This window comes from Streptomyces durhamensis, assembly GCF_000725475.1.
In the GTDB taxonomy this organism is placed as follows: Bacteria; Actinomycetota; Actinomycetes; order Streptomycetales; family Streptomycetaceae; genus Streptomyces; species Streptomyces filipinensis.
The window spans coordinates 57,672-114,592 of sequence record NZ_JNXR01000008.1 but is presented as its reverse complement, the minus strand read 5'-3'; the positions used below and the strand labels follow the sequence as shown (position 1 = coordinate 114,592).

Genomic DNA, 56,921 nt, shown 5'->3' with positions numbered 1-56,921 from the left:
CGGCGTGCGAGCCCCAAGCCCTACGGAGCATCGGGGGATGCACATGAACAGCGTTCCGCAGCACCTGCAGAGCGAGGACCGCCAGGAATTCGAGCGGCTCCTCGATGAGGCGCTGCGTTCCGCACCACACCGCCCGGAACTGGCCGCAGTCGGCCAGCGCCTCAATCCCGAACAACTGCGCACCATGGCACTCAACGCCAGCGCCCTGATCACGGCCGCCGCCACGGCCGAATACCAGCACTACGTGAAGGTCCGCCAGGAACTGCGCCACCCGGCGATGTCCCCGGTGGCCACCGGGGACTCCGCTCCGCTGGACCCCGGTTCGGCCACGACGGGGCTCGTCACCGCCTTCGGTGAGACCGCCGAGAGCACCGGTGCGGGTGCCGTCGCGGTCATCGCCGTACTGGCTCCCGTCCTTTCCGGAACCGCCGCTGCGATCTTCCTCCTCGTCGGCTACATCCTGAAGACGCTCAGCCCCGGGCAGGCCTTCGGCCAGACCATGCTCACCGCGGGCTGGGTGTTCGGCGCGGTGACCGCGGCCGCGATCCTCGTCGCCGCCGTCGGACTGCTCCTCACCGCCCTGCGCAACGGCAGCTCGCCACAGGCCCAGGCACTGGACGCGGCGCACCGGGAGCTGGACAGGGCCAGAGAGGCCTGGCGGGACGCCCTGCTGGAGCGCGGCATCGTGCCGTTCCTGCGCGAGGCGCTCGCCGAGCCGGGCCATACGGCACTGCAGCGCACGACGCCGCCCGCCCCGAGCGGCCGTATGCCCCGCCTGGGGTACGACCGCCCCGGCTTCAGCAGCCCCGACGACGGCACCGAGTCCGGCCGCCGGAGCTTCAGCAGCCCGGACTACACGAGCCCGGACTTCGGCGGCCCCGAGCACCAGCCCGACTGACCCCCACCCGCACCCGAAGCACCCGGCTCGCGGTCCCGGACCACAGGGGCCGACCGGGCGGACCGAGCGGCCAACCGGCGTGGCGTCACCACCCCGGTCAGCCGCGTCCCCGCCGTCTCTCGACCGCACCGGCCGCCCCAGGCGGCGTACCGGCGCGGCGAGTCGCGCTCTCGTCTCAGTCGGCGATCGGCAGGTACACCCGGTTGCCGCTGGCCGCGAACTCCTTCGACTTCTGGGCCATGCCCTCCTCGACCTCGGCCCGACTGCCGCCGTGTTCCCGGCGGATGTCCTGCGAGATCTTCATGCTGCAGAACTTCGGCCCGCACATGGAGCAGAAGTGGGCCGTCTTGGCGGGCTCGGCGGGCAGGGTCTCGTCGTGGAACTCCCGTGCCGTGTCCGGATCCAGAGCGAGGTTGAACTGGTCCTCCCACCGGAACTCGAAGCGGGCGTCGGACAGCGCGTCGTCCCACTCCTGGGCGCCCGGGTGCCCCTTGGCGAGATCGGCCGCGTGCGCGGCGATCTTGTAGGTGATGACGCCGGTCTTCACGTCGTCCCGGTTGGGCAGGCCGAGGTGCTCCTTGGGCGTGACGTAGCAGAGCATCGCCGTGCCCCACCAGGCGATCATCGCGGCACCGATGCCGGAGGTGATGTGGTCGTACGCCGGCGCGATGTCCGTGGTCAGCGGGCCGAGCGTATAGAACGGGGCTTCATCACAGATCTCCTGCTGAAGGTCGATGTTCTCCTTGATCTTGTGCATCGGGACATGTCCCGGGCCCTCGATCATGGTCTGAACATGGAAACGCTTGGCGATCTGGTTGAGTTCCCCAAGAGTTCGCAATTCCGCGAACTGTGCCTCGTCGTTGGCGTCCGCGATCGAACCCGGCCTGAGACCGTCGCCCAGCGAGTACGTGACGTCGTAGGCGGCGAGGATCTCGCACAGTTCCTCGAAGTTCTCGTACAGGAACGACTCCTTGTGGTGCGCCAGGCACCACGCCGCCATGATGGAGCCGCCGCGCGAGACGATTCCGGTCTTGCGGTTGGCGGTGAGCGGGACGTACGGCAGGCGCACGCCCGCGTGGACGGTCATGTAGTCCACGCCCTGCTCGGCCTGCTCGATGACGGTGTCCTTGTAGATCTCCCAGGTCAGTTCCTCGGCCTTGCCGTCGACCTTCTCCAGGGCCTGGTAGAGCGGCACCGTACCGATGGGGACGGGGGAGTTGCGCAGCACCCACTCGCGCGTCGTGTGGATGTTGCGGCCGGTGGAGAGGTCCATGACCGTGTCGGCGCCCCAGCGGGTCGCCCAGGTCATCTTCTCCACCTCCTCCTCGATGGAGGAGGTCACCGCCGAGTTGCCGATGTTGGCGTTGACCTTCACCAGGAAACGCTTGCCGATGATCATCGGCTCGATCTCCGGGTGGTTGACGTTGGCCGGCAGCACCGCCCGGCCCGCCGCGATCTCCTCACGGACCACTTCGGGGGAAACGTTCTCCCGGACGGCCACGTACTCCATCTCGGGCGTGATCTCACCGCGGCGCGCGTAGGCGAGCTGCGTCACCGGCTGCCCGTCCCGTCCGCGGCGCGGCTGGCGGGGGCGGCCGGGGAAGACCGCATCCAGGTTGCGCAGCCCGCCGCGCGGCGAGGTGTGCTTGATCCCGTCGTCCTCGGGACGGACGGGACGGCCCGCGTACTCCTCGGTGTCGCCGCGGGCGATGATCCAGTTCTCCCGCAACGGCGGCAGGCCCCTGCGGACATCGGTATCGACGAGTGGATCGGTGTACGGGCCCGACGTGTCGTACAGCGTGACCGACTGCCCGTTGGTGAGGTGCACCTGGCGGACCGGCACGCGCAGGTCAGGGCGCGAACCCTCGACGTACGCCTTGTGCCAGCCGATGGACTTCCCGGCCTCCGGGGACGTGTCGTCCTGAACAGAGGCAGGCGTGCGTGCGTCCTTGTTGGTCATGAGACCTACTCCCTACGCCGGCATTACCCGGTAACAGGTTCGGCGGTCGACGCAGCGGTTTCCGTCTGCCGGCGTTTCCCGGGGAACATCGCCTGTTCCACGTGAAACATCGCCTGTACGGAGATCAGCGCCCTCTCAGCCCGGTGCTCCGAGCTCCCGCGTGTGCAAAGGTGCCTCCACGCTAGCGTCATATGTGGCGCGGTGAACAGTGGGCCCCCACCGTTCTTGCGATGATCGGGCGGTGACCAGGATGGAGCAGTACCCGTATCAGCCCCACGAGCCTCGCCATCAAGAGGGCTCTGGCCAGGGCTCCGAGCGGGAATCCGGCGCGGACGACGGCCATGACCACGGCCGCGGTCACCGTCGCGCGCACGGCCACAGCCAGAGCCACAGCCACAGCCACAGCCACAGCCACGGTCCCGCTGCTCCCGTCTCCCGGCACCTGCGCAAGGTCATCGCCGCGATCCTGGTTCCGTTCACCGCGGCGGTCGTCGTGGGCCTGGTGGTGCTCTGGCCCGGAGGAGCCCCGCCCCACAAGCGCACCGGTGTCGGTTTCGACCGGGAGACCCAACAAGCCACGGTCAGCAGGGTCGTCGAGGTGAGCTGCACGTCGGTGAACGCCTCCGGTGGCACGTCGGCCGGCAACGCCTCCACCGCCGAGGGCACGTCGGCGCAACAAGGGGCGAAGGGAACCTGCAAGAAGGCGACCGTGCGGGTCGACACCGGCAAGGACACGGGTCGCACCTTCACCGAGATCGTGCAACCGGACCAGACGCGGCAGCTGCACCAGGGCGAGAAGGTCGTGGTCGCCTACGAGCCCTCGGCACCGAAGGACCTGCAGTACTCGGTCGCCGACGTGAACCGGCAGTTCCCCATGGCGCTGCTCGCGGGGATCTTCGCGCTCGCCGTGGTGGTGGTCGGCAGGCTGCGCGGTGTCATGGCGCTCGTCGCACTGGCCGTGAGCTTCCTCGTGCTGACCCTGTTCATCCTGCCCGCGATCCTCCAGGGTTCGAACCCGCTGCTCGTGGCAGTGGTCGGATCGAGCGCCATCATGCTGATCGCCCTGTACATGTGCCACGGCCTGTCGGCGCGGACGTCAGTGGCGGTGCTCGGCACACTGATCTCCCTGTCGCTGATCGGTGCGCTCGGCTCCCTCTTCATCGGCTGGGCCGCCCTGACCGGCAACACGGACGACAACACCGGCCTGATCCACGGCCTGTATCCGTCGATCGACATGAGCGGTCTGCTGCTGGCCGGTGTCATCATCGGCTCGCTCGGTGTCCTCGACGATGTGACCGTGACGCAGACGTCGGCCGTCTGGGAGCTGCACGAGGCCAATCCGTCGATGGGCTGGCGCGGACTGTACCGGGCCGGGATCCGAATCGGCCGCGACCACATCGCCTCCGTGGTCAACACCCTCGTCCTCGCCTATGCCGGTGCCGCACTGCCGTTGCTGCTGCTGTTCTCCATCGCACAGAGCAGCGTCGGGACCGTGGCCAACAGCGAGTTGGTGGCCGAGGAGATCGTGCGCACGCTGGTGGGCTCGATCGGCCTCGTCGCCTCGGTACCGGTCACCACCGCCCTCGCCGCCCTGGTGGTCTCGGCCGACCGCACCGGCCCGGACGTCCCCGCAGGGACACAGCCCGTCCCGGCACGCGGCGGCCGAGGCCGGCGCCGGAAGCGGTGAGCCCGGCCGGAGCGGGCACCGTAGGCGGCGAACCGGCCGGACTTCGTCTCAGGCCATCGGCCGCCCCCCATGCAGAAGCGTTCCTGCATGGGTTCACGCGGTCGAGCGGCGCGGTGGATCGCCCGGCGCCCCGTGCCGTAACGCTTCAGCCCGCGCTCTGCTCCTCGGCCAGGATGCGGTCCAGGGCCTCGTCCAGATGGGCGTCGAACTCGGCCAGGGCACCCTCCTGCCCCAGGGGCACGAGCTTGTCCGTACGGTCCAGGAAGGCCACGAGCGGAGGCGTGGAGGAACGGAACAGGGCCTGGTCACAGCCGACCTGAAGCCGGATCAGCACCTCGCCCAGCACCTCCGCGTTGACGGGGGCGATGTGCACATCCCCCTCGCCGCACGGCCGGCCCACGCCGTCGATCAGCAGTTCGCGTCCGAACGCCCATGTCACCGGAGCATCACCGGGCAGATGAAAGGTGAGCCGCACGGCATAGGGATCGCAGGTCTCGTAGCGCAACTCCACCGGGATGCGGAAGGAGAGTTCCTCCGACACGAGAAAGCTCATCATGACCTCTGCCTGTACGGACTCGCGCATCGCCTATCCCGTCATATGACATCGACTGGCCGGGTTTGATCCCCTGTAACCGTGGTCAAATCTTGCTGAACGTACACGAGAGATCACAAGGAGTAAGTTTTCAGATACTGATAGAGAGGGTGAGTGTCCCCAGGTGCCGCCCGATCTCCGCCTGCAGCCGCCGGGCCGCGGGCAACAGCCGGTCGGCCTGATCGGCCGGCAACGACATCGCCATCGTGGCCACGGTCGTGCCGACCGTGATCGGGACCGCCGCGCAGACCGTCCCGAGCGCGTACTCCTGACGCTCCACCACCGGCTCCATACGCGGCATCCGCGCCAGCCGCCGCAACAGGGCATCGTTGTCATGCACGGTGTACGGCGTGAGGGACTGCACGGGATAGCGGGCGAGATGGTCACGGCGGGCGTCCTCGTCCAGCTGGGAGAGCAGACACTGCCCGATGGCGTGCGCATGGCCGGTCTCGCGGAAGTCCGCCCACTCCTCGACCGCCGGCGCCCCGGGCGAGTCGGAGACGCACATGACGTCGATCTCGCCGTCCCGGTACATCGCGTAGTACACCGGCACGCCGATGGAATCGCGCCAGTGCGCGAGCGTGTCGGCCACCGCGCTGCGACGTTTCTGCTGCGCTCCGCTGCTGCCCAGCCGCTCAGCCGCCTCCCCGAGGAAGAACAGCCCTTTCTCACGGCGCAGATAGCCCTCGTGCACCAGGGTGCGCAGCAGGTGGTACGTCGTCGGGAGGGCGAGGCCGGTCTCGCGGGCGAGTTGTTTGGCGGGGGCGCCGTAGGCGTGTGTGGCGACGGTCTCCAGCAGGCGCATGGCGCGCTGGACGGAGCCGATGAGCGTCGCGGCGGCCGGTGGGCCGGAGGCGTCGGCGCAGCGGGGCGGGCCGGCGGCACCGGTGCGATGCGGCGGGCCCGGGGCGTCGGCGGGGTGCGGTTGTTCGGGGACCCCGACGGCCGGCGGCCGCTGGGCGGGGGGTACGCAGCTGTGCGGTGGGGTGGGGGGTGCGTGCGGTTCTGCCGGTGCGGTGTCAACCGTGGCCAAGGGGTCACTCCCGGAGCGCGAGGCGCAGCCCGTGCGGAGGTGGAGCACGGAGGGGATCTGCGCCGCCCGCGGGGCAGGTCCCCGCGGGAGTTCCGGACTTTAACCGTCCGCCACCGCGGACAGACGGTCTCCCGGGCAAACTTCCCTCCCCCGAGGGAAACCGGTGAGCGCCTTGCCGGGAACCGGTGATCCCGTGCGCGGTCACCAGTTCCCGCGTCCGTCACCAGTCGCTGCGGGACGAGGAGCTCGACATGAACTTGCGCACGATGTAGATGAGTCCGCCGACCAGGGCCACGAAGACCAGGGCCTTGAAGAGCAGGCCGATCACGAACCCGACCACGGTCGCTATCAGACCGCCGAACACGACCAGGGCGATGATCGGCACCGCGACCCACTTCACCCACCACGGCAGTCCCGCGAAGATCTCTCGCATCGCCCTCGTCCTTTGCATCTCGTACGTCTGTGGTCTTGGTACAGCGTTGTCGTTCTGCACTCGATGCTAGGGCCGGCCAGGGGTCGCGCGGGGGCGTGGCGTCCCTTGTCCTCCCCTGACCCGTCCCCTAGGGAACCCCGAGATCCCGGCTCACGCCTCGGGTGGAGAGAAGACGACGAGAACCCTCAGGTCCTCGCTGATGTGGTGGAACTTGTGGGCGACCCCGGCCGGCACGTACACCACGCTGCCGCGCGCCACCTCGGTCGTCTCCAGCCCGACCGTGATCGACGCCCGGCCGCTCACGACGAAGTACACCTCGTCCTGGCTGTGCGGCTTCTGCGGGTCGTGCTCGCCCGCGTTGAGGGCGTACAGGCCGACGGACATGTTCCGCTCCCGCAGGAACTGAAGGTAGGCCCCCTCGTTGGCGGCGCGCTCCGCCTCCAGTTCGTCCAGCCGGAATGCCTTCATCGCCGCTGTCGCCCTCGCCTCACTGCTCGGATCCGATCTGGTCTGCCACGATCAGACACATGAAGAATTTTGTAGTCAAGACAATCGCGAACGCGGGCGCCCTCGCCGTCGCCGTGTGGCTGCTGGACAAGATCACTCTCACCGGTCACAGCACGGCGGCGAAGGCCGGCACACTGATCGTCGTCGCACTGATCTTCGGCCTGGTGAACTGGCTGGTCAAGCCGGTCGTGAAGGTGCTCACCTTCCCGTTGTTCATCCTGACCCTGGGCCTGATCACCCTGGTGGTCAACGCGTTGATGCTGCTGTTGACCTCCTGGGTGTGCGGCAAGCTCGACCTGAGCTTCCACGTGGAAGGGTTCTGGACGGCCGTGCTCGGCGGCCTGATCATCTCGGTCGTCTCCTGGGCCCTGCACATGATCCTCCCCGACGAGGACTGAGCGAGCCATGACCTACCGCGTCTGCTTCGTGTGCACCGGCAACATCTGCCGCTCCCCGATGGCCGCCTCCGTCTTCCGCGCGCGCGTGGCGGAGTCCGGCCTCGAAGACCGGGTGGAGGTCGACAGCGCCGGCACCGGCGGCTGGCACGAGGGCGAGCCGGCCGACCCGCGGACCGTCTCGGTCCTGGAGGAGCACGGCTACGACAGCGACCACATAGCCCGCCAGTTCCAGCCGTCCTGGTTCTCGCGCCTCGATCTCGTGATCGCCCTGGACGCCGGTCATCTCAAGTCCCTGCGCCGGCTCGCGCCCACCGAGGAGGACGCGCGCAAGGTCCGCCTTCTGCGCTCGTACGACGCCGCCGCGGGGGACGATCTCGACGTGCCGGATCCGTACTACGGACGCCGGGACGGCTTCGAGGAGTGTCTTGAGATGGTGGAGACGGCGAGTACCGGTCTGCTCGCCGTCGTACACGAGCAGCTGGAAGGACGGGCCGCATGAGCGACACCACCGAGGACCAGGGTCGCGCCGGCGACGGCACGCGCGCGGTGCGCGCCGGCCTGCCCGAGCCGGTCAGGCACGAGCCGACCCTGCCCGGACCGGTGTTCGCCGCACACTTCCACCTGCCCGGCGAGGTGACGGGCCCCTACGCGTACGGCCGTGACGACAACCCGACCTGGACGCTGCTGGAGCGAGCCGTCGGCGAGCTGGAGGCACCTGGCCGGGACGACGTGGAGACGCTGGTCTTCGCCTCCGGCATGGCCGCGATCTCCTCCGTGCTGTTCTCCCAGCTGCGCGCCGGGGACGCGGTCGTGCTGCCCTCCGACGGCTACCAGGTGCTGCCGTTGGTCCGCGCCCAGCTGGAGGCGTACGGCATCGAGGTGCGCACCGCCCCCACCGGCGGCGACGCCCAGCTGGAGGTCCTCGACGGAGCCCGGCTGCTGTGGATCGAGTCCCCGTCGAACCCGGGTCTCGACGTGTGCGACATCCGGCGGCTGGTGGAGGCGGCCCACGCGCAGGGCACCCTGGTGGCCGTCGACAACACCCTCGCCACCCCGCTCGGGCAGCGCCCGCTGGAGCTGGGCGCCGACTTCTCCGTGGCCAGCGGCACCAAGCAGCTCACCGGCCACGGCGACGTGCTGCTGGGCTACGTCGCCGGCCGCGACGCCGCGGCGATGGCCGCCGTACGGCGCTGGCGCAAGATCGTCGGGGCGATCTCCGGCCCCATGGAGGCCTGGCTCGCGCACCGGTCCATCGCCACGCTCCAGTTGCGCGTCGACCGGCAGAACGCCACCGCCCGCGCGGTCGCCGAGGCCCTCAGGCAGCGGCCCGAGGTGGCGGACCTGCGCTATCCCGGACTGCCGGACGACCCCTCCCACAAGATCGCCTCACAGCAGATGCGCCGCTACGGCTGCGTGGTCTCCTTCACCCTGCCCACACGCACGCGTGCCGAGCGTTTCCTGGAGGCCCTGCGCCTGGTGGAGGACGCGACGAGCTTCGGCGGCGTGCGCTCCACGGCCGAGCGCCGCCGCCGCTGGGGCGGGGACGCGGTCCCGGAGGGCTTCATCCGCATGTCCGTGGGCGCCGAGGACCCCGAGGACCTGATCGCCGACGTGTTGCGCGCCCTGGACGAGTCCGCCGAGTAGGCCCGCCCCCGTCCGCCCCCTGATGCTGTTGGGCGGTCCGAGCCTCCCCCCTCGTGGCTCGGACCGCCATCGGTTCTGCGCGCGAAGAACCGCGCGAACAAGGCTAGTTGACTCTGTGTCAGTGTCCAATCACGCTAGCGACAGAGACCTATCGACTTATTTATAGTTGGGACCTGCCTGGGGGCCGGAGGAAGGCAGGGATAGGGGAGGGCACACCATGGACCTGGCCTTGCTGCGCACCTTCGTCACCGTGCACCGGGCCGGTTCCTTCACCCGCGCCGCCGCTCTGCTCGGCCTCTCCCAGCCCGCCGTCACCTCACAGATCCGCACGCTGGAGCGACAGCTCGGCAGGCCCCTTTTCCTCCGCCAGGCGCGCGGGGTGACCCCGACGACCATCGGCGACGAACTCGCACACAAGGCCGCACCCCATCTCGATGCCCTGGTGGAGATAGCGGAGAGAGGCCTGGACGACGAGTCCTCGCTCAGAACCCTGCACCTCGCCGGCCCACCCGAGTTCACCGCCGAACGCGCCCTGCCGGCCCTGACGGAGTTGACCGGCGAGGACGGCCAGGGATTCGCACTCCGCGCCTCCTTCGGCACGGCGGAGGAAACGCTGGAGGGACTGGCCTCCGGTCACCATGATCTCGCCATCAGCACGGCTCGACCCCGTGGTGCTCTGCTCACCGCGACTCCGCTCTGCGACGAGGAACACGTGCTGGTCGCCGCTCCCCGCTGGGTCGAGCGGATCGATACGGAGGCGCTGCGCCTGAAGGGGGCGCCCGCGCTGGAGAACCTGCCCGTCGTCGAGATCCACGAGTCGCTGCCGTTCGTCTCGCGCTACTGGGCCTCCGTCTTCGACTCCCGCCCCGCCGCCTCGGGCACGGTCATCGTCCCGGACCTCCGGGCCGTGCTCGCCTGTGCGGTCGCGGGTGCCGGACTCGCCGTGCTGCCCCGCTATCTGTGCGACTCGGCCCTCAACGACGGAACGATCGCCGCCCTGCACGACCCCGTCGTGCCGCCGCTGCGCACCTACTTCCTGGTGGTGCGGACCGGAACCCTCGCCATGCCCCACGTGGCGCGGGCACACGAGTGGCTTCTGCGGGCGGCTACGGCCTGGTGTTGAGGCCCTCCGACCCCGCGTCCACACAAAGCGGTCGTACGGTGACGCTTTGCGATGTTTCACGTGGAACCAGCCGGGCCACATTTCTCCCATGACCGTCCGACCCGTGGTCAAGCGCACCGCCCGTGCTGTCCTGCTGGACGGTGACGACCTGATCTTGATCAAGCGCACCAAGCCCGGTGTCGATCCCTACTGGGTTACTCCCGGTGGCGGGGTCGAGCCCGGAGATCCGACCGTCGTGGACGCCCTGCACCGGGAAGTTTCCGAGGAACTAGGCGCCAAGATCACCGATGTGGTTCCGTGCTTCGTGGACACCGTGGAACACATCGGCGAGGACGGCGGCGCGACCGGCGTAAAGGTGCAGCACTTCTTCGTCTGCCGACTGGAGTCCATGGACCCAGCCCTGCGGCACGGCCCCGAAGTGGAGGAACCAGCCGGCGAGTACGAGATCGTCCGTATCCCCTTCACCCGTGTCGGCATCGCCTCCGTCCACCTGGTCCCGCTGTCGCTACGCCACTATCTGGACGGCAACATCGAGGGCGTACGCGCCATGCACGCTCCCGACCTCGGTTGAGGCCCTCAGTCTCCCTGCGGGAAGCCCGTCACCCACCAGACAGGGCGACCATCTCGTAGGCGTCCCACAGATCCCGTCCCGCATAGGAGTGGGTCGCAAGCCCGGTCAGGTGGGCGTCCGCATTGACCGCCACGGAAACCGGTACGGCAGCGAACAGATCCTTGTCGGACAATGAGTCGCCGTACGCCACGCAGTCCGCCCGTGCGACTCCGAACTCCACGCAGAGCCGGTCCGCGATGGTCACTTTGGCCGCAGCACTGAGCACCCCGGACGGATCGACGGGCTCGGTGAACGGCACGGCCGGGAACCGGGACCCATGCGCCGCATGGGCGCCCCAGTCGAGAAGGCGTTCCACGAAGAAGGACGGCGAGAGCGACACCACCGCGCAGTATTCGCCCGCGTTTCTGATCTCCGCCCAGACCTCGCGGATGCGGGCCAGCCAAGGAGCCGCGTCGAATGCGGCGCTGACATGCGCCTCGGTCAGATCGGCCCACAGGTCGTACACCTGTGCCGCGTACTCCGGCGGACCGATCCGTCCCTCCGCGATCGCCCGATCCAGTGCCACGGTCTCCGCTTCCAGCCCCAACTGACGGGAAATCTCCACCGGTGCCGTGCTTCCGTGCAGCAACGTGCCGTCAAGATCGAAGAGATGAAGTCTCGCCATGGCCTGGAGGCTAACCGGCCGCCCGGTGTTTCACGTGAAACGCGTCCTGCTGTCCACCGTCTGTGCATATGGCCACGGCATGGCCAAAAGCACGTGTGTCTCCGCCGAAACAGGTGGACGCCGGGGGCACCGGTCGGACAGCCTGACCTGCGTGTCGACTCCTTCCCTCGCCGCTCTGCCCATCCGTCGTCTGATGCATCGCGATCTCACCGCCTGCGCTGACTTGTCCGAAGACCGGGGGTGGCCACGCGAGGAACACAAGTGGGGGTTCCTCCTCGCGGCCGGAAAGGGTTACGGCATCGACGACCCCCAGGGTGGTCTCGTCGCCGCGTGCGTCATCACGGAGTACGGCCCGTGGGGGAGCCCGGATCTCGGCGCCATCGGCATGGTCCTGGTGGCCGAACGCCATGCCCGTCAGGGCGTCGGACGCCGCTTGATGCGCCATGTCGTGTCGATCATGGGGACTACCCCGCTCACCCTGCACGCCACACCCAACGGGCGTCCCCTGTACGAGGAACTGGGCTTCAAGGTGACGGGCCGGGCGGAGATGCTGAGGGGCCGATTCACTCCCGGCGGGGCGGAAACCGGCGTGCTCACCCGCGCGGCCACCGCCGAGGACCTCCCCGCCATCCTGCGTCTCGACGAAGAGGTGTTCGGCGCCGACCGCACTCCCCTGATCACCCGGCTTCCCGCCTTCGCCGACCAGCTGCGGGTAGCCGAGGAGAGCGGCCGGATCATCGGCTACACGGCCGCGTGGCCCAACATGGACACCCATGTCGTCGGTCCCCTGGTGGCCCGGGACACGGCGACCGCCCAGACCCTCATCACCTCGCTGGCGGCCCACACCGACCGTCCGCTGCGCACCGACATCGATGTACGTCATGAGGAGCTGCTGACCTGGGCGAAGGCGCGGGGGCTCGCTTCCGTGGCCTTCAACGCGGTCATGACGTACGGCATCACGGACCTCCCGGGAGACTGGACCCGCCGGTTCGCTCCCCTGACCGTGGCCGCCGGCTGAGCCGTCCCACGACGAACGCCGGCCCTCCGCGTGGTGCGGCGGGCCGGCGTCGTCCGTCCGGGGGTGGCGTGCTCAGGCGAGCGCCCGCACAGCCGCCGTGGCGAAGGCGTGATCCTGCTGCGGCGCACCGCCGCCGACACCGATCGCGCCGATCAGCCGGCCGTCCCGATGGACGGGCAGGCCGCCCGCGATGAACAGCAGGGGCCGGTCGAGGGCCGTGGGCAGCGTGTGGAACGGGCCGCCGGGCTGGACGGCATCGACCAGGTCGGCGGTCGGGGCGTTGAGCTGGAGCGCGGTGTAGGCCTTGCGGTTGCTGGTCTCACCGGAGATCAGCACGGCCCGGTCGTCGCGACGGAAGGCGAGCGGATGGCCGCCGGCGTCCAGGACGGTGACGCTGACGGTGACTCCGGCGTCCTCGGCCGCGTGGCGTGCCGTGGCGACGAGCAGTTCGGCGTCCTCGATGGACAGCGGGGCGACGGCAGTGGTGCTCATGAGGTTCTCTCCTCGGGTGTTGCTGAGATGGAATGCCTGCCACACCTGGGGACTCCCCCGGGTGCGGCAGCCTGGGAACCACAGGTGATGAGGCACCCTGTGGTTCCAGGGGCTCAGTGGTGGACCGGCGTCTGCCGCGCAGCGGGCGTGCCGGAGGCGACCACAGGGCTGCGGGCGCCGTCGCGCCGCTCCAGCGCCGCCGAGAGGACGGCGAGGACCAGGGCGCCCGCTGCGAGGGCGGCACCGACCCAGTTGGGGGACGTGTAGCCGAAGCCGGCCGCGATCACGGTGCCACCGAGCCAGGCGGACAGCGCGTTGCCCAGGTTGAAGGCACCGATGTTCACGGCCGACGCGAGCGTCGGGGCACCGTGCGCCTGGTCGAGTACGCGCTTCTGCAGCGGCGGTACGGTCGCGAAGCCCAGGGCGCCGATCAGGAAGATCGTCACGGCCGCCGCGATCTTGTTGTGGGCGGTGGCCGTGAAGAGGGCCAGAACGAGGGCCAGCGCGCCGAGGGAGACATACAGCATCGGCATCAGGGCGCGGTCGGCGAACTTGCCGCCGATGAGGTTGCCGCCGACCATGCCGAGGCCGAACAGAACCAGCAGCCAGGTGACCGAGCCCTCGGCGAAGCCGGCGGTGTGGGTCATCATCGGCGCGATGTAGGTGATGGCCGCGAAGACGCCGCCGAAGCCGAGGACGGTCATCGCCATGGCGAGCAGGACCTGGGCATTCTTGAAGGCGGCCAGCTCGTGTCGCAGGTGCACCCCCTCGGACCGCGGCATCTCGGGCACCAGCTTGGCCACGCCGACAAGACCGATGACGCCGAGGGCGGCGACGAGGCCGAAGGTGACGCGCCAGCCGACGTGCTGACCGATGAGCGTGCCCAGCGGGACGCCGACGACATTCGCGACGGTCAGACCGGTGAACATCATCGCGATGGCGCCTGCCTTCTTGTGGGGCGCCACCAGCTCGGCCGCGACGACCGAGCCGATACCGAAGAAGGCGCCGTGCGCGAGCGAGGCGACCACCCGTCCGATCAGCATGACGGCGAAGGCAGGGGCCACCGCGGAAAGCAGGTTCCCGGCGATGAAGAGGCCCATCAGCAGCATCAGCATGCGCTTGCGCGGGACCTTGGTGCCGAGCACGGTCATCACCGGGGCTCCAATGACCACGCCGAGCGCGTAGCCCGTCACCAGCAGACCCGCGGTGGGGATGGAGACTCCGAAGTCGCCCGCGACCTGCGGCAGCAAGCCCATGATCACGAACTCGGTCGTTCCGATTCCGAAGGCCCCGATCGCGAGGGCCAGAAGCGCGAGAGGCATGGAGGGGTACACCTTCCCAGAAGATTGCAGGAGCGCTTTGCGTGCGTCCACAATAGTTGCAGACGCGGGATACTTGCAAGCGCGCACTATTGCGCGCTTGCTCTACCCTTGAGGCAGCCGCTCCGGGACGGAGGAAAACACACAATGACAGCGACGGACCCCGCGCTCACCGCCCTCGCACAGGGCTGGTGCGCCCTCTCTGCGCTGCACGGAAGGATCGAGGCGCACATCGAGCGCGCGCTGCAGGCGAAGCACGACCTGAGCGTGCGCGAGTACTCCCTGCTCGATGTGCTGAGCCGCCAGCACGACGGCGAGGGCGGCCATCTCCAGATGAAGCAGGTCGCCGACGCGGTCGTCCTCAGCCAGAGCGCCACCACGCGCCTGGTGACCCGGCTGGAGGACCGTGGCCTGCTGGAGCGCTACCTCTGCCCCACCGACCGGCGCGGTATCTACACCAACGTCACGGAAGCGGGCCTGCGCCTGCTGGAGGAGGCGCGGCCGACCAACGACGCCGCCCTGCGTGAAGCCCTGGACGAGGCCTCCAGGAACACCGAACTGGCCCCGCTCGTACGGGTCGTGGAGTCACTGAACGTACCGGCATAGGGTGCGCGCATGGGAGATCTTGAAATGCGGCGTGCGACGGTCGAGGACCTTCCGGCGATCGTCGCGATGCTCGCCGACGATCCACTGGGCGCCCAACGCGAGTCGCCCGATGACATGTCCCTCTACCGGGCCGCGCTGGAACGTCTGGACGCCGATCCGAACCAGCATCTCGTCGTCGCCGTCCGCGAAGACCGTGTGATCGGAACCCTTCAGCTCACGGTCATCCCGGGGCTCTCCCACAGGGGGGCGACCCGCGCTCTCATCGAGGCCGTACGCATCCACGCCGATGAACGGGGCAGCGGGCTCGGCAGCCTGCTGATCGAGTGGGCGATCGATATCTCTCGGCAGCTCGACTGCCGGATGGTGCAGCTGACGTCCGACAAGTCGCGCACCGACGCCCACCGCTTCTACGAACGGCTCGGCTTCAGCGCCACGCACGAGGGCTTCAAGCTGCGGCTCTGACGGTCACCGACCACAAGGGCGGGGGCGTGTTTCACGTGAAACACGCCCCCCGTGTTCAAGGCCTAGAGGACGCCGCGCCAGCCTTCCGGGTCCACTCCGCCGGGGATCGGCGCCTCAGGGTCGTACGGCTGCCGCGTGAACACGAACGAGCCGAGGTCGAGGTGACTCACGGCCCCGTCCGGGCGTCGTACCGGCCGCAGCAGTTCACCGGCGAAGTAGCCTTCCAGGCCCGTCCAGGTGCCGTCACCGTTCGAGCGGAAGCGAGCGCGCCGGCCGCTGCCGGTCAGCGGGCCGAGCGCGAGAAGGCCGTCGGCGGTCACTCGCAGGCCGAAGGGCTGGGTTCCCCAGTACCACTGCCCCGCCAGCTCCAGTACCGCCGGGTCGGCCTCGCGCAGCGGCCGCCAGGGTTCCGGGATCCGCGGCTCCGCTTCGGCGACGATCCTCACGAGGTCGGCGCTCACCGCTCCGAGCAGTGGTCCACTCGTACAGTTGGCGAGCACCACGGCCGCCACATCGTCCTCCACGCTGATGACGAGGTTCGCCAGGAAGCCCGGCAGCGAACCGGAGTGCCCGACGAGGAGCCGGCCGTCACGGCGCTGGATCTGCAGACCGAGGCCGTAGGTGGCTCCGTCCAGCACGTCCGCCGCCTCGGCGGGCGCCGCCGGCGTACGCATCTCCCGCACCGAATCCGCGCCCAGTACCCGGTCGTCCCCCACGGCCAGAAACGTGGCGAACCGCGCCAGATCCCCGGTGGTCGACCACAGCTGACCGGCCGGCGCCATCCTGCCCAGGTCCTCCAGCGGCTCGGGAAGCATCGCGTCCGCCCACGGATGCACGGCCCACCCGCCGGCGTGCGGGGCCTCAGGCTGCGTGCTCGTGCGGTGCAGACCGAGCGGCGCGAGGATCTCGCTGCGCAGCGCCTCCTCCCAGGAAACCCCGCGCAGCCGCTCCACCAGCGCGCCGAGCACCGTATAGCCGGGGTTGGAGTAGTGGTGCCGTCGCCCGACGGGGTGCAGGAAGGGGTGCTCTCCGAGGACGTCACTCAGCTCCGGGCGAAGGGTGCCAGGGGTCCGCTCCCACCAGGGCCCGGGGGACTCGGCCGCCAGACCCGCGGTGTGCGCGAGCAGCTCGGCGATCGTGGCCTCGCCCGCGCCCGTACCCGGCAGATGCTTCTCCAGGGGATCTCCGAGGTCGAGCAGGCCCTCGTCGCGCAGCCGCATCACCAGGACGGCCGTGAAGGTCTTGGTGATGGACCCGATCCGGTACTGCACGTTCTGGTCCGGACCGTGGCCGTCGACCGAGGTCCGTGCCCCGTGCCACACGGCCCGACCGCCCCGTACGACGGCCGCGACCAGCGACGGCGACCGCCCTTCGGCCTGTGCGACCGCGATCCGGTGCAGCAGGGCCCGGCGAGTCGTAGGGAGCAGATCTTGCTGAGGTGTCGTCATGGGCCCAGTCCACCGGGTCGCGCAGCGGCCGTCGAGTTCATTTCGCGGAACGGCGTCCGAGGGAGGGCGACAGGCAGGCTGTTCGACCGATCGCCCCGGATCACCTGGTCGAGCGATCAGGTCTGCGCCATGTCCACGAAGCGGGAGTAGTGGCCCTGGAAGGCGACCGTGATGGTGGCGGTGGGGCCGTTTCGGTGCTTGGCCACGATCAGGTCGGCCTCGCCCGCGCGCGGGGACTCCTTCTCGTACGCGTCCTCGCGGTGCAGCAGGATCACCATGTCGGCGTCCTGCTCGATGGAGCCCGACTCACGCAGGTCGGAGACCATCGGCTTCTTGTCGGTGCGCTGCTCCGGGCCACGGTTGAGCTGGGAGAGCGCGATGACCGGGATCTCCAGTTCCTTCGCCAGCAGCTTGAGGTTACGGGACATGTCCGAGACCTCCTGCTGGCGGCTCTCGGCGCGCTTGGAGCCGCCGGACTGCATCAGCTGGAGATAGTCGATGACGACCAGCTTCAGGTCGTTGCGCTGCTTCAGGCGCCGGCACTTGGCACGGATCTCCATCATCGACAGGTTGGGAGAGTCGTCGATGTAGAGCGGCGCGGCCGAGACGTCCGGCATACGGCGGGCGAGCCTGGTCCAGTCCTCGTCGGTCATCGTGCCGGACCGCATGTGGTGCAGGGCGACCCGCGCCTCGGCGGACAGCAGACGCATCGCGATCTCGTTGCGGCCCATTTCGAGCGAGAAGATGACGCTCGGCAGGTTGTTCTTGATCGACGCGGCCCGCGCGAAGTCCAGCGCGAGCGTCGACTTACCCATGGCGGGGCGGGCCGCGATGACGATCATCTGGCCCGGATGCAGACCGTTCGTCAGCGAATCGAAGTCGGTGAAGCCGGTCGGCACACCGGTCATCTCGCCGCTGCGCGAGCCGATCGCCTCGATCTCGTCGAGGGCGCCTTCCATGATGTCGCCGAGCGGCAGATAGTCCTCGCTGGTGCGCTGCTCGGTGACGGCGTAGATCTCGGCCTGGGCGCTGTTGACGATTTCGTCGACGTCGCCGTCGGCGGCGTATCCCATCTGCGTGATACGCGTACCGGCTTCGACCAGGCGGCGCAGCACGGCCCGCTCGTGGACGATCTCCGCGTAGTACTCGGCGTTGGCCGCCGTCGGCACGGTCTGGACGAGAGTGTGCAGATACGCCGCTCCGCCGACCTTGTTGATCTCGCCGCGCTTGGTGAGTTCGGCCGCGATCGTGATGGGGTCGGCCGGCTCGCCCTTGGCGTAGACGTCCAGGATCGCCTGGTAGATCGTCTCGTGGGCGGGCTTGTAGAAGTCGTGGCCCTTGAGGATCTCGACGACGTCGGCGATGGCGTCCTTCGACAGCAGCATGCCGCCCAGCACCGACTGTTCGGCGTCCAGGTCCTGCGGCGGTACGCGCTCGAAGGAGGAGCCCCCGCCGTCCCAGGAGGCGTTCTCCCGGCCCCGGTCGTGCTGTTCCTCACGACCCCGGCCGCTGTCACCGCGTCGGCGGGAGGCCGGCAGACGATCACTGGGTCCGGCGTCGGCCCACGGATCGTCCAAGGGCTCGGAAATGCTCACCGAGCCACCTCCTCCCGTCCGCAGGGCGGACCTCGCCGTGTCCTCTGTTGTACGGCACGGCACTGACAAATGAGACGCCCAACTCCGGTTCCGGCGCGTCGGGTTTGTGACGATTCCAGGGCCGGAGGAAGGACGCTTCCCAGGCCTGGGGAAGGAGCGGGCGCCGGACCACGGTAGGCCTGTCGGCACCGTCAGCCAATCTGGTTATCCACAGGCCATGTGGACGACGGCCCGGATGCTGTGGAGAACTCACCGAAACCTGTGCACGACACGGTGGACAGCCCTGTGAACAAGCCCTCCATCCCACTCCAAAGATCGCGCTGACCTGCATCTTTGCCGTCCACCGGCTGTGCAGAAGAAAAACTTTCCCAGTCGGACCAAGATCCTGTCGAACGGTGCGCGAAAGGACACACACCCAGAAGGTAAGTAAGGGTCACTCATCGGTTGCATCGCTTACCTGTGGACGATTAGATTAGTGTGCATGACACAGGCCCCCGTGCTACCCGAGGCCACACCCCGGCGGCATGACAGAGAGATCGTCGCCCTGGCCGTCCCGGCCTTCGGCGCGCTCGTCGCCGAGCCCCTCTTCGTCATGGCGGACAGTGCGATCGTCGGCCATCTCGGGACCGCTCAGCTCGCCGGTCTCGGCGTCGCCTCGGCCCTCCTCACCACCGCGGTGAGCGTTTTCGTCTTCCTCGCTTACGCGACCACCGCCGCCGTGGCCCGGCGCGTCGGCGCCGGCGATCTACCGTCGGCCATTCGCCAGGGCATGGACGGCATCTGGCTGGCACTGCTGCTCGGCATCGCCGTCATCACCGTCGTTCTTCCGCTGGCACCCGGCATCGTGGACCTCTTCGGCGCCTCCACGACTGCGGCTCCCCACGCCACAACGTATCTGCGCATCTCCTCGCTGGGCATCCCGGCCATGCTCATCGTCCTCGCCGCCACCGGAGTGCTCCGCGGACTGCAGGACACCAGAACTCCGCTCTATGTAGCTGTCGCAGGCTTCGTCGCCAACGGCGCACTCAATGCAGGGCTCGTCTACGGCGCCGGACTCGGCATCGCCGGTTCCGCCTGGGGCACGGTCATAGCTCAGTGCGGCATGGCAGCCGTTTATCTGACCGTGGTCGTCCGCGGGGCCCGTCGGCACGGGGCCTCCCTGCGCCCCGATGCCGCCGGCATCAAGGCCTCGGCCCAGGCAGGCGTCCCGCTCCTGGTCCGTACGCTGTCACTGCGGGCGATCCTGATGATCGCGACGGCGGTCGCAGCACATCTGGGCGACGCCGACATCGCCGCCCATCAGATCATCCTGTCCCTGTGGAGTCTGCTGGCCTTCGCTCTCGACGCGATAGCGATCGCGGGACAGGCCATCATCGGCCGCTACCTCGGCGCGAACGACGTCCAAGGAGCACGTGAGGCCTGTCGTCGCATGGTCCAGTGGGGCATCGCGACCGGAGTGGTTCTCGGCCTGCTCGTGGTGGCCGCCCGGCCGCTCTTCCTGCCCCTGTTCACCAGCGACTCCGTGGTCAAGGACACAGCGCTGCCCGCGCTGCTCATGGTGGCGCTCTCGCAACCCGTCTGCGGGATGGTCTTCGTGCTGGACGGAGTGCTGATGGGCGCGGGCGACGGTCCCTACCTGGCCTGGGCCATGGTCATCACCCTCGCGGTGTTCGCTCCCGTCGCCCTGCTCGTCCCCACGTTCGGCGGGGGACTCACCGCGCTGTGGGCTGCGATGACCCTCATGATGACCATCCGCATGCTGACCCTGTGGCTGCGCACCCGCTCGGGTCGCTGGATCGTCACGGGCGCAACCCGGTGACGGGCGCCAACCCCGGGGCGGGGCGCAACCCGGCGACCGTTTCACGTGAAACAGGCCGGCTGTCGCGTTTCACGTGAAACACCCGCCCTTCTCCGCGCCGCGCCTGGGCCAGCCCACCCCGCTGACGTAAAAGGGGCCGCACCTTCACAGGTGCGGCCCCTTTCAGAGCTGCTCAAGCAGAACGCGGCAATCAGCCCGCGACGACCTCGATGTTGACCTTGGCGGCAACCTCGGGGTGCAGACGCACGGACGTCTCGTGGCCGCCCAGGGTCTTGATCGGGGCGGACAGCTCGATGCGGCGCTTGTCGACCTCGGGGCCACCGGAAGCCTTGATCGCGGACGCGATGTCGGCCGGGGTGACGGAACCGAAGAGACGGCCGGAGTCGCCGGAGCGGACGGCCAGACGGACCTTCACGCCCTCGAGCTGGGCCTTGACCTGGTTGGCCTGCTCGATGGTCTGGATCTCGTGGATCTTGCGAGCACGACGGATCTGCTCGACGTCCTTCTCGCCACCCTTGGTCCAGCGGATAGCGAACTTCCGCGGGATGAGGTAGTTGCGAGCGTAACCGTCCTTGACGTCGACGACATCGCCGGCGGCACCGAGGCCAGTGACCTCGTGGGTGAGGATGATCTTCATTTGTCGGTCACCCTTCCCTTAGCGCGCGGTGGACGTGTAGGGCAGCAGCGCCATCTCACGGCTGTTCTTCACGGCCGTGGCGACGTCACGCTGGTGCTGCGTGCAGTTGCCGGTCACGCGGCGGGCACGGATCTTGCCGCGGTCGGAAATGAACTTCCGCAGCATGTTCGTGTCCTTGTAGTCCACGTACGTGACCTTGTCCTTGCAGAAAGCGCAGACCTTCTTCTTCGGCTTGCGCACAGGCGGCTTCGCCATGGTGTTTCTCCTGTGTGATCAAGAAGTTGGGGTACGACCCACCCTTGGCCCGGGGACCTAGAAGGGGGGCTCGTCCGAGTAGCCGCCACCGCCGCCGGAGCCTCCGCCCCAGCCGCCGCCACCCTGCTGGCCACCGGCGGGAGCGCCGGTCGCCCACGGGTCGTCGGCCGGAGCGCCGCCGCCCTGCTGGCCGCCACCGGGGCCTCCGCCCCAGCTGCCGCCCTGCTGGCCGCCACCGCCGCCGTAACCACCCTGGCCACCGCGAGCGCCACCGGCGGTCTTGGTGACCTTGGCCGTGGCGTTGCGCAGGCTGGGGCCGACTTCCTCGACGTCCAGCTCGTAGACCGTGCGCTTGACGCCCTCACGGTCCTCGTAGGACCGCTGCTTCAGCCGGCCCTGCACGATGACGCGCATGCCTCGCTGGAGCGACTCGGCGACGTTCTCCGCCGCCTGACGCCAGACCGAGCAGGTCAGGAACAGGCTCTCGCCGTCCTTCCACTCGTTCGTCTGACGGTCGAAGGTGCGGGGAGTGGACGCGACGCGGAACTTCGCGACCGCCGCACCGGAGGGGGTGAAGCGCAGCTCGGGGTCGTCGACAAGATTGCCGATGACCGTGATGACGGTCTCGCCTGCCATGGGGAACCTCTCGGCGGGTTTGCAGCTCTGGCTGCTTGCTGGCTACTCGAATCCCGAGATCAGCTGAGCGGGAGAGCTCAGTGGGTCTCGGGGCGGAGGACCTTGGTCCGGAGGACCGACTCGTTCAGGTTCATCTGGCGGTCGAGCTCCTTGACGACCGCAGGCTCGGCCTGCAGGTCGATGACCGAGTAGATGCCCTCGGGCTTCTTCTTGATCTCGTAGGCGAGACGACGACGGCCCCAGGTGTCGACCTTCTCAACCTTGCCGCCGCCGTCACGGACGACGGACAGGAAGTTCTCGATCAGCGGGGAGACAGCACGCTCCTCGAGATCGGGGTCGAGGATGACCATCACCTCGTAGTGACGCATGTGGAACCCACCTCCTTTGGACTCAGCGGCCACGGTCGTTCCGTGGCAGGAGGGTTGTGATGCGTACGCAACGGTATCGGCCACCACTGACAATCGGGGTCTTGAGAGGATCCCGCAGTGTTACCTGGGCAGGCGTGGGCAGACACCAGTGCAGACGGTACAGACTACCCGCACACCCGCTTCCGGTTGAAATCCGGGCGTGAAGCCCCTCACCCTGTACACGTCGGGTGTGTACGGCGCTACTATGCGCCGCCTTCCGCAGGAGGTGCCCATGGCACAGACATTGCATCCCAACGTCGCCGGATCCCTCTTCGCCACGGACGGCAAGGCCCGTCCGCTGCAGGACACGCTGATGGCGGTGACCTTCGTCCTCGGCGTGCTGTCCTTCGTCACGTCCTTCTTCCACGGCCTCCACCTGCTCAGCTCGTGGACGGGTCTGGTGGGTCTTGCCGTCGGCATCTACGGCCAGTGGATCTCGGTGACGACTCGGGAGCGATTCGTTCTGATCCTGGGTCTCGGCGCTGCGGGAGTCGGTTTCCTGATCAGCATGGCGAACGGCGGACTGTTCGGCGGACTCATCGGCAGCTGACCGCCGGACGGCATCGTCCACGCCGTCTTTTCGAACACCGCGGACCGTCCTGGTCGCCCGTCCGGCCGGGTTAAGGCCCGTACGCCCAGTCGGGGCGCTCGCACGGCGCAGTAGGCTTCGGCGCGAGAGCCGGAGCCCCTGAACCCATGGGGACACACCAGCCCGAGGAGCGCCCCGACATGAGCCTGACCCTGAGGACCATCAGCCGCGAGCAACATCTGGCGTACATCCAGAGCCTGCCGTCGGCGAGCCACATGCAGGTCCCGGCCTGGGCCGACGTCAAGGCGGAGTGGCGCTCCGAGAACCTGGGCTGGTTCGACGAACGCACCGGCGAGATGGTCGGCGCGGGCCTGGTCCTCTACCGCCAGCTGCCCAAGATCAAGCGCTACCTCGCCTACCTCCCCGAGGGCCCGGTCATCAACTGGTTCGCGCCGAATCTCGACGACTGGATCCAGCCGATGCTGGCGCACCTGAAGCAGCAGGGCGCCTTCTCGGTGAAGATGGGCCCGCCGGTGATCATCCGGCGCTGGAACGCCGAGACCATCAAAAAGGGCATCCAGGACCAGGACGTGAAGCGGCTGCGCGACATGGAGGCCGACTTCATCGAGCCGCGTGCCTTCGAGGTGGCCGACAAGCTGCGCCGCATGGGCTGGCAGCAGGGCGAGGACGGCGGTGCCGGCTTCGGTGACGTGCAGCCGCGCTATGTCTTCCAGGTGCCGCTGGCCAACCGCTCCCTGGAAGAGGTCCACAAGAACTTCAACCAGCTGTGGCGCCGCAACATCAAGAAGGCCGAGAAGGCCGGCGTCGAGGTCGTCCAGGGCGGCTACCAGGACCTGGCCGAGTGGCAGCGGCTCTACGAGATCACCGCGGTGCGTGACCACTTCCGGCCCCGCCCGCTGTCGTACTTCCAGCGCATGTGGACGGCCCTCAACACCGAGGACCCGAACCGGATGCGGCTGTACTTCGCCCGCCACAACGGCGTGAACCTGTCCGCGGCGACGATGCTGATCGTGGGCGGGCACGTCTGGTACTCCTACGGCGCCTCCGACAACATCGGCCGTGAGGTCCGGCCCTCGAACGCGATGCAGTGGCGGATGCTGCGCGACGCCTACGCGCTCGGCGGCACCGTCTACGACCTGCGCGGCATCTCCGACTCACTGGACGAGACGGACCACCTCTTCGGTCTGATCCAGTTCAAGGTCGGCACCGGCGGGCAGGCCGCCGAGTACCTCGGCGAGTGGGACTTCCCGCTGAACAAGCTGCTCCACAAGGCGCTCGACATCTACATGTCGCGCCGCTGAGCCGCGGACGTTTGATTCCATAGGCTTCACAGCGTTCACACCTCTGATACACCGCAGCCACGAGAAAGGGCCAGGGTCCGGCCATGGCGCTCACGCTCTACGTCGACACCGCGCGCTGGCGGGCGCACCACAAGCACGTGCACGAGCAGTTCCCGGGTCTTGTCCCGGTCTGCAAGGGCAACGGCTACGGCTTCGGGCACGAACGGCTGGCCGAGGAGGCCACGCGGCTGGGCGCGGACCTGCTCGCGGTCGGCACGACGTACGAGGCCGCGCGTATCAAGGACTTCTTCGGCGGTGATCTGCTGGTGCTGACGCCGTACCGGCGCGGCGAGGAGCCCGTACCGCTGCCCGACCGGGTGGTGCGCTCGGTGTCGTCGGTCGACGGCGTCTACGGCCTCGTCGGCGCGCGGGTCGTCATCGAGGTGATGTCCTCGATGAAGCGCCACGGCATCAGCGAGCAGGACCTGCCGCAGCTGCACCAGGCGATCGAGAACGTCCGGCTGGAGGGCTTCGCCATCCATCTGCCGCTGGACCGCACCGACGGCTCGGACGCCGTCGAGGAGGTCATCGGCTGGATGGACCGGCTGCGCGCGGCCCGGCTGCCGCTGCACACGATGTTCGTCAGCCACCTCAAGGCCGATGAACTCGCCCGCCTCCAGCAGCAGTTCCCGCAGACCCGGTTCCGCGCCCGCATCGGCACGCGGCTGTGGCTGGGGGACCACGAGGCGACCGAGTACCACGGCGCCGTCCTGGACGTCACGCGCGTGGCCAAGGGCGACCGGTTCGGCTACCGGCAGCAGAAGGCGGCCTCCGACGGCTACCTGGTGGTCGTGGCGGGCGGTACGTCACACGGGGTGGGCCTGGAGGCCCCGAAGGCCCTGCACGGCGTCATGCCGCGCGCCAAGGGCGTCGCCCGGGCCGGCCTCGCCACGGTGAACCGGAACCTTTCTCCGTTCGTCTGGGGCGGCAAGCAGCGCTGGTTCGCCGAGCCGCCGCACATGCAGGTGTCGATCCTCTTCGTCCCCGCGGACGCCCCGGAGCCGAAGGTCGGCGACGAGCTGGTGGCCCATCTGCGGCACACCACCACGCAGTTCGACCGCCTCGTGGACCGCTGAGCCGGTCGAGAACAGCGAGAAGGCCGTACACGCAGCGTGCGTGTACGGCCTCTTTCATGCCTTCCGCCGGACGTTCGCTCAGAGCGAACGGTCCTCGGGGGAGGGCGGGGCGCCCGGCCTGCCCCAGTCCACCTGAGGGCCGTCGAAGTGGGCGGCGTGCCGCGGCGGATGGGCTGCCGCGCCGAGCACGAAGACGTCCTCCGCGCCGTCGAGCACCCCGCCCGAAGGGTCGTCGTCCCCCGACCGGCGCACCACGTCCCGCTCCGGCATGAGGATGTCCCGTACGACGACGGCGCACAGGTAGAGCGTGCCCACCAGGTGCAGCACGATCGACCACTGATAGCCGTGCGTCGGCAGGCCCTTGTGGGCGTCTCCGCTGGTCGTGTACGCGAGATACATCCAGATGCCCAGGAAGTACGCCACCTCGCAGGCCTGCCAGATGAGGAAGTCACGCCACTTGGGCCGGGCGAGGACGGCCAGCGGCACCAGCCACAGGACGTACTGCGGTGAGTAGACCTTGTTGGTGAGGATGAAGGCCGCCACCATCAGGAAGGCCAGCTGGGCGAAGCGCGGCCGGCGCGGCGCGGTGAACGTCAGCGCGGCGATGCCGAGGAAGCACAGCACCACCAGGACCAGGGCAGCGGTGTTCACAAAGCCGGTGCCGGGTGGGTTGCTGGAGTTCTGCGCCCAGATCAGCCAGAACGAGCCGAAGTCGACGCCCCGTTCCTGGCTGAACGTGTAGAACTTCGACCAGCCCTGGAAGGCGAAGAGCATCACCGGCAGGTTCACCACGAGCCAGGCGATCGCCGTGGCGCCCACGGCCTGGGCGTACTCGCGCCACTTACCGGCTCGCCAGCACAGCACGAGCAGCGGGGCGAGCAGGAACACGGGATAGAGCTTGGCGGCCGTGGCGAGGCCCAGGAGGAGGCCGAAGGCGACGGGACGGCTGCGGGACCACATCAGCATCGCCGCGGCCGTGAGCGCCACGGCCAGCAGATCCCAGTTGATGGTCGCGGTGAGCGCCAAAGCAGGCGCCAGGGCCACCAGCAGGCCGTCCCAGGGGCGCCGGCGGTGGGTGCGGACCACGCACACGGCGATGACGGCCGCGCACACCATCAGCATCCCGGCGTTGACGAACCAGTACCACTGCTCCTGGTGCTGGAGGGTGCCGCTGTGCGGGGTCAGCCAGGACGCCACCTCCATGAACACTCCGGTGAGCACCGGGTATTCGAGGTAGTCCATGTCACCCGAGAGCTTGTCGAAGTACGGCACGAGATGATCGGCGAAGCCGCGCCCCTGATAGAGGTGCGGGATGTCCGAGTAGCAGGCGTGCGTGTACTGACTGCTCGCGCCGAAGAACCAGGCGCTGTGGTAGCAGGGCGCCTTCTGCACCAGGCCGAGGGCGAACATGCCGATCGCCACCAGTGCGACAACCCGTACGGGGGTCCACCAGGAGGTCCCGGGCAGGGCGCGCCGCCCCAGGGGTCCGCCGATCAGCTCACTGCCGGCCCGGGCGATCTCGTCCTCACTGGTCGGTCGCACGGGCTCTGCCGTGACGGGCCGCACGGGCTCGGGCTCGTGCCTGCTCGCGGGCGTCATCTCTGCACTGGGCATGGGGCACATCCTGCCGTACCTGCCTAGGAAAGCGCCGAGGGCCGCCGCACCTGGTAGGTGCGGCGGCCCATGTTTCACGTGAAACGGTCGCGGCGGGCGAAAGGGGCGCCAACCGGTCAGGCTCGGCGGCTAACCGTTCTGACCTCCGAAGATGCCTCCGTTGCCGTTGCCATTACCTCGGGTGGTGCCGGCGGTGCCGGTCGTATCCGTGGGGGTGGGGGTCGGAACGGTCCCCCCGTCGGTCCCACCCGTGTCCGTGCCACCGTTGCCGTTGCCGTTGGTGTTGCCGTTGCCGCTGCAGTCGTTGCCCCAGCTCCACTGGCAGGTGTCGCTCGCCGACGGGGACGGAGATGTGGCCGTGGCGCTGGGCGTCGGGCTCGGCGAGGTGCTCGGCGTCGGGCTCGGGGTGATGGTGACGCTCGGGGTCGGGGACGGGGCGCCCGCCTCGTCCTCCACATTGCCGATCGGAGTGGCCTCCGGGAAGGGGAGGTCGTTCTGACTCCTCAGCGCGGCCCTCATGTACTCGGTCCACACCGACGTCGGGATGTCACCACCGTGGATCGACGGGACGCCTGCTGTGCCGTTCATGGACAGCAGCTCGTGGTCCTTCGGGTTCTCACGGAACATCGCCACCGAGGTGGACAGCGTCCGGGTGTAGCCGACGAACCAGGCCGACTTGTTGCTGTCGGTGGTACCGGTCTTGCCCGCCGCCGTACGACCCAGCGCCTTGGCGTTCTGACCCGTACCGTTCTGGATCACGTTCTGCAGGACGTCCGTGACGTTGTTCGCCACGTTGGCCGGGATCGCCGGGGTGACCTGCGGCTTGCTGAAGCCCTGCAGGTCCACGCCGTCCTTCTTCACCTCGGTCACCGAATACGGGTCCGCGTGCTTGCCGGACGCCGCGAAGGTCGCGTACGCGTCGGCCATGCGGATCGCGCTCGGGGTCGAGGTGCCGATGGCGAAGGACGGGTTGAGCGTGGAGAAGCTGTCCTTCAGGATGCCGGACGCCTGGGCGACGTCCCGCACATGCGTCAGCCCCACATCTACACCGAGCTGCACGAACGGCGTGTTGACGGACTGCTCCATCGCCTTACGCAGACTGATATAGCCCCACTTGTAGTGGCTTTCGTTGTTCTGGTAGAAGACCGAGTTGTCCTTGTTGAGGAAGGGCGACCCATCGGGCCTGGTCACCTTGAGGTGATCGTTGCCGTTGTACTTGCTCAGCGGCGAGATGCCCTGTCCGTCGGACTTGTAGGTCCCGTACTCCATGGCCGCGGCCAGCACGAACGGCTTCCATGTCGAACCGACCGGCACACCCGAGGTGTCGGCGTTGTTCGTGAAGTGGCCGTTCTCGTAGCCGTCACCGCCGTAGAGGGCGACGATCGCGCCGTCTTCGGGCTTCACCGACGCCGCACCGAACTGGACGTACTTGTCCAGGTCACGGCGTTTGGGATCGATCCGCTGCTTCTGGATCTTCTTCACGGCCGCGGTCAGCTCGTTGACCTTCTTCTTGTCGAAGGTCGTCCTGATCTGGTAGCCGCCCTGGTCGAACTGTGCCTCCGTGATGTCGGAGTGGGCGAGGACGTACTTCTTCGCCGTGTCGACCAGGTAGCTGATCTGGCCGGTCATGCCCTTGGTCGCCTTGCGGCCCTGGGGAACGGGGTACTTCTTGGTGGCCGTCACGTACTGGGCGTCGGTCAGGTGGTGATCGTTGTGCATCTGCTCGAGGATCCACTTCCAGCGTTCCTGTGAGCGCTGGGTGTTGGCCTTCTGCGTGGCCGTGGGGTCGAGGTCGGCGTTGCCTGCCGGGTCGAAGTACGTCGGGCCCTTGAGCAGCGCCGCGAGCACCGCGCACTCGCTCGGCGTGAGGTCCACCGCGTTCTTGCCGTAGTACGTCTGCGCGGCCGCCTGGATGCCGTAAGCACCTCGTCCGAAGTACGAGGTGTTCAGATAGCCCTGGAGGATCTGCTTCTTTTTGAGCTTCGTCCCCACCTTGATGGAGATGAACATCTCCTTGAACTTACGGGTGAGCGTCTGCTGCTGGCTCAGGTAGGTGTTCTTGACGTACTGCTGGGTGATCGTCGAGCCACCCTGGGTCTGCCCACCCCGCGCCATGTTGACCACGGCTCGCGCGATGCCCATGGGGTCGACGCCCGAGTCCTGGTAGAAGCTCTTGTTCTCGGCCGAGATCACGGCCCACTGCATGGCCTCGGGAATCTGGTCGATGCTGACGTTCTGCCGGTTGACGCCCGTGCCCGTCGCCACCATCTGTTTGCCGTCGGCCCAGTAGTAGACGTTGTTCTGGGACTTGGCCGCGTCGTTCTCGTTGGGGATCGAGACCATCGCGTAGCCCACGCCCACCATGGCCACCAGGCTGCCGACGAAGCCGATGAACAGCCCGGAGGTGAGCTTCCAGGAGGGCACCCAGCGGCGCCATCCGTACTTTTCGGCCCGGGGGTAGTCGATCAACCGCTTCTTGCCGGGTGCGGTCGACGCACGGCCCCTGCCGCGTCCGGGCCCGGCCGGGCCACCGCGCCGGCCGCCCGGACCCTCGGTGTCGGGGCCTCTGCGGCGGCCGCCTCTCTGCGCGGCCCGGCGCGCCTCGGCACGGCCGCCATAGGCGCGCTCTTCACCTCCTGGACCATTGGGACCCGACCCATAGGAACTGGACCCATAGGAGTCGGTTGGGGACTCGGTGGCGCCCCGCGGTGCCGCACGGCGACCGGAGGGTGAGCCGGACTGACCGCGTCGGGCCGCGGCACGTCCGCCTCCCTGCGGCTGCGGCGGTTTGCGACGGTGCTCGCTCATCGAACGATTACTCCTCGGGCAGGCGCACCCGTGCGCGCCTGGAACGGCGGCTGGTTTCCGGTCCCCCCGGAGTACGGATGTGGTCGGTTCGGCATTCACCCGTACTGCACCGGGGACGACGACGCTCCCCGGGCGTCACTTGGTTCCCGGTGGTGTGCATGCCGCACAGACTACGCATCGCCAAAACCCGCCGAGTCCTGATGTTCACCCCAAACCGTGCAACTTGCCTCGTATGAATCGGTGATGTGATCCCGTTCACGACCGTCCCTCTTGTCGCCCGTGGAAGGCCGTTCTATCGTCGTGATGTATCGAGTCGATACATCAGCGCGAGATAAAGAAGCGCTGAGAGGTGCGGAGAGACCCGCGGGAGCGATCAGCGGGACCGAGAGGAGGCGACGATGAGCCGACGTTCCGGCATCCTCGAGTTCGCCGTGCTCGGTCTGCTGCGCGAGTCCCCGATGCACGGCTATGAGCTGCGCAAACGACTCAACACGTCCCTGGGTGTGTTCCGGGCGTTCAGCTACGGAACCCTGTATCCCTGCCTCAAGACGCTGGTCACCAACGGCTGGCTGATCGAGGAACCGGGCAGCACCCACGAGGACGCCCTCGCCGCTCCGCTCGCCGGCCGCCGCGCCAAGATCGTCTACCGGCTGACGGCGGAAGGGAAGGAGCACTTCGAGGACCTGCTCTCGCAGACCGGCCCCGACGCGTATGAGGACGAACATTTCGCCGCACGTTTCGCCTTCTTCGGGCAGACGTCACGCGATGTGCGCATGCGCGTACTGGAGGGCCGTCGCAGCCGTCTGGAGGAGCGTCTGGAGAAGATGCGCTCCTCCCTGGCGCGCACGCGGGAGCGTCTCGACGACTACACACTCGAGCTCCAGCGCCACGGAATGGAGTCCGTGGAGCGCGAAGTGCGCTGGCTGAACGAGCTCATCGAGAGCGAGCGGGCCGGGCGGGACCTGAAGGGTTCCGCGTCCGGGGGATCCGCTCAGCAGGACACCACCACTGGATCGACGGGCGGCCTGCCCCGTCCCGGGGAGAACCCCCGGACGGATCCGCCCGGCGACACCGCCACGTGAGACCCAGTCAGGGCCTCACTCGTACACACAGGGAGCAACCGGAATGGGTTCGGTTCGCGTAGCCATCGTCGGCGTGGGCAACTGCGCCGCGTCGCTGGTGCAGGGAGTCGAGTACTACAAGGACGCCGACCCGGCGTCCAAGGTCCCCGGCCTGATGCACGTGCAGTTCGGTGACTACCACGTCAAGGACGTCGAGTTCGTCGCCGCCTTCGACGTGGACGCCAAGAAGGTCGGCCTCGACCTCGCGGACGCGATCGGCGCCTCCGAGAACAACACCATCAAGATCTGCGACGTGCCCAGCACCGGTGTCACCGTCCAGCGCGGCCACACCCTCGACGGCCTCGGCAAGTACTACCGCCAGACCATCGAGGAGTCCGACGCCGCGCCGGTCGACGTCGTCCAGATCCTGAAGGACAAGCAGGTCGACGTCCTGGTCTGCTACCTGCCGGTCGGCTCCGAGGACGCGGCGAAGTTCTACGCCCAGTGCGCCATCGACGCCAAGGTCGCCTTCGTCAACGCCCTCCCGGTCTTCATCGCCGGCACCAAGGAGTGGGCCGACAAGTTCACCGAGGCCGGTGTGCCGATCGTCGGTGACGACATCAAGTCCCAGGTCGGCGCCACCATCACGCACCGCGTCATGGCGAAGCTGTTCGAGGACCGGGGTGTCATCCTCGACCGCACGATGCAGCTGAACGTCGGCGGCAACATGGACTTCAAGAACATGCTCGAGCGCGAGCGCCTGGAGTCCAAGAAGATCTCCAAGACGCAGGCCGTCACCTCGCAGATCCCCGACCGGGACCTCGGCGAGAAGAACGTCCACATCGGCCCGTCCGACTACGTGGCCTGGCTGGACGACCGCAAGTGGGCCTACGTCCGCCTCGAGGGCCGTGCCTTCGGTGACGTTCCGCTGAACCTGGAGTACAAGCTCGAGGTCTGGGACTCCCCGAACTCCGCGGGTGTCATCATCGACGCCCTGCGCGCCGCGAAGATCGCCAAGGACCGCGGCATCGGCGGCCCGATCCTGTCGGCGTCCTCGTACTTCATGAAGTCCCCGCCGGTCCAGTACTTCGACGACGAGGCCCGCGAGAACGTCGAGAAGTTCATCCGCGGCGAGGTCGAGCGCTAAGTCGCCCCACGGCGACCGCTCGCACCAGAACGCTCCTGCCAGGGCTGTGAAGGTCCCCGGGTTCACGGACCTGGGGACCTTCCGCATGTGTGAGGCTGTGCCCCATGCCCGTCGTCCGTGACCTGCGCGTCCTGTTGCGCCTGCGGTACTTCCGACGCCTGCTGTACATCCGCCTCCTGTCCCAGGGCGCCGACGGCGTCTACCAGGTCGCGCTCGCCGCGTACGTCGTCTTCTCCCCGGAGAAGCAGACCTCGGCCACCGCCATCGCCTCCGCGATGGCGGTCCTGCTGCTCCCCTATTCACTGGTCGGCCCGTTCGCCGGCGTCCTGCTGGACCGCTGGAGGCGCCGACAGGTCTTCGTGTACGGCAATCTCCTGCGCGCCCTGCTGGCCGCGCTCACCGCCGTGCTGATGATCGGCCGTGTACCGGACTGGCTGTTCTACGCCTCAGCGCTGTGCATCACGGCCGTCAACCGCTTCGTCCTCGCCGGACTGTCCGCGTCCCTGCCCCGAGTGGTGGACACCGAGCGTCTGGTGCTCGCCAATTCCCTGTCCCCGACGGCCGGAACACTCGCCGCGACCGCGGGCGGCGGTCTGGCCTTCGCCGTACGGCTCGTGGCCTCGGGCTCCGACGCCGCGGTGGTACTCCTCGGCGCTTTCCTCTACCTGTGCGCCGGCCTCACCGCTCTCACCATGGCGCCCGCGCTCCTCGGCCCCGACCGGCAGCCGAAACGGCCGCGTATGGCCACCGCCCTCGCCGACACGGCACGCGACCTCATCGCGGCTGTCCGCCATCTGACCGCACCGCAGCGCAGGGAGGCCGCTTGGGCACTGGCCGCGATGACCCTGATGCGCTTCTGCTACGGCGCGCTGCTCGTCCTTCTGCTGATGCTGTGCCGCTACGCCCTCTCCACGACGCCCGAGGAGGGACTCCGGCTGCTCGGGCTCGCCCTGGCGCTCTCCGGGGCGGGATTCTTCGCGGCGGCCGTGGTGACGCCGTGGGCGGCGGGACACCTCGGTCCACGACGCTGGATCGCGGTGTGCGCCGGTGCCGCCGCCGTCCTGGAGCCCGCCCTCGGCCTCCCCTTCGCCGCTGGGCCCCTCCTGATCGCCGCCTTCGTTCTGGGCCTGATCACCCAGGGCGCCAAGATCGCCACGGACACCGTCGTCCAGTCCTGCGTCGACGACGCATTCCGCGGGCGAATCTTCTCCGTGTACGACGTGCTCTTCAACGTGGCCTTCGTGGGCGCGGCCGGAGTGGCGGCTCTGATGCTGCCGCCGGACGGTCGCTCGACACTTCTGGTGGCCCTGGTCGCCGTGCTCTACGGCGGGGTCGCGGTGGCCTTGGCGCGCTTCGGGCGCCGCTGAGCCGGAGGTCCGGGAAACGGCGAGGGGCGGTGTTTCACGTGAAACACCGCCCCTTTCGGTTGCTCGACGTCCGGGCGGGCTGTTTCACGTGAAACATCGCCGAGCCCAGCCGATCAGAGATCAGCTCTGCTCGGCCCACCAGTCCTTGAGGGCCGTCACAGCCGCGTCGTACTCCATCGGACCGTTCTCCAGACGCAGCTCCAGCAGGTGCTTGTACGCCTTGCCGATGACAGGGCCGGGACCGACACCCAGGATCTCCATGATCTGGTTGCCGTCGAGATCCGGGCGGATGGCGTCCAGCTCCTCCTGCTCCTGCAGCTGGGCGATGCGCTCCTCCAGGCCGTCGTAGGCCCGGGACAGCGCGGCTGCCTTCCGCTTGTTGCGGGTGGTGCAGTCCGAGCGGGTCAGCTTGTGCAGGCGGTCCAGCAGCGGGCCCGCATCACGGACGTAACGCCGCACCGCCGAGTCCGTCCACTCTCCGGTGCCGTAGCCGTGGAAACGCAGATGAAGTTCGACCAGCCGGGAGACGTCCTTCACCAGCTCGTTGGAGTACTTCAAGGCGAGCATGCGCTTCTTGGTCATCTTCGCGCCGACCACCTCGTGGTGGTGGAACGAGACCCGGCCGTCCTTCTCGAAGCGGCGCGTGCGCGGTTTGCCGATGTCGTGCAGCAGTGCGGCCAGCCGGAGGGTGAGATCGGGACCGTCCTGCTCCAGGGCGATCGCCTGCTCCAGGACGATCAGTGTGTGGTCGTAGACGTCCTTGTGCCGGTGGTGCTCGTCCCGCTCCAGGCGCAGCGCCGGCAGCTCCGGCAGCACATGGGCCGCCAGCCCCGTGTCCACGAGCAGGGACAGTCCCTTGCGCGGGTACGCGGAGAGGATCAGCTTGTTCAGCTCGTCCCGGACCCGCTCGGCGGAGACGATCTCAAGACGTCCGGCCATCTCGGTCATCGCGGTGACGACCTCGGGGGCGACCGTGAAGTCCAGCTGGGCGGCGAACCGCGCGGCCCGCATCATCCGCAGGGGATCGTCCGAGAAGGACTCCTCCGGTGTACCCGGCGTCCGCAGCACCCGGACCGCGAGATCCTCCAGGCCGCCGTGCGGGTCGATGAACTCCTTCTCGGGCAGCGCGACGGCCATCGCGTTGACCGTGAAGTCCCGGCGAACCAGATCCTCCTCGATGGAGTCGCCGTACGACACCTCGGGCTTGCGCGAGGTGCGGTCGTAGGCCTCCGACCGGTAGGTGGTGACCTCGATCTGGTAGCCACCCTTGTGCGCGCCGACGGTGCCGAAGGCGATGCCGACCTCCCAGACCGCGTCCGCCCAGGGACGGACGATCTTCAGTACGTCCTCGGGGCGGGCGTCGGTCGTGAAGTCCAGGTCGTTGCCGAGCCTGCCGAGCAGCGCATCGCGCACCGACCCGCCGACCAGGGCGAGCGAGAAGCCGGCCTCCTGGAATCGGCGGGCGAGATCGTCGGCGACGGGCGCCACCCGCAGCAGCTCGGCGACCGCGCGCTGCTGCGCCTGGCTCAGGGCGGAGGGAGTGTCTTCGTTGGGGTTCGGCACAACAGAAGAGGGTACGTGCCCCGGCGACCAGGGGCGCCCTCCATTTCCTCCCGGGACAGCTCCGACAGGGGCTGCGATCGGCTCCCGGCATACCCACCGCAAGCACGGCTCTCGCGACGTTCGGGAGCTCTGCCCTCGATACTGGATATAGGGGACGGGCCACGGGAGTTCTTCGATCTTGTGAAGGAGACCGCGGCACTTCCCCTCAGCGCGCATCGTTACCATGCGTGGACGCACATTCCGACGACCACTGACGACGACGAGGGACGGGCGAGCGCGTGGCCGAGGCGGCAGACTTCCAGGGGACCAGTGCCTCACCTGCCCGCCGGTGGCTGCGGCGCACCGGCGCGCTGCTCGCGGGGGCGCCCCTGCTGGCCGGGCTGCTGCAGCTGCCCGCCGCGGCGCCCGCCCAGGCCGCCTCCTCCGACACCGTGTCCGTCTCCTTGGACGCGCTCACCCCGAACGCCCCCACGGACGGGGACACGCTGACCGTGTCGGGCACGGTGACCAACAACGGCAAGCAGACGGTCACCGGCGCCCACGTGGGCCTGCGGGTGGGACCCCTGCTGAACACCCGCTCGGCGATCGACGCCGTCGCCCAGCACCCCGACGAGGTGCAAGGCGGCAGCGGCTCCGAGGTCGGCGGCAAGTACGAGGAGAAGTTCGCCAAGCTGTCCCCAGGTGTCGCGGAGCACTTCAGCATCTCGGTCCCCGTGAACAAGCTCGACCTCGGCGACGACGGTGTCTACGAGTTCGGTGTCCTGCTCTCCGGCCAGACCGCCGCGCAGCCCTGGGACAAGGTGCTCGGCGCCCAGCGGACGTTCCTGCCGTGGCAGCCGTCCGAGGCCGGCACCAAGACCAGGACGACGTTCCTGTGGCCGCTGCTCTCGACAGTCCATATGACGGCCAAGACGGGCGCCGGCGAGCTGCAGACGCCTGTGTTCCTCAACGACGACCTGGCCAAGGAGCTGGCGCCCGGCGGCCGGCTGGCCCAGATGGTGAACCTGGGCAAGGACCTCGACGTCACCTGGGTGATCGACCCGGATCTGCTGGCCTCGGTGGACGCCATGGCGACCGGAAACTACCGGCTGCCGGGCGACGGGGACACCACCACGCCCGGCCCGCGCGATCACCAGGCGATCGCCAAGCAGTGGCTGGCGAACCTGCAGAAGGCGGTGGCGGGCAAGGAGGTCGTCGCGCTCCCCTTCGGTGATCCGGACCTGGCGTCCCTCGCGCACAACGGCACCAGCGTCACCGGCTCGCTCAGCCACCTCAAGGACGCCACCGACGTCGCCGCCATCACCGTGAACACCGTGCTCCACGTCACGCCGAGCACCGACTTCGCCTGGCCGGTGGAGGGTGCCGTGGACCCGGCGATCATGAAGGTCGCGACGTCCGCCGGGGCCGACCGCGTGCTCGCCCGCAGCGACAGCCTCCGGGAGACGGCCGGGCTGTCGTACACGCCTTCCGCCGCCCGCCCGGTCGGCGGTGGCACCACCGCGGTGGTCGCCGACGCCCGGCTGTCCACGGCCTTCGAGGGGGATCTGACGAAGGCGGATTCCGCCACCCTCGCCGTGCAGGCGTTCCTGGCCCAGAGCCTCGAGCTGAACGCGCAGACGGACAAGCAGCGCAGCATCGTCGTCACCCCGCAGCGCATGCCCACAGCGAGCCAGGCCCAGGCGATGGCGGCGGCGCTCAAGGCACTCCAGGGCGGGAACTGGTCCCAGTCCCAGGACCTCGGCACGGCGGCCAAGGACAAGCCCGACGCGAATGCCACCACGCGCATCCCGTCGGAATCCGCCTACCCCTCTTCGCTGCGCTCGCGGGAGCTGCCGCGGGCGGCCTTCGAGCAGGTCGCGCGCACCCAGGACAAGCTCGACAGCTTCCAGGTGATCCTCTCCCACCAGTCCCGCGTCGTGACCCCTTTCGGGCGGGCCATAAACCGTGAGATGGCCACGTCGTGGCAGGGCAGGGCCGCGGAGGCGGAGAGCTTCCGGAACGGCGTCGAGGGCTGGCTCGACCACCTGAGCGACCAGGTCAAGCTGATCCAGAAGTCGGAGACCAAGCTCTCCGGCCGCAGCGCCACCATCCCCGTGACCGTCCAGAACAACCTGGTGCAGCCCGTCGGGCATCTGGTCCTGCGTCTCACCTCGAACATGCCGACCCGCTTGAAGATCGGCGGGAAGGCCTACTCCGAGCAGCGGGTGGAGATCTCCGGCGGGCACAGCCAGTCCGTGAAGTTCACCACCTCGGCCAATGCGAACGGCCGCGTCACGGTGGTCGCCCAGCTGTACACCGAGGACGGCGTGAAGTACGGCGACGCCGTCAGCTTCGACGTGAAGGTCACCGAGATCACGCCCACCGTGATGCTGGTCATCGGCGGCGGTGTGCTCCTCCTCGTCCTCGCCGGCTTCCGGATGTACACCCAGCGCAAGCGCGCCGCGGCCCGCCAGGCGGAGGAGGACGGCCCCAGCACGGCGGAGGAGCCCGCCGACGACCCCGGGAACCCCGACGCGCCGGCGGATCGTCTCCCGCAGAAGCCGGAGGAATCCGGGTCCTTGGGCGGGGCAGACGACCCGGAGCACCCGAGTGACCCTGCGCCGGACACCGCACCGGAAAGCACCGACCCGTCCGGGACGGGTGAGAGAGTGGACCGTTGAGCGATGTCGTGGCCGGTGAGCCAGGGACGATGAGGTGGGGTAAGCATGAACGCGCCGTATGACGGTGATCGCGGCCAGGCCGCGGCCGGCTCGGGCTACCCCGGGACGCCGCCCGAGCCGGGTCAGGTACCCCCGCAGCAAGCGGCGGACATGTACCTCCAGGACGCCTACGACCAGGACCCCTTCCGGGCGCACGACCTGGCTGCCCAGGACCCGGTCGCCGAGGCGCTCTACGACCGCGCCGCCCACCCGCCGCCCCCGCCGGGCAGCTATGACCAGCAGCAGCCGCTGTACGGCCCGCCCGCCCAGTCGCCGTACGCGCCCGACCCGCGGGTATGGGCGCAGACGCCGGCGCCGGAGCCGGACCGTGCGGCCCCGCACATGCCCTACGGCGACGATCCGCGCACGACCCAGTTCGTGGGCGTCGACGACCTGGTCACCCACTCGGGCGAGGAGTACCACGAGCCGGACGCCTTCGCGCACCTCTTCAAGGACCAGCAGCACAGCGGCGGCGGACAGGCGCCCACGGGCCCCCCGGGCTTCTCCGCACCGGTCACCGCTCCGGGCGCCGGGTACGGCCCCGTCGGCCCGCAGCCGGCAGCGCACGGCCAGGGCGCCCAGCAGGGCAACCCCTACCCCGAGGCGTCCTACCCGGCCGCCCCGGTGAACCCCGCGCAGCCGCCCGTACCCGCCCCGGCCCAGGCCCCCGGCCCCGCCGGTCCGCACCAGGACGCGGCACCCGTGGCGGCAGCGGCTCCCCTGGCTTCCACGGCCACCGCGGCTCCCGCCGCGGCCGCGAAGAAGGGCGGCAAGGCCGCCGGGCTGCTGAAGTCCAGTGCCGTGATGGCGGCGGGCACGATGGTCTCCCGCCTCACCGGTTTCGTCCGCTCGGCACTGATCGTCTCGGCGCTCGGCCTCGGCTTCCTCGGAGACTCCTTCCAGGTCGCCTACCAGCTGCCGACGATGATCTACATCCTCACCGTCGGCGGTGGCCTCAACTCCGTCTTCGTACCGCAGCTGGTACGGGCGATGAAGGAGGACGACGACGGTGGCGAGGCCTTCGCCAACCGTCTGCTGACCCTGGTGATGGTGGCCCTGGCCGCGCTGACCGGTCTGGCGATGTTCGCGGCACCGCTGCTGGTGCGCATGCTGTCCAACCCGGTCGCCACCAACCCCGCGGCCAACGACGTGGCGGTCACCTTCACCCGCTACTTCCTGCCCTCGATCTTCTTCATGGGCATCCATGTGGTGATGGGCCAGATCCTCAACGCGCGCGGGAAGTTCGGCGCGATGATGTGGACGCCGGTCCTGAACAACATCGTCATCATCGTGACGCTCGGCATGTTCATCTGGGTCTACGGCTCCGCCGCGAACTCCCACATGACGGTCACGAACATCCCGGCGGAGGGACAGCGCCTGCTCGGCGTCGGGGTGCTGCTGGGCCTGGTCGTCCAGGCCCTGGCGATGATCCCCTACCTGCGCGAGACGGGCTTCCGGATCCGGCTGCGGTTCGACTGGAGGGGCCACGGCCTGGGCAAGGCCGCGATGCTCGCCAAGTGGACGGTCCTGTTCGTGCTCGCCAACCAGGCCGGCGCCATGATCGTCACCCAGCTGTCCACGGCGGCCGGCAAGGACGCCGGCGTCGCCGGCACCGGTTTCGCCGCCTACGCCAACGCACAGCTGATCTGGGGCCTGCCGCAGGCCATCATCACGGTGTCGCTGATGGCCGCTCTGCTGCCGCGCATCTCGCGCTCGGCCGCCGAGGGTGACGGCGGCGCGGTGCGCGACGACATCTCCCAGGGCCTGCGGACCACGGCTGTCGCCATCGTCCCGATCGCCTTCGGGTTCCTCGCGCTCGGCATCCCGATGTGCACGCTGATCTTCGGTTCCTCGGGCACCGGCGAGGCCACCAACATGGGCTACATGCTGATGGCCTTCGGCCTCGGCCTGATCCCGTACTCGGTGCAGTACGTCGTCCTGCGCGCGTTCTACGCGTACGAGGACACCCGCACCCCCTTCTACAACACCGTCATCGTCGCCGTGGTGAACGCGGGCGCGTCGGCGCTCTGCTACTTCCTGCTGCCGCCCCGCTGGGCGGTCGCCGGCATGGCCGCCGCATACGGCCTCGCCTACGCGATCGGTGTGGGCGTCGCCTGGCGACGGCTGCGCAAGCGGCTGGGTGGCGATCTGGACGGTGCCCGGGTGCTGCGGACGTACGCGCGTCTGTGCATCGCCTCCGTGCCTGCGGCCCTGCTCAGCGGCGCGGCCTGCTACGGCATCGGGCACACTCTCGGGCAGGGTGTCATCGGGTCCTTCGCCGCGCTGATCGCCGGCGGTGCCGTCCTGCTCGGCGTCTTCTTCGTCGCCGCACGCCGGATGCGGATCGAGGAACTGAACTCGCTCGTGGGCATGGTCCGCGGACGTCTGGGCCGCTGAGGCGGGGGTAGGTGCACAACCATCGTCCGCCGCCGTGTGTCGTGCATAGCGGCAGACTGTGGGCACAATTGGTTTCGGCGTCGGACAGCGTGCAACGGATGGGGAGGCAGGGACGACGGTGGCGGAACGGAGCACGGCTGCCGTCGACGTGGCAGACAACAGCGGTGAGCAGCCGCTGACCGCCAAGGCGGACCAGTCCACGGCCGACGGGGTGGCCAAGAACCCGGAGCGGGACACGGACAGCGACGAGGCACAGGGGGGCGGCGGGACCGAGGGCCCCGGAAAGAAGGCGTCGCCTCCCGAACTGCACAGCGGTCACAAGCTCGCCAGACGCTACCGGTTGGAGGAGTGCGTCACCCGTCTGGACGGATTCAGCAGTTGGCGTGCGGTCGACGAGAAACTCCGTCGTGCCGTCGGCGTGCACGTACTTCCCGCGGACCACGCGCGGGCCCGTTCCGTCCTGGCGGCCTCCCGTTCGTCGGCGCTGCTCGGCGACCCGCGCTTCGTCCAGGTCCTGGACGCCGTCGAGGAGAACGACCTCGTCTACGTCGTGCACGAGTGGCTGCCCGACGCCACCGAGCTGACCACGCTCCTCACGACCGGCCCGTTGGAGCCGCACGACGCCTACCAGATGGTCAGTCAGGTCGCCTCCGCCATGGCCGCCGCGCATCGCGAGGGCCTCGCCCATCTGCGGCTGAACCCGAACGCCGTGCTGCGCGCCTCCACCGGCCAGTGGCGTATCCGGGGCCTCGCCGTGAACGCCGCGCTGCGCGGCGTCAGCTCCGACACCCCGCAGCGCACGGACACCGAGGCGATCGGAGCCCTGCTGTACGCCGCGCTGACCCAGCGCTGGCCGTACGAGAGCGATGCGTACGGTCTGTCTGGCCTCCCCAAGGGCGTGGGCCTGATCGCACCGGACCAGGTGCGGGCCGGTATCCACCGGGGCCTGTCGGAACTGGCCATGCGCGCACTCGCCAACGACGGGGCCACCGCCTCCCGCCACGAGTCTCCGTGCACCACGCCGGAAGAGCTGGTGAAGGCGATCGGCGAGATGCCGCGCATCCGCCCGCCGGAGCCGGCGTTCACGGCCCCGCCCGAGTACCAGCGCACGACCTACCAGCAGGGCACCTACGGCCGCCCGGCGCCCCTGGGCGCCACCCAGCCGATCGCGCCCCCGCCGCCCCCGCTGCAGAGCCGCACCGGCAAGGCCCTGAAGTGGGCCGTGTCGGCCCTCCTCATCGCCGCCCTCGGCCTGGGCAGCTGGCAGCTGGCGGACGCCCTGATGGACCAGAGCGGCAAGTCCGACGACACCAAGAAGAACCAGACGACGGACGACGGTGACAAGGGCGCCACGAAGCCGAAGCCGCAACCCATAAAGATCCAGAACAGCCAGGAGTTCGCCGCCGAAGGCCCCACGCAGAACGCCGGCGCCGAACCCAAGACCTACGACGGCAACCCGTCGACGTACTGGAAGACCAAGAGCTTCGACCAGGGTCCGGCGTTCGCGCCGTACAAGCCGGGCGTCGGCATCGTGTACGACCTCGGCTCGGCGAAGAAGCTCAGCACCGCCACCCTCGACCTGCGCTACGACGGCGACCACACGACGGTCGAGCTGTACGCTGCGGACTCGCTGGCGCCGGCGTCGCTGGATTCCTTGACGAAGATCGGCACCGCCACGACCAGGGGCACCACCGCTACGGTGAACGTCACCAAGTCGGTCAAGACGCAGTACGTTCTCGTCTGGCTGACGGCCGTGCCGAACTCGGGGTACGACTCCACCCTGTACGCCAGCGCCGGCTGGAAGCAGGCAATCGGCGAAGTGAAGTTCACGGGCTGACGTCTCACCCGGACCGGAGGGGGCAGATGGCGGAGGGCGCCGGATACGACGGAGTGAGCGACAAGGAGCTGCTCGCCCGCCATGTGAAAGGTGATCCCGACGCCTTCGGTGAGATCGTTCGGCGGCACCGGGATCGACTCTGGGCGGTCGCTCTGCGCACGCTGGGGGAGCGCGAGGAGGCCGCCGACGCGGTCCAGGACGCCCTGGTGTCGGCCTACCGGGCCGCCCATACCTTCCGGGGCCAGTCGGCTGTCACGACGTGGTTGCACCGGATCACGGTGAACGCCTGCCTGGACCGCGCCCGCAAGGCGGCTTCACGAAAGACCTCACCGGTCGACGACACCGAGCGGCTGGAGCACCTGCTGGAGCCGCACGAGTCGGCCTCGGCTCCGGCCGAGCGCAGCGATGTGCAGCGCCAGCTTTTCGAAGCGCTCGGCACCCTCCCGCACGACCAGCGGGCCGCCCTGGTCCTCGTGGACATGCAGGGCTATCCCGTGGCCGAGGCCGCCCGCATCCTCGATGTGCCGACGGGCACCGTGAAGAGCCGGTGCGCTCGGGGGAGAGCACGGCTGCTGCCGCTGCTCGCTCATCTACGGCCCGAGGGTTTCGCAAGCGGAAAAGAACCCGGCGCGGGACGGAACCGGGTGGAGGGGACATCCGTCCCACCTGCAACGGGGTCTGCGCGCCAGAGCCCCGACGACGCGGGACCGAGCGATTCAGCCGTAGTGAAGGGCGGAGGTGGGCGAGCGTGACTTCCACGACAGACACGACCGGGCACCCGGACGTCGCGGAGATCTCGGACCTCACCGAGGGCCTTCTCCCCCTGGACCGCAGCGCAGAAGTGCGGCGTCATCTGGAGGCCTGTGAGCTGTGCGCGGACGTGCATGCCTCGCTGGAGGAGATCCGGGGACTCCTGGGATCGGTATCGGAAGCGGAGCGCATGCCGGCCGACGTGGCTGGTCGGATCGATGCCGCTCTCGCCGCCGAAGCACTGCTCAGCGCCTCCGCTCCGGGCCCGATCAACGCCCGGGTCACCCGGGGGACCGGACCGGGCCACGAGAGCGGCGGGGACGTCGAGGGTCATGTTTCACGTGAAACATCGATCCCCTCGGACCGGCCCGCGGGTCGCCCGCAAGCTGCGACCGGCCCGGGACGCAAGGGACGTACGCGAGGCCGGCGCCGCACCCGCGTGGTCCTCGGGGCTGTTCTCACCGCGGCCGTCCTAGGAGCCGGCTCGCTGGTTCTGGGGTCGCTCGGCGATCACTCAACCGGCAACCCCACCGCCCACGGAAAGCCGACGCCTTCCGTCGAGTCCTTCTCCGGTGCGAGTGTCCAGAGCCAGGTGAAGGATCTGCTGGCCACCAAGAAGTCACAGCAGGGTTCCGAGAGCGGGCATCCTCGTCCAGGCCTCAAGTCCGGGCAGAACACGCCCGACTCGACCCAGAGTGCGAACACCCTCCTCCAGACGGACGTCGCCGTCCCGGACTGCGTCCGGGCCGCGCTCCACCGGAGCGACGACGTCCTGGGCGCCAAGACCGGAACGTACGAGGGGAAGTCCGCCTATCTCGTCGTGGTACCCGACCCCGACGGTGCCCACGTCACGGCCTACATCGTCGATCAGGCCTGTATCCGGCAACAGCCCGGCACCGCCGGCAAGGTACTGCTGAAGCACTCCTTCCCCCGCTCCTGAGTCTGCTGGACCGTTCCGTCCGTTGCCCCGACGCATGCGTGTGCCCCGACACAGCGGGAATGCGCGCCCCGTAGGATCCGTTGGGTGGGGTGAGAGCTCCGAAAGGCGCTCCCACCGGTCGACTGACGCAGACCAGAGACGAGGAAACAAGCCGTGAGCGACGTCCGTAACGTGATCATCATCGGCTCCGGGCCCGCAGGCTACACGGCGGCGCTCTACACCGCGCGTGCATCGCTGAAGCCTCTGGTGTTCGAGGGCGCCGTCACCGCCGGTGGCGCGTTGATGAACACCACCGAGGTCGAGAACTTCCCGGGCTTCCGCGACGGCATCATGGGCCCCGACCTCATGGACAACATGAGGGCCCAGGCCGAGCGCTTCGGTGCCGAGCTGGTCCCGGACGACATCGTCTCGGTCGACCTGAGCGGTGAGATCAAGACCGTCACCGACACCGCCGGCACGGTCCACCAGGCGAAGGCCGTCATCGTCACCACCGGCTCCCAGCACCGCAAGCTGGGCCTGCCGAACGAGGACGCCCTCTCCGGGCGCGGTGTCTCCTGGTGTGCGACCTGTGACGGGTTCTTCTTCAAGGACCAGGACATCGCCGTGATCGGCGGTGGCGACACCGCGATGGAGGAGGCCACCTTCCTCTCGCGTTTCGCCAAGTCCGTGACGATCGTCCACCGCCGGGACACCCTGCGCGCCTCCAAGGCGATGCAGGAGCGCGCCTTCGGCGACCCGAAGATCAAGTTCGTGTGGGACAGCGAGGTCGCCGAGATCCAGGGCGAGCAGAAGCTCTCCGGCCTGAAGCTGCGCAACGTCAAGACCGGCGAGCTGTCGGAGCTGCCCGTGACCGGTCTGTTCATCGCGATCGGCCACGACCCGCGTACCGAGCTGTTCAAGGGCCAGCTGGACCTGGACGAGGAGGGCTACCTGAAGGTCGCCTCTCCGTCCACCCGCACCAATGTGACCGGTGTCTTCGCCGCCGGTGACGTGGTCGACCACACCTACCGTCAGGCGATCACCGCGGCCGGCACCGGCTGCTCCGCCGCTCTCGACGCCGAGCGCTTCCTCTCCGCCCTCGCGGACGAGGACAAGGCGGAGCCCGAGAAGAGCGCGGCCGTCTGACCTTCCCCTCCCCCTGCCCCCACCGCACGATCAAGTGAAGGAGCCCGCCGTGGCCGACCTGAAGAACGTGACCGACGACACCTTCGAGCAGGACGTCCTCAAGAACGACAAGCCCGTCCTGGTGGACTTCTGGGCCGCCTGGTGCGGTCCGTGCCGCCAGATCGCCCCGTCCCTGGAGGCGATCGCCACCGAGTACGGTGACAAGATCGAGGTCGTCAAGCTGAACATCGACGAGAACCCGGGTACGGCCGCCAAGTACGGCGTCATGTCCATCCCGACGCTGAACGTCTACCAGGCTGGCGAGGTCGCCAAGACGATCGTCGGCGCGAAGCCGAAGGCCGCGATCGTGCGCGACCTCGAAGAGTTCATCGCCGAGTGACGTTTCACGTGAAACACGAATGGGCCAACCCGATCGGGTTGGCCCATTCGCTTTAGAGCGGTCGCAGCGCCGGCTCCTTCTGCACCGCTCCGAGAAGCCTGTCGAGCGCCATCTCCACGTCTTCCTTCCAGGAGAGCGTCGAGCGCAGTTCCAGACGCAGCCGGGGGTATGCGGGGTGCTGTCGCACCGTCTTGAAACCCACAGCCAGAAGATGGTCCGCCGGCAGCAGACAGGCGGGTTCCTTCCAGCGGGCGTCACCGAAGGCCTCGATGGCCTTGAAGCCTCGGCGCAGCAGATCCTTGGCCACCGTCTGCACCAGCACCCGGCCCAGCCCCTGCCCCTGATAGCCGGGCATGACGAACGCCGTGATCAGCTGTACGGCGTCCGGCGAGACGGGACTCGTGGGGAAGGCCGTCGAGCGCGGGACATAAGCAGGAGGGGCGTAGAGCACGAACCCCACCGGCACGTCGTCGACGTACACCACGCGGCCGCACGACCCCCAGTCCAGCAGGACAGCGGAGATCCAGGCCTCCTTCTCCAGCGCGGAGGTGCCCGCCTTTATCGCCGCTTCACCGCTGACGGGGTCCAGCTCCCAGAAGACACACGAGCGACAGCGGGAGGGAAGGTCCTGAAGGTTGTCCAGCGTGAGCGGCACGAGCCGACGCCCCATGAAGGCTGTTCCTCGCTTCCTTCGCCCGCCGCATCACGAGCGGCTGTCAGAGCGCTCCGTTCCTTGAGCAGGCTGCCGACGAATCCGCCGACCGCTCCAAGGCCCAGGCCCGCGCTCACCAGTCCGGTGCGGCTCATCGATCGCATGGCCCCTGTCTCCCCACTCAGAGATGCAGATGCTGCCCCCGTGGATGTGCCATACCCGATCGCATCGTATCCACGATGTGATTCGCTCGATACCGCCTCAAAGCAAAGAGCGAGCCGTGTTCCGGTACAGACCGGACACGACCCGCTCCCTGTACGACCGAGTCAGGCTGGACCGCCTGGCTTCCGATCAGTCGTCCTGTTCTTCCGTCTCGTTCTCCTGCAGCTCCTGCTGCAACACCGGCCGCTCGCCCGGTGCGAGGGTGCTCAGGATCCGCTGCAGATCGTCCACGGAGGCGAACTCGACAGTAATCTTGCCCTTCTTCTGACCGAGGTCGACCTTCACCCGGGTCTCGAACCGGTCCGACAGGCGGGTCGCCAGCTCGTTCAGTGCCGGGGACAGCCGGGAGCCGGCACGCGGGCCCTTGGGGCGCTGGGGCTTCTGGGGCCGCGAGCCCATGAGGGTCACGATCTCCTCGACGGCTCGCACGGACAGCCCCTCGGCCACGATCCGGTGGGCAAGCCGATCCTGCTCCTCGGGGTCTGTCACGGAGAGCAGGGCCCTGGCATGACCGGCGGAGAGGACTCCGGCGGCGACCCGCTTCTGGACCGTCGGCGAGAGCTTCAGCAGACGCAGGGTGTTGGAGACCTGGGGTCGGGAGCGCCCGATCCGGTCGGCCAGCTGGTCGTGCGTGCAGTTGAAGTCCTTCAGCAGCTGGTCATAGGCAGCCGCCTCCTCCAGCGGGTTCAGCTGTGCGCGGTGCAGGTTCTCCAGCAGCGCGTCCAGGAGGAGCTTCTCGTCCTCGGTGGCTCGGACGATCGCCGGAATGGCCTCCAGGCCGGCCTCGCGGCAGGCACGCCAGCGGCGCTCACCCATGATCAGCTCATAGCGAGCGGGCCCCAGCTGCCGTACGACGACGGGCTGCAGGAGACCGACCTCCTTGATGGAGGTGACCAGCTCGTGGAGCGCGTCCTCGTCGAAGATGTCACGCGGCTGGCGGGGGTTGGGCGAGATCGCATCGAGAGGGATCTCGGCGAAGTGCGCGCCCACCGGAGGGGCCGGCGTCTCGGTGACCGGGCTCGCCGGGGGCGCCTCGGTTTCATGTGAAACAGGCGGCAGCGTGGCCACCTTTGCCGCGGCCACCCCGCGGTCGGTCGTCAGGACCGGAACCGCTGCCGGGGAAGTGGAGGCTCCGCCTCCCAGCGCGCCCGGTGCCGGGTTCTTCTCCGTCGGGGCTGCGGGGATCAGTGCGCCGAGCCCTCGGCCCAGCCCCCTCCGTCGCTCGCTCACTGGATCCCCTCCACCATGCTCGGGTCGTTCTGGGCGCCGACGTGGGCCTGGCTCGCGTCGTAGCTGACGCCAACGCCCTTCAGCGCGATTTCTCGGGCCGCCTCAAGATACGAGAGGGCACCGCTCGATCCAGGATCGTAAGTCAGCACCGTCTGCCCGTAACTCGGCGCCTCGGAGATACGGACCGAGCGGGGAATGCTCGTCCGCAGCACCTCGTCGCCGAAGTGGGTGCGCACCTCTTCCGCGACCTGGGAGGCGAGACGCGTCCGGCCGTCGTACATGGTGAGCAGGATGGTCGACACATGCAGCGTGGGGTTGAGGTGCCCCCGCACCAGGTCGACATTGCGCAGCAGCTGGCCCAGACCCTCAAGTGCGTAGTACTCGCACTGGATCGGGATGAGGACCTCCTGGCCTGCCACCAACGCGTTGACCGTCAACAGACCGAGCGAAGGCGGGCAGTCGATGAGGACGTAGTCCAGCGGCTGTTCGTACGCCTGGATCGCGCGCTGCAGCCGGCTCTCCCGGGCTACCAGGGAGACCAACTCGATCTCGGCACCCGCCAGATCGATGGTGGCCGGAGCGCAGAAGAGGCCCTCCACGTCGGGGACCGGCTGGACGACCTCGGCGAGCGGCTTGCTCTCCACCAACACGTCGTAGATCGAAGGAACGTCCGCGTGGTGGTCGATCCCCAGGGCGGTGGACGCGTTGCCCTGCGGGTCGAGGTCGATCACCAGGACACGACCGCCGTGCAGAGCCAGCGAAGCGGCAAGGTTGACCGTTGTCGTCGTCTTGCCCACGCCGCCCTTCTGGTTGGCGACCACGATGACTCGGGTCTGCTCCGGTCGCGGCAGACCTTCGCCGGCGCGGCCGAGAGCCTCTACCGCCAGTTGGGCCGCACGACCGATGGGAGTGTCGTCCATCGGAGGCGGTGTTTCACGTGAAACATCCGCCCCCATCGACTCGGTACGGGGACCGGGGACCGGATCGGTCATCGGTCCCGCGATGTTGGCGTCGGACCGCAAGGATTCACTCTCCTCGACTTCAGGCTCGCAATGAACAGAGCCTCCCATGTCTTCGGGGTCGTGAACCAGTGAGGCCTGGTGTTCTGTGGAGAAATCCACCTCTGTGGACAACTCCGTGCCTCTGGGGAGGGGCGGAACGCCCCGGGAGACAGACTCCTCCTCCAGGGAACCGAGGGGCTTGCGGTCGCGAGGTTCGGCCGCAGCCCGGCCGCGACTGATGATGCCGTGCAGCAGTGAGCGACGTTTCACGTGAAACACGATGCACAGCGGCGACGACCGATTCTTCGCGACACTCCGGCCTGCGTAGGTTTGGCAGCTTGTGTGGAGTACGTTTCGTCGTCAGGACGGGTCAGGGGCGCCCACGCTTGTCCACACGGGCGCCCCCGTATCAGCGGCGCCGACGGACGCGGCCGGCACGGGCCGCCTTCGCCCGCTTCGCCGCGAACCGCACACCGCCGGGGCTCTCACCGACCTCGACCCGGACGACCGTGGACAGCGGGTCCACCACTCCCTCGCCCACATGCAGGATGGATGTCTCCACCGCGCCGAGCTTGCTGAGTGCCGTGGCCGCGGCCTTCAGCTCCTCCTCGGCGGTGTCCCCCTTGAGCGCGAGCATCTCGCCGTAGGGACGCAGCAGCGGGATGCCCCAGGTGGCCAGACGGTCCAGCGGGGCGACGGCACGGGCGGTCACCACATGGACCGGTGGCAACTTCCCCAGCACCTCCTCGGCGCGACCCCGCACCACCGTGACGTGGTTCAGGCCGAGCAGCTCCACGACCTCGGTGAGGAAGTTGGTGCGTCGCAGTAGCGGCTCCAGCAGGGTGATGTTCAGGTCCTCCCGGACCAGGGCCAGCGGGATGCCGGGCAGTCCGGCGCCGGAGCCGACATCGCAGACCGTCACTCCCTCGGGAACGGCCTCGGAGAGCACCGCGCAGTTCAGCAGATGCCGCTCCCACAGGCGGGGCACTTCCCGCGGGCCGATCAGGCCGCGCTGCACGCCCGCCTCGGCGAGCAGCTCCGCGTAGCGGACCGCATCGGCGAAGCGATCACCAAACACTTCCCGCGCCTGTTCGGGCGCGGGGGGAAGCTCCGCTGCCTCCGTCACGGGGACCGTCCTTCCGTACAGCGCCGGCGCTTCGCGCACCGGCCACCAGAACTACCAGGCTGACAAAGTTCGGCCCCGTCTGCTCAACAGACGGGGCCGGTGGAACGTGGGGGCCGATCAGGCGGGCAGCACGACGACGAACCGCTGCGGCTCCTCGCCCTCGGACTCGCTGCGCAGCCCCGCGGCCTTGACCGCGTCATGCACGACCTTGCGCTCGAACGGGGACATCGGCTTGAGCTTCACGGGCTCACCAGTGCTCTTGACCTCGGCGGCGGCCTTCGCACCGATCTCGGAGAGCTCGGCCCGCTTCTTCGCCCGGTAACCCGCGATGTCCAGCATCAGCCGACTGCGGTCGCCGGTCTCCCGGTGCACCGCCAGGCGCGTCAGCTCCTGCAGCGCCTCCAGCACCTCGCCGTCCCGGCCGACCAGCTTCTGCAGATCACGGCCGCCGGTGTCGCTGATGATCGACACGGAGGCGCGGTCGGCCTCGACGTCCATGTCGATGTCGCCGTCGAGGTCGGCGATGTCCAGCAGACCCTCCAGGTAGTCCGCCGCGATCTCACCCTCCTGCTCCAGGCGGGTGAGGGTGTCTGCACCCTCGGCAGCGGCGGAGGTGGTGCCTTCCGTCACGGGATGGGCTCCTTCTTACTTCTTGGACGGGGACTTGGGCCGCTGCGGGCCACCCTTGCGCTGGCCGGACTGGGCCTTGCTGCGGGTGCCGGAGCCGGGCTTCGAGGCCTGCTGGGCAGCGGCGGGCTTGGCGTCCTCGGGCTCGTCGGACTTCTCCAGCGAGGTGGACGAGGTGGTCCCGCCCGCCTGCTTGGGCGCACCGGACTGGCGCTGCGACTTGGACTGGCGCTTGGGCTGCTGGCGCCGCGCCGCGGCGCCGGCAGCGGTGCCGGCCTCAGAGGTGGTCTCCCCACCGTCCGCGGTCTGCGCCTCGGCCTGGGCCACACTCTTCAGCACACTGCCGTCGGCCTGGGCGGCGAGACCGGCCTTGTTCAGGGCGTTGATGAACTTGCGCTCGAACTCGTTACGGTCGCGGCCCTTGGCGACGATCGCCTTGACGATGGTCTTCTCGCTCCGGCGGCGGACCTTGCCGTGGTGCGTGACGTGCTTGGTCAGGCGCTCCAGGTAGGCGGCCTGGGCCTTGGAACCCGGAGTCGGGTTGTTGCGGATGACGTACATCTGCTGGCCCATGGTCCACACGTTGGTGGTCAGCCAGTAGACGAGAACACCGACCGGGAAGTTGATACCGAAGACGGCGAACATGACCGGGAAGACGTACATCAGCATCTTCTGCTGCTGCATGAACGGCGTCTTGACCGTCGTGTCGACGTTCTTCGTCATCAGCTGGCGCTGCGTGTAGAACTGCGAGAACGACATCAGGACGATCATGACCGCGGTCACGACCCGGACGTCGGTCAGCGAGGCGCCCAGCGCCGCGACCTTGTCCGAGCTGTCCATGAACTTCGCGGCCAGCGGAGCGCCGAAGATGTGCGCCTTACGGGCGCTGGCGAGCAGCGGCTCGTTGATGACGCCGATGGTCTTGCCCGTCGCGATGCCGTTGAGCACGTGATACAGGGCGAAGAAGAACGGGGACTGCGCCAGGATGGGAAGGCACGAGGAGAGCGGGTTGGTGCCCGTCTCCTTGTACAGCTTCATCATCTCTTCGGACTGACGCTGCCGGTCGTTCTTGTAGCGCTCCTGGATCTTCTTCATCTCCGGCTGGAGCGTCTGCATCGCGCGCGTCGACTTGATCTGCTTCACGAAGAGCGGGATCAGGCAGATGCGGATCAGGATCACCAGGGACACGATGGACAGGCCCCAGGCCCATCCGGTGTTAGGGCCGAAGATCGCGCCGTACACCTTGTGGAACTGGACGATGACCCAGGAGACGGGCCAGGTGATGAAACTGAAGAGGCTGGCAATCGTGTCCACTAATCATGCTCCTTGGGCATGGGACGAGGTCTCTGCGGCCGGGCTCGGAGGAAGCTCGGAAGGAGACTTTTCAAGCTTCACTTCGGTGGCCGGTTCGGCGGCGGAGGGCCCGCCCTTGCGTGCGCGCCAAGCGTTGCGCAGCATTTCGTGCCACCGCGGACGCTTGCGCGGCGGAACATGGTCCACACCGCCCAGCGACCACGGATTGCACCGGAGGATGCGCCAGGCGGTGAGTGCCGTTCCCTTGACCGCACCGTGCCGGTCGATGGCCGTGTAGCCATAGTGGGAGCACGACGGGTAGTACTTGCACACCGGCCCCAGCAGTGGACTGATCGTCCACTGGTACAGCTTGATCAGAGCCAGCAGCGGGTACTTCATCGCGCGCCCCTTCCCAGCAGCCGCTGAAGGGCGGCATCCAGGTCTCGGGCCAGCTGTGCGTGGTCTGCGTCGCCCGATCCCGGCAGCGCTCGTACGACTACCAGGCTACCGGGGGGAAAGAGGGCGACTCGGTCACGCATCAGATGGCGCAGTCTGCGCTTCACTTTGTTGCGCACGACCGCGCCACCCACGGCCTTGCTCACGACGAAACCCGCACGCGTCGGGGGAGCGCTCTCCCCAGGCGCGTGCGGGTCCGTGGCACCGCTACGAAGGTGGACGACGAGGCTCGGGCGTCCTGCCCGGCGTCCTCGTCGGACCGCGGTCGCGAAGTCCTCGCGCCGCCTCAGCCGGTTCTCGGTGGGCAGCACGATGTCATGACCTGATCGGGATCAGGCGGACAGGCTGGCGCGACCCTTGCTACGGCGGGACGCGAGAATCGCGCGGCCGGCACGGGTACGCATCCGGAGGCGGAAGCCGTGGGTCTTCGCGCGACGACGGTTGTTCGGCTGGAAGGTGCGCTTGCTCACTCGGGGGCTCCAGAAAGAATCGGTAGTGGCGGGGTGCCGTCTTGGCTGTCACCGTGCGCCCACGAGTAGCTCGCTTCACGCCCGAGTGCACCGCTTCCCGATCACCTGACGTGACCTGTGCCCATCGGAGGCAGGCGGCAGCAGCCATCGACAACTCGACCTGGTTACGGTACGCGGGGCTACGCCATCCGGTCAAACCGAGGGTCACGGAGAGACACTATCCACAGGCTGGGGACAACAACTTGAACCGCACCCGCCGCGCTGACTACCGTGGCTGGACTCCGATTCGTTCTTTTGTCCCCCGCCCCGGCGGGTTTGACCCACCGACCACCCGATCTACCCCCCGACCCGTCCCGTGATCACACGTTCGTGGGACCTGTGAGAGAGCGTGCCCTGTGGCTGACGTACCTGCCGATCTTGCCGCAGTGTGGCCACGCGTACTGGAGCAGCTCCTCGGCGAAGGCCGCGGGCAGGGTGTCGAGGTGAAGGACGAGCACTGGATCCGGCGCTGCCAGCCGCTCGCGCTGGTCGCGGACACCGCTCTGCTCGCCGTACCGAACGAATTCGCGAAGGGCGTACTGGAGGGCCGTCTCGCGCCGATCGTCAGCGAGACGCTGAGCCGCGAGTGCGGCCGCCCCATCCGCATCGCGATCACCGTGGACGACTCCGCGGGCGAGCCGCCCGCCCCCGCCGCACCGGTGCAGCAGACGCCGCCCAAGCCGCGCTACGAGGAGCCGGAGCTGCCGTCCGCGCCGTACGAGGGCTACGGCCGCCACCGCGCCGCCGAGCAGCCGCCGGCCGAGCAGCAGCCCCGCGCCGACCATCCCCCCGCCGGCCGCGGCGACCAGCTCCCCGTCGTGCGCCCGGCGTATCCCTCCGAGTACCAGCGCCGCGAACCCGGCGCCTGGCCGCGCCCCCCGCAGGACGAGTACAGCTGGCAGCAGCCGCGGCTCGGCTTCCCCGAGCGCGACCCGTACGCCTCGCCGTCGTCCCAGGACCCCTACGGCTCCGGCCCGGACACCTACGGCCCGCCGTCTTCGGACTACCGCTCGCCGGGCAGGGACCGGCCGTCGTACGAGCAGCAGCGTGGCGAGTACGACAGCCCGCGCGCGGACTACGACCCCGCGCGCCCCGACTATGACTCCGCGCGCCCCGAGTACGAGCCGTCACGCGCCGAGTACGACCAGCGCGACCCCGTCCGCCGTGAGCTGCCCGAGCAGCCGCCGGCCGGCGGCCCGGCACACCGCGGCGGCCCCGGCCGCCCGGACCTGCCCGCGACCGGTGCTCCCGGTCCGCTGGCCGCACAGCCGGCACCGGCGAGCGGTCCCGGCGAGCCGACCGCGCGGCTGAACCCGAAGTACCTCTTCGACACGTTCGTCATCGGCGCCTCCAACCGGTTCGCGCACGCTGCCGCGGTCGCCGTCGCCGAGGCTCCGGCGAAGGCCTACAACCCCCTGTTCATCTACGGGGAGTCGGGACTCGGCAAGACGCACCTCCTGCACGCGATCGGGCACTACGCGCGGAGCCTCTACCCGGGCACGCGCGTGCGGTACGTCAGCTCGGAGGAGTTCACCAACGAGTTCATCAACTCCATCCGCGACGGCAAGGGCGACAGCTTCCGCAAGCGCTACCGCGAGATGGACATCCTGCTCGTCGACGACATCCAGTTCCTCGCGGACAAGGAGTCGACGCAGGAGGAGTTCTTCCACACCTTCAACACGCTCCACAACGCCAACAAGCAGATCGTGCTCTCCTCCGACCGGCCGCCCAAGCAGCTGGTCACGCTGGAGGACCGGCTGCGGAACCGTTTCGAGTGGGGTCTGATCACCGACGTCCAGCCGCCCGAGCTGGAGACGCGCATCGCGATTCTGCGCAAGAAGGCGGTGCAGGAGCAGCTGAACGCCCCGCCGGAGGTGCTGGAGTTCATCGCGTCCCGGATCTCGCGGAACATCCGTGAGCTGGAGGGCGCGCTGATCCGGGTGACGGCGTTCGCCTCGCTCAACCGGCAGCCGGTCGACCTCGGCCTGACCGAGATCGTCCTGAAGGACCTGATCCCCGGCGGCGAGGACAGCGCTCCCGAGATCACGGCCACGGCGATCATGGGAGCGACCGCGGACTACTTCGGGCTGACCGTGGAGGACCTGTGCGGCACCTCGCGCGGGCGGGCGCTGGTCACCGCGCGGCAGATCGCCATGTACCTGTGCCGTGAGCTCACGGATCTGTCGCTGCCGAAGATCGGGGCGCAGTTCGGTGGGCGGGACCACACGACCGTGATGCACGCCGACCGCAAGATCCGGGCGCTGATGGCGGAGCGGCGGTCGATCTACAACCAGGTGACCGAGCTGACCAACCGGATCAAGAACGGCTGACGTGCAGCTGCCGTACGGCTGACGCCGGTCCTGCGCCGGTGCCGAAGGGCGCCCTGGGATACCGCATCCCGGGGCGCCCTTCGGCATGGCCACCCGTGTCCCGATGAGCCTCCGCGGCTACGACCGCCGCTGCCGTGCGGACGTCGCCCAGCGCCCTCGGTTCCGCCCCAGCGCCCCAGGCCTCGGCCCAGCGCCCCAGCACCCTCGGTCCAGCGCCCCAGCACCCTCGCCCGAGCGCACCACCGCCACGCCGCACCGCCCTCCGCACCCCCTCCGCACCGCCTTCCGCACCATGAGCGAGGGGCTCGCGGGCGGTGAGGGCGTTCCTCGTCCGCCACCGGGTGTTCGATTTTCTGCCGGGTTACGGCCACTCTCCACAGATTCGGTGACTTTCTTCCGTCCACACACTGGGGACTGCCGAGTTGTCCCGAACTGCGTCCACAGGGAACCTGTTCATCCAGCGTTCGCCCAGCTCAGCACCCTGTGGAATCGTGGACGAACGATCTCCACAGACTGTGGACAAGGAAAGGATCCACAGGCTGTGCACGAAGTTGTCCACCGGCGACCCACAGGCTCGCGCCGGTTGTCCCCAGCGATCCCCAGCTTCTCCACATGGCTGTCCACTGTTCGGCAACGCGACGCACCCGCTCACCGCGTCGAGTGAAAGCCGTCACACGAAGGTGCCGGATTGGGGTGTGGGAAACGTGGGTAAACCTGGGGACGCAGCTGGGGAGAACTGCCCTCAGGCTGTGGGCGGTGTGTGCAGAACTTTCTGTTCTCCACAGACACCCCCGGTTGTCCACCGCCTTCACCCACAGGCCCGGTGGACAAAATCCTGGCCCTGAGCTGGGCAAACGTGGTTATCCACGGTATCCACAGGCCCTACTACTACTCCCAACTAGAGAGAGCTCGGGAATCGTTTGGAAGCGGGGCCTGTGCACAACTCGCTGTCTCGCGCCCGGCTGCCCCTCGGAGCGACTTGACCCCGACAGGCACCTACTGTCAGTGCGGTGCGTCAGACTGGTCCCCGGTGTCCTGCCCTCCGCAGTGGGCGGTGACACCGAGTCGGAGGACTCAGTAGCAACAGCAGGAGGCGGCTTACGGTGAAGATCCGGGTGGAACGCGACGTACTCGCGGAGGCAGTGGCGTGGGCGGCACGCAGCCTCCCGGCCCGTCCGCCGGCGCCTGTCCTCGCCGGCCTCCTCCTCAAGGCCGAGGACGGCCAGCTGAGCCTGTCGAGCTTCGACTACGAGGTCTCCGCACGCGTCTCCGTGGACGCCGAGGTCGAGGAGGACGGCACCGTCCTCGTCTCCGGCCGGCTGCTCGCCGACATCTCCCGCGCGCTCCCCAACCGGCCGGTGGAGATTTCCACAGACGGTGTACGGGCGACCGTGGTCTGTGGATCCTCCCGGTTCACCCTGCACACCCTGCCTGTGGAGGAGTACCCGGCGCTGCCGCAGATGCCGAACGCCACCGGCACCGTCCCCGGCGAGGTCTTCGCGGCCGCCGTCTCCCAGGTGGCCATCGCCGCCGGCCGTGACGACACGCTGCCCGTCCTCACCGGCGTGCGCATCGAGATCGAGGGCGACACGGTCACCCTGGCCTCCACCGACCGCTACCGCTTCGCCGTCCGCGAGTTCCTGTGGAAGCCGGAGAACCCGGACGCCTCCGCGGTCGCCCTGGTCCCGGCCAAGACGCTGCTGGACACCGCCAAGTCGCTCGGCGCCGGTGACAGCGTGACGCTGGCGCTGTCCGGGTCGGGTGCGGGCGAGGGGCTGATCGGTTTCGAGGGCGCGGGACGTCGTACGACCACCCGGCTGCTCGAGGGCGACCTGCCGAAGTACCGCACGCTGTTCCCGACCGAGTTCAACTCCGTCGCCGTGATCGAGACCGCGCCCTTCGTGGAGGCCGTCAAGCGTGTGGCGCTGGTGGCCGAGCGGAACACCCCCGTGCGGCTGAGCTTCGAGCAGGGCGTGCTGATCCTGGAGGCCGGCTCCAGCGACGACGCACAGGCTGTGGAAAGGGTCGACGCCCAGCTGGAGGGCGACGACATCTCGATCGCCTTCAACCCGACGTTCCTGCTGGACGGCCTGAGCGCGATCGACTCGCCGGTGGCCCAGCTGTCGTTCACGACGTCCACGAAGCCGGCGCTGCTCAGCGGGAAGCCGGCGGTGGACGCCGAGGCCGACGACGCGTACAAGTACCTGATCATGCCGGTGCGGCTCAGCGGCTGATCGTTTTCCACAGCTGTGCACGGTGCCGGGCGCCCCTTGTGGATGCCCGGCGCTGTCCGGTACCGGCCTCGGCACCCGTGTCGGCCGGGGCCGGGGCGCTTGCCGCACGACTGCCCGCAGCCGCGTCGGCGTATCGAGAAGCCGCAGGTCAGAGGCCTAACGCATGAGCGCGTAGGCCCACAGCTGTGCAGGCGAGGGCGGGTTTAGGCTCGCCTTCGGCACCTCGTGCCTCTCCCGCCACACAGCGACCTAAGGAACACAACTGATGGAGCTCGGTCTCGTCGGCCTCGGCAAGATGGGCGGCAACATGCGCGAGCGGATCCGCCGCGCGGGCCACACCGTCCTCGGATACGACCGCAACGCGGACCTCGCGGATGTCCACAG

General features: G+C 68.9%; 53 protein-coding genes (1 of these 53 only partly in view). 27 read left to right on the top strand and 26 right to left on the bottom strand.

The genetic code is table 11. The features are described from left to right. Positions 1 to 37: 37 nt before the first annotated feature. Positions 38 to 898 (top strand): membrane protein, encoded by an 861-nt coding sequence (locus IO33_RS0114065; RefSeq protein WP_031164422.1) that lies wholly within the window; start codon positions 38 to 40, stop codon positions 896 to 898. A 175-nt stretch (positions 899 to 1,073) separates the two neighbouring features. Here IO33_RS0114065 and thiC read toward each other — a convergent pair whose 3' ends face one another. Further along, complete coding sequence (gene thiC / locus IO33_RS0114060) at positions 1,074 to 2,858, bottom strand: phosphomethylpyrimidine synthase ThiC (RefSeq protein WP_031164420.1); 1,785 nt, start codon at positions 2,856 to 2,858, stop codon at positions 1,074 to 1,076. Positions 2,859 to 3,108: 250 nt separating this feature from the next. Between thiC and IO33_RS0114050 the strand changes: the two genes are divergently transcribed. Further along, a complete protein-coding gene (locus IO33_RS0114050; RefSeq protein WP_037685391.1) occupies positions 3,109 to 4,545 on the top strand; it encodes a YibE/F family protein in 1,437 nt (478 codons plus the stop codon). 145 nt (positions 4,546 to 4,690) lie between these two features. On the opposite strand, the gene IO33_RS0114045 is transcribed toward IO33_RS0114050, so the two are convergent. From IO33_RS0114045 to IO33_RS0114030, 4 genes are all read right to left on the bottom strand, one after another. Further along, positions 4,691 to 5,128 (bottom strand): SsgA family sporulation/cell division regulator, encoded by a 438-nt coding sequence (locus tag IO33_RS0114045; protein WP_031164416.1) that lies wholly within the window; start codon positions 5,126 to 5,128, stop codon positions 4,691 to 4,693. Between the two features lie 100 nt (positions 5,129 to 5,228). Then, a complete protein-coding gene (locus IO33_RS0114040; RefSeq protein ID WP_280921794.1) occupies positions 5,229 to 6,170 on the bottom strand; it encodes an IclR family transcriptional regulator in 942 nt (313 codons plus the stop codon). A 220-nt stretch (positions 6,171 to 6,390) separates the two neighbouring features. After that, on the bottom strand, positions 6,391 to 6,603 hold the full coding sequence (locus tag IO33_RS0114035) for a DUF5326 family protein (protein WP_031164411.1): 213 nt from the start codon (positions 6,601 to 6,603) through the stop codon (positions 6,391 to 6,393). 150 nt (positions 6,604 to 6,753) lie between these two features. Then, positions 6,754 to 7,071, bottom strand: coding sequence for a cupin domain-containing protein (locus tag IO33_RS0114030; RefSeq protein ID WP_031164408.1), 318 nt, complete (start codon positions 7,069 to 7,071; stop codon positions 6,754 to 6,756). Between the two features lie 59 nt (positions 7,072 to 7,130). On the opposite strand from IO33_RS0114030, the gene IO33_RS0114025 reads away from it, so the two are divergent. From IO33_RS0114025 to IO33_RS0114005, 5 genes are all read left to right on the top strand, one after another. Then, a complete protein-coding gene (locus IO33_RS0114025; protein ID WP_031164406.1) occupies positions 7,131 to 7,508 on the top strand; it encodes a phage holin family protein in 378 nt (125 codons plus the stop codon). A gap of 7 nt (positions 7,509 to 7,515) precedes the next feature. Continuing rightward, entirely contained in the window at positions 7,516 to 8,007 is a 492-nt protein-coding gene (locus IO33_RS0114020; protein WP_031164404.1) for a low molecular weight protein-tyrosine-phosphatase, read from the top strand. Then, positions 8,004 to 9,152 (top strand): cystathionine gamma-lyase, encoded by a 1,149-nt coding sequence (locus IO33_RS0114015; RefSeq protein WP_031164402.1) that lies wholly within the window; start codon positions 8,004 to 8,006, stop codon positions 9,150 to 9,152. The genes IO33_RS0114020 and IO33_RS0114015 overlap by 4 nt, the downstream gene beginning before the upstream one ends. Positions 9,153 to 9,369: 217 nt before the next feature. Further along, positions 9,370 to 10,275 (top strand): LysR family transcriptional regulator, encoded by a 906-nt coding sequence (locus IO33_RS0114010; RefSeq protein ID WP_031164399.1) that lies wholly within the window; start codon positions 9,370 to 9,372, stop codon positions 10,273 to 10,275. A gap of 88 nt (positions 10,276 to 10,363) precedes the next feature. Next, on the top strand, positions 10,364 to 10,846 hold the full coding sequence (locus tag IO33_RS0114005; protein ID WP_031164397.1) for an NUDIX domain-containing protein: 483 nt from the start codon (positions 10,364 to 10,366) through the stop codon (positions 10,844 to 10,846). A 28-nt stretch (positions 10,847 to 10,874) separates the two neighbouring features. On the opposite strand, the gene IO33_RS0114000 is transcribed toward IO33_RS0114005, so the two are convergent. Then, a complete protein-coding gene (locus IO33_RS0114000) occupies positions 10,875 to 11,510 on the bottom strand; it encodes an HAD family hydrolase (protein WP_031164395.1) in 636 nt (211 codons plus the stop codon). A gap of 151 nt (positions 11,511 to 11,661) precedes the next feature. Here IO33_RS0114000 and IO33_RS0113995 point away from each other — a divergent pair, with 151 nt between their 5' ends. Next, entirely contained in the window at positions 11,662 to 12,528 is an 867-nt protein-coding gene (locus IO33_RS0113995) for a GNAT family N-acetyltransferase (RefSeq protein ID WP_031164393.1), read from the top strand. A 72-nt stretch (positions 12,529 to 12,600) separates the two neighbouring features. Here IO33_RS0113995 and IO33_RS0113990 read toward each other — a convergent pair whose 3' ends face one another. Continuing rightward, on the bottom strand, positions 12,601 to 13,020 hold the full coding sequence (locus tag IO33_RS0113990) for a GlcG/HbpS family heme-binding protein (protein WP_031164391.1): 420 nt from the start codon (positions 13,018 to 13,020) through the stop codon (positions 12,601 to 12,603). Positions 13,021 to 13,133: 113 nt separating this feature from the next. After that, entirely contained in the window at positions 13,134 to 14,342 is a 1,209-nt protein-coding gene (locus tag IO33_RS0113985; RefSeq protein WP_031164389.1) for an MFS transporter, read from the bottom strand. A 144-nt stretch (positions 14,343 to 14,486) separates the two neighbouring features. On the opposite strand from IO33_RS0113985, the gene IO33_RS0113980 reads away from it, so the two are divergent. Both IO33_RS0113980 and IO33_RS0113975 read left to right on the top strand, forming a co-directional pair. Then, positions 14,487 to 14,945: a MarR family winged helix-turn-helix transcriptional regulator gene (locus IO33_RS0113980; protein ID WP_031164388.1), complete on the top strand. Its 459-nt coding sequence runs from the start codon at positions 14,487 to 14,489 to the stop codon at positions 14,943 to 14,945. Between the two features lie 9 nt (positions 14,946 to 14,954). After that, complete coding sequence (locus IO33_RS0113975; protein WP_031164387.1) at positions 14,955 to 15,407, top strand: GNAT family N-acetyltransferase; 453 nt, start codon at positions 14,955 to 14,957, stop codon at positions 15,405 to 15,407. A gap of 62 nt (positions 15,408 to 15,469) precedes the next feature. Here IO33_RS0113975 and IO33_RS0113970 read toward each other — a convergent pair whose 3' ends face one another. Continuing rightward, complete coding sequence (locus tag IO33_RS0113970; protein ID WP_031164386.1) at positions 15,470 to 16,855, bottom strand: serine hydrolase domain-containing protein; 1,386 nt, start codon at positions 16,853 to 16,855, stop codon at positions 15,470 to 15,472. 116 nt (positions 16,856 to 16,971) lie between these two features. Continuing rightward, a complete protein-coding gene (gene dnaB / locus IO33_RS0113965; RefSeq protein ID WP_031164385.1) occupies positions 16,972 to 18,450 on the bottom strand; it encodes a replicative DNA helicase in 1,479 nt (492 codons plus the stop codon). Between the two features lie 481 nt (positions 18,451 to 18,931). On the opposite strand from dnaB, the gene IO33_RS0113960 reads away from it, so the two are divergent. Further along, complete coding sequence (locus tag IO33_RS0113960) at positions 18,932 to 20,269, top strand: MATE family efflux transporter (protein ID WP_031164384.1); 1,338 nt, start codon at positions 18,932 to 18,934, stop codon at positions 20,267 to 20,269. 190 nt (positions 20,270 to 20,459) lie between these two features. Here IO33_RS0113960 and rplI read toward each other — a convergent pair whose 3' ends face one another. The 4 genes from rplI to rpsF form a co-directional block, all read right to left on the bottom strand. Then, positions 20,460 to 20,906: a 50S ribosomal protein L9 gene (gene rplI, locus IO33_RS0113955; RefSeq protein ID WP_031164383.1), complete on the bottom strand. Its 447-nt coding sequence runs from the start codon at positions 20,904 to 20,906 to the stop codon at positions 20,460 to 20,462. 18 nt (positions 20,907 to 20,924) lie between these two features. Next, positions 20,925 to 21,161, bottom strand: coding sequence for a 30S ribosomal protein S18 (gene rpsR / locus IO33_RS0113950; protein WP_003949403.1), 237 nt, complete (start codon positions 21,159 to 21,161; stop codon positions 20,925 to 20,927). 57 nt (positions 21,162 to 21,218) lie between these two features. Continuing rightward, complete coding sequence (locus IO33_RS0113945; RefSeq protein WP_031164382.1) at positions 21,219 to 21,797, bottom strand: single-stranded DNA-binding protein; 579 nt, start codon at positions 21,795 to 21,797, stop codon at positions 21,219 to 21,221. 77 nt (positions 21,798 to 21,874) lie between these two features. Further along, entirely contained in the window at positions 21,875 to 22,165 is a 291-nt protein-coding gene (gene rpsF / locus IO33_RS0113940) for a 30S ribosomal protein S6 (RefSeq protein ID WP_014673750.1), read from the bottom strand. Between the two features lie 271 nt (positions 22,166 to 22,436). On the opposite strand from rpsF, the gene IO33_RS0113935 reads away from it, so the two are divergent. The 3 genes from IO33_RS0113935 to IO33_RS0113925 all read left to right on the top strand — a co-directional run bounded on the left by IO33_RS0113935 (position 22,437) and on the right by IO33_RS0113925 (position 25,170). Further along, entirely contained in the window at positions 22,437 to 22,754 is a 318-nt protein-coding gene (locus tag IO33_RS0113935; RefSeq protein ID WP_031164377.1) for a hypothetical protein, read from the top strand. A gap of 179 nt (positions 22,755 to 22,933) precedes the next feature. Then, positions 22,934 to 24,055 carry a peptidoglycan bridge formation glycyltransferase FemX gene (gene femX / locus IO33_RS0113930; protein WP_031164375.1) on the top strand — a complete coding sequence of 374 codons (1,122 nt, stop codon included), beginning with the start codon at positions 22,934 to 22,936 and terminating at the stop codon, positions 24,053 to 24,055. A gap of 83 nt (positions 24,056 to 24,138) precedes the next feature. Then, positions 24,139 to 25,170, top strand: coding sequence for an alanine racemase (locus IO33_RS0113925; protein ID WP_031164373.1), 1,032 nt, complete (start codon positions 24,139 to 24,141; stop codon positions 25,168 to 25,170). 78 nt (positions 25,171 to 25,248) lie between these two features. On the opposite strand, the gene IO33_RS0113920 is transcribed toward IO33_RS0113925, so the two are convergent. Together IO33_RS0113920 and IO33_RS0113915 are read right to left on the bottom strand one after the other, a co-directional pair. After that, positions 25,249 to 26,784 (bottom strand): glycosyltransferase family 87 protein, encoded by a 1,536-nt coding sequence (locus tag IO33_RS0113920; protein ID WP_031164370.1) that lies wholly within the window; start codon positions 26,782 to 26,784, stop codon positions 25,249 to 25,251. 129 nt (positions 26,785 to 26,913) lie between these two features. Then, on the bottom strand, positions 26,914 to 29,592 hold the full coding sequence (locus IO33_RS0113915) for a transglycosylase domain-containing protein (protein WP_390987466.1): 2,679 nt from the start codon (positions 29,590 to 29,592) through the stop codon (positions 26,914 to 26,916). A 398-nt stretch (positions 29,593 to 29,990) separates the two neighbouring features. On the opposite strand from IO33_RS0113915, the gene IO33_RS0113910 reads away from it, so the two are divergent. The 3 genes from IO33_RS0113910 (at position 29,991) to IO33_RS0113900 (ending at position 33,167) form a co-directional block, all read left to right on the top strand. Then, positions 29,991 to 30,674: a PadR family transcriptional regulator gene (locus IO33_RS0113910; protein WP_031164366.1), complete on the top strand. Its 684-nt coding sequence runs from the start codon at positions 29,991 to 29,993 to the stop codon at positions 30,672 to 30,674. Positions 30,675 to 30,717: 43 nt separating this feature from the next. Then, entirely contained in the window at positions 30,718 to 31,800 is a 1,083-nt protein-coding gene (locus IO33_RS0113905; RefSeq protein WP_031164364.1) for an inositol-3-phosphate synthase, read from the top strand. Positions 31,801 to 31,904: 104 nt separating this feature from the next. Next, a complete protein-coding gene (locus tag IO33_RS0113900) occupies positions 31,905 to 33,167 on the top strand; it encodes an MFS transporter (protein ID WP_031164362.1) in 1,263 nt (420 codons plus the stop codon). A gap of 120 nt (positions 33,168 to 33,287) precedes the next feature. On the opposite strand, the gene IO33_RS0113895 is transcribed toward IO33_RS0113900, so the two are convergent. Then, the gene (locus tag IO33_RS0113895) at positions 33,288 to 34,730 is read right to left on the bottom strand and encodes a CCA tRNA nucleotidyltransferase (RefSeq protein WP_031164360.1); all 1,443 of its coding nucleotides are present in this window, start codon (positions 34,728 to 34,730) and stop codon (positions 33,288 to 33,290) included. A gap of 278 nt (positions 34,731 to 35,008) precedes the next feature. Between IO33_RS0113895 and IO33_RS0113890 the strand changes: the two genes are divergently transcribed. The 7 genes from IO33_RS0113890 (at position 35,009) to trxA (ending at position 44,857) form a co-directional block, all read left to right on the top strand. Then, positions 35,009 to 37,390: a DUF6049 family protein gene (locus IO33_RS0113890; protein ID WP_031164358.1), complete on the top strand. Its 2,382-nt coding sequence runs from the start codon at positions 35,009 to 35,011 to the stop codon at positions 37,388 to 37,390. Between the two features lie 45 nt (positions 37,391 to 37,435). Further along, the gene (murJ, locus tag IO33_RS0113885) at positions 37,436 to 39,826 is read left to right on the top strand and encodes a murein biosynthesis integral membrane protein MurJ (protein ID WP_031164356.1); all 2,391 of its coding nucleotides are present in this window, start codon (positions 37,436 to 37,438) and stop codon (positions 39,824 to 39,826) included. Positions 39,827 to 39,944: 118 nt separating this feature from the next. After that, complete coding sequence (locus tag IO33_RS0113880; RefSeq protein ID WP_031164354.1) at positions 39,945 to 41,663, top strand: protein kinase family protein; 1,719 nt, start codon at positions 39,945 to 39,947, stop codon at positions 41,661 to 41,663. A 26-nt stretch (positions 41,664 to 41,689) separates the two neighbouring features. Further along, a complete protein-coding gene (gene sigM / locus IO33_RS0113875; protein WP_031164351.1) occupies positions 41,690 to 42,415 on the top strand; it encodes an RNA polymerase sigma factor SigM in 726 nt (241 codons plus the stop codon). Continuing rightward, entirely contained in the window at positions 42,412 to 43,353 is a 942-nt protein-coding gene (locus tag IO33_RS0113870) for an anti-sigma factor family protein (protein ID WP_031164349.1), read from the top strand. The genes sigM and IO33_RS0113870 overlap by 4 nt, the downstream gene beginning before the upstream one ends. 153 nt (positions 43,354 to 43,506) lie before the next feature. Beyond that, positions 43,507 to 44,478, top strand: coding sequence for a thioredoxin-disulfide reductase (gene trxB / locus IO33_RS0113865; protein WP_031164347.1), 972 nt, complete (start codon positions 43,507 to 43,509; stop codon positions 44,476 to 44,478). A gap of 49 nt (positions 44,479 to 44,527) precedes the next feature. Then, positions 44,528 to 44,857, top strand: a complete 330-nt coding sequence (trxA, locus tag IO33_RS0113860) for a thioredoxin (RefSeq protein ID WP_031164345.1) — start codon at positions 44,528 to 44,530, stop codon at positions 44,855 to 44,857. A 52-nt stretch (positions 44,858 to 44,909) separates the two neighbouring features. On the opposite strand, the gene IO33_RS0113855 is transcribed toward trxA, so the two are convergent. The 9 genes from IO33_RS0113855 to rpmH all read right to left on the bottom strand — a co-directional run bounded on the left by IO33_RS0113855 (position 44,910) and on the right by rpmH (position 51,934). Further along, positions 44,910 to 45,527 carry a GNAT family N-acetyltransferase gene (locus IO33_RS0113855; protein WP_031164343.1) on the bottom strand — a complete coding sequence of 206 codons (618 nt, stop codon included), beginning with the start codon at positions 45,525 to 45,527 and terminating at the stop codon, positions 44,910 to 44,912. 333 nt (positions 45,528 to 45,860) lie between these two features. Beyond that, the gene (locus IO33_RS0113850; RefSeq protein ID WP_031164342.1) at positions 45,861 to 46,961 is read right to left on the bottom strand and encodes a ParB/RepB/Spo0J family partition protein; all 1,101 of its coding nucleotides are present in this window, start codon (positions 46,959 to 46,961) and stop codon (positions 45,861 to 45,863) included. Next, positions 46,958 to 48,031, bottom strand: a complete 1,074-nt coding sequence (locus IO33_RS0113845; protein WP_078963636.1) for a ParA family protein — start codon at positions 48,029 to 48,031, stop codon at positions 46,958 to 46,960. Before IO33_RS0113845 ends, IO33_RS0113850 begins: the two co-directional genes overlap by 4 nt. A 340-nt stretch (positions 48,032 to 48,371) precedes the next feature. Further along, positions 48,372 to 49,088, bottom strand: coding sequence for a 16S rRNA (guanine(527)-N(7))-methyltransferase RsmG (gene rsmG, locus IO33_RS0113840; RefSeq protein WP_031164338.1), 717 nt, complete (start codon positions 49,086 to 49,088; stop codon positions 48,372 to 48,374). A gap of 117 nt (positions 49,089 to 49,205) precedes the next feature. Further along, positions 49,206 to 49,718 (bottom strand): Jag family protein, encoded by a 513-nt coding sequence (locus tag IO33_RS0113835; RefSeq protein ID WP_031164336.1) that lies wholly within the window; start codon positions 49,716 to 49,718, stop codon positions 49,206 to 49,208. A 15-nt stretch (positions 49,719 to 49,733) separates the two neighbouring features. Then, positions 49,734 to 51,029, bottom strand: a complete 1,296-nt coding sequence (gene yidC / locus IO33_RS0113830) for a membrane protein insertase YidC (protein ID WP_031164334.1) — start codon at positions 51,027 to 51,029, stop codon at positions 49,734 to 49,736. 3 nt (positions 51,030 to 51,032) lie between these two features. Next, positions 51,033 to 51,407, bottom strand: coding sequence for a membrane protein insertion efficiency factor YidD (gene yidD / locus IO33_RS0113825; protein ID WP_031164332.1), 375 nt, complete (start codon positions 51,405 to 51,407; stop codon positions 51,033 to 51,035). Beyond that, positions 51,404 to 51,775, bottom strand: a complete 372-nt coding sequence (rnpA, locus tag IO33_RS47255; protein WP_078963609.1) for a ribonuclease P protein component — start codon at positions 51,773 to 51,775, stop codon at positions 51,404 to 51,406. Before rnpA ends, yidD begins: the two co-directional genes overlap by 4 nt. 21 nt (positions 51,776 to 51,796) lie before the next feature. After that, positions 51,797 to 51,934: a 50S ribosomal protein L34 gene (gene rpmH, locus IO33_RS47250; protein ID WP_006348049.1), complete on the bottom strand. Its 138-nt coding sequence runs from the start codon at positions 51,932 to 51,934 to the stop codon at positions 51,797 to 51,799. A 395-nt stretch (positions 51,935 to 52,329) separates the two neighbouring features. On the opposite strand from rpmH, the gene dnaA reads away from it, so the two are divergent. The 3 genes from dnaA to gnd form a co-directional block, all read left to right on the top strand. Further along, positions 52,330 to 54,303 (top strand): chromosomal replication initiator protein DnaA, encoded by a 1,974-nt coding sequence (dnaA, locus tag IO33_RS0113815; protein ID WP_031164328.1) that lies wholly within the window; start codon positions 52,330 to 52,332, stop codon positions 54,301 to 54,303. 1,103 nt (positions 54,304 to 55,406) lie between these two features. After that, positions 55,407 to 56,537 (top strand): DNA polymerase III subunit beta, encoded by a 1,131-nt coding sequence (dnaN, locus tag IO33_RS0113810; protein ID WP_031164326.1) that lies wholly within the window; start codon positions 55,407 to 55,409, stop codon positions 56,535 to 56,537. 265 nt (positions 56,538 to 56,802) lie between these two features. Beyond that, positions 56,803 to 56,921, top strand: the start of a protein-coding gene (gene gnd, locus IO33_RS0113805; protein WP_031164323.1) for a phosphogluconate dehydrogenase (NAD(+)-dependent, decarboxylating). It continues 763 nt past the right edge of the window; the window shows 119 of its 882 coding nt (coding positions 1-119); its start codon is at positions 56,803 to 56,805; its stop codon lies beyond the right edge, outside the window.

What these genes read in the sequence shown, in the direction of transcription:
- IO33_RS0113900 (WP_031164362.1), top strand. Translation starts at nt 31,905, where the DNA reads ATGCCCGTCGTCCGTGACCTGCGCGTCCTGTTGCGCCTGCGGTACTTC.
- IO33_RS0114045 (WP_031164416.1), bottom strand. Translation starts at nt 5,128, where the DNA reads ATGCGCGAGTCCGTACAGGCAGAGGTCATGATGAGCTTTCTCGTGTCG.
- femX (WP_031164375.1), top strand. Translation starts at nt 22,934, where the DNA reads ATGAGCCTGACCCTGAGGACCATCAGCCGCGAGCAACATCTGGCGTAC.
- IO33_RS0114065 (WP_031164422.1), top strand. Translation starts at nt 38, where the DNA reads ATGCACATGAACAGCGTTCCGCAGCACCTGCAGAGCGAGGACCGCCAG.
- IO33_RS0113925 (WP_031164373.1), top strand. Translation starts at nt 24,139, where the DNA reads ATGGCGCTCACGCTCTACGTCGACACCGCGCGCTGGCGGGCGCACCAC.
- IO33_RS0113845 (WP_078963636.1), bottom strand. Translation starts at nt 48,031, where the DNA reads ATGGGAGGCTCTGTTCATTGCGAGCCTGAAGTCGAGGAGAGTGAATCC.
- IO33_RS0113975 (WP_031164387.1), top strand. Translation starts at nt 14,955, where the DNA reads ATGGGAGATCTTGAAATGCGGCGTGCGACGGTCGAGGACCTTCCGGCG.
- IO33_RS0114025 (WP_031164406.1), top strand. Translation starts at nt 7,131, where the DNA reads ATGAAGAATTTTGTAGTCAAGACAATCGCGAACGCGGGCGCCCTCGCC.
- IO33_RS0113920 (WP_031164370.1), bottom strand. Translation starts at nt 26,784, where the DNA reads ATGCCCAGTGCAGAGATGACGCCCGCGAGCAGGCACGAGCCCGAGCCC.
- IO33_RS0114015 (WP_031164402.1), top strand. Translation starts at nt 8,004, where the DNA reads ATGAGCGACACCACCGAGGACCAGGGTCGCGCCGGCGACGGCACGCGC.
- IO33_RS0113980 (WP_031164388.1), top strand. Translation starts at nt 14,487, where the DNA reads ATGACAGCGACGGACCCCGCGCTCACCGCCCTCGCACAGGGCTGGTGC.
- sigM (WP_031164351.1), top strand. Translation starts at nt 41,690, where the DNA reads ATGGCGGAGGGCGCCGGATACGACGGAGTGAGCGACAAGGAGCTGCTC.
- IO33_RS0114005 (WP_031164397.1), top strand. Translation starts at nt 10,364, where the DNA reads ATGACCGTCCGACCCGTGGTCAAGCGCACCGCCCGTGCTGTCCTGCTG.
- IO33_RS0113960 (WP_031164384.1), top strand. Translation starts at nt 18,932, where the DNA reads ATGACACAGGCCCCCGTGCTACCCGAGGCCACACCCCGGCGGCATGAC.
- rpsF (WP_014673750.1), bottom strand. Translation starts at nt 22,165, where the DNA reads ATGCGTCACTACGAGGTGATGGTCATCCTCGACCCCGATCTCGAGGAG.
- IO33_RS0113915 (WP_390987466.1), bottom strand. Translation starts at nt 29,592, where the DNA reads ATGAGCGAGCACCGTCGCAAACCGCCGCAGCCGCAGGGAGGCGGACGT.
- IO33_RS0114050 (WP_037685391.1), top strand. Translation starts at nt 3,109, where the DNA reads ATGGAGCAGTACCCGTATCAGCCCCACGAGCCTCGCCATCAAGAGGGC.
- rpsR (WP_003949403.1), bottom strand. Translation starts at nt 21,161, where the DNA reads ATGGCGAAGCCGCCTGTGCGCAAGCCGAAGAAGAAGGTCTGCGCTTTC.
- IO33_RS0113905 (WP_031164364.1), top strand. Translation starts at nt 30,718, where the DNA reads ATGGGTTCGGTTCGCGTAGCCATCGTCGGCGTGGGCAACTGCGCCGCG.
- IO33_RS0113855 (WP_031164343.1), bottom strand. Translation starts at nt 45,527, where the DNA reads ATGGGGCGTCGGCTCGTGCCGCTCACGCTGGACAACCTTCAGGACCTT.
- IO33_RS0114010 (WP_031164399.1), top strand. Translation starts at nt 9,370, where the DNA reads ATGGACCTGGCCTTGCTGCGCACCTTCGTCACCGTGCACCGGGCCGGT.
- IO33_RS0113990 (WP_031164391.1), bottom strand. Translation starts at nt 13,020, where the DNA reads ATGAGCACCACTGCCGTCGCCCCGCTGTCCATCGAGGACGCCGAACTG.
- IO33_RS0113945 (WP_031164382.1), bottom strand. Translation starts at nt 21,797, where the DNA reads ATGGCAGGCGAGACCGTCATCACGGTCATCGGCAATCTTGTCGACGAC.
- IO33_RS0114030 (WP_031164408.1), bottom strand. Translation starts at nt 7,071, where the DNA reads ATGAAGGCATTCCGGCTGGACGAACTGGAGGCGGAGCGCGCCGCCAAC.
- IO33_RS0113935 (WP_031164377.1), top strand. Translation starts at nt 22,437, where the DNA reads ATGGCACAGACATTGCATCCCAACGTCGCCGGATCCCTCTTCGCCACG.
- thiC (WP_031164420.1), bottom strand. Translation starts at nt 2,858, where the DNA reads ATGACCAACAAGGACGCACGCACGCCTGCCTCTGTTCAGGACGACACG.
- IO33_RS0113985 (WP_031164389.1), bottom strand. Translation starts at nt 14,342, where the DNA reads ATGCCTCTCGCGCTTCTGGCCCTCGCGATCGGGGCCTTCGGAATCGGA.
- yidD (WP_031164332.1), bottom strand. Translation starts at nt 51,407, where the DNA reads ATGAAGTACCCGCTGCTGGCTCTGATCAAGCTGTACCAGTGGACGATC.
- rplI (WP_031164383.1), bottom strand. Translation starts at nt 20,906, where the DNA reads ATGAAGATCATCCTCACCCACGAGGTCACTGGCCTCGGTGCCGCCGGC.
- IO33_RS0113910 (WP_031164366.1), top strand. Translation starts at nt 29,991, where the DNA reads ATGAGCCGACGTTCCGGCATCCTCGAGTTCGCCGTGCTCGGTCTGCTG.
- IO33_RS0114000 (WP_031164395.1), bottom strand. Translation starts at nt 11,510, where the DNA reads ATGGCGAGACTTCATCTCTTCGATCTTGACGGCACGTTGCTGCACGGA.
- IO33_RS0114020 (WP_031164404.1), top strand. Translation starts at nt 7,516, where the DNA reads ATGACCTACCGCGTCTGCTTCGTGTGCACCGGCAACATCTGCCGCTCC.
- IO33_RS0114035 (WP_031164411.1), bottom strand. Translation starts at nt 6,603, where the DNA reads ATGCGAGAGATCTTCGCGGGACTGCCGTGGTGGGTGAAGTGGGTCGCG.
- murJ (WP_031164356.1), top strand. Translation starts at nt 37,436, where the DNA reads ATGAACGCGCCGTATGACGGTGATCGCGGCCAGGCCGCGGCCGGCTCG.
- IO33_RS0113970 (WP_031164386.1), bottom strand. Translation starts at nt 16,855, where the DNA reads ATGACGACACCTCAGCAAGATCTGCTCCCTACGACTCGCCGGGCCCTG.